This window comes from Micromonospora pallida (assembly GCF_900090325.1).
Lineage (GTDB): Bacteria > Actinomycetota > Actinomycetes > Mycobacteriales > Micromonosporaceae > Micromonospora > Micromonospora pallida.
On sequence record NZ_FMHW01000004.1, the window covers coordinates 1 to 41,855 of the forward strand.

Here is a 41,855-nt window from a genome sequence, read left to right on the forward strand (position 1 = left end):
GAGCTGCTCATGGAAGCTGCGGGGCATCAGGGACCACTCGTCGACGTACGCGCCCCGGCAGGTCATGCCCCGGAGCCGGTTCTCGCTGCGTTCGTCGTTGAAGGTGATGACCTCGACCGTGGTGCCGAGGATCGTGGCGGTCGGCGCCCCGGGTGTACGTCGTCGCCTTGGCCAGCGGTCCGAAGAGCACCGGGTCTCGCAGCGGGTTGAAGATGTTCCGGACCGCCGTGTCGTACGTCTTCGCGGTAACGACCAGGTCCCGCTCTTTCGGGGTCTTCGGGTCGGCGAGGTACATCAGCCACCGGAGCAGACCGGAGGCGGTCTTCCCGGACCGGATGGCGCCCTCGGCGAGGTTGACGAAGAAGTTGCTCTCGCAGACGTACTCGATCTGCTTCTCCGACAGGGGCAGGCCCCGGAGGTCGACGCCGGTCACGTCGCGTCCTTACGCGCGTTGATCAGGGCTTCGCGCAGGTCGGTGAGCATGCTCTTCTCGGACTCGTTGCCGGTGGCCTTGTCGTACTCGGCCAGCTTGAGTGCGGTGTTGGCGAGGGCCTGAATGGCGCTGGCGATGTCCCGCTTGTCCCGGAACGGCGGCTCGTCGACGTCGCGCTCGTTGTAGTCGTTCTCCTTGCCACCGAAGTTGTAGATCTTGGCCTTGGAGAACATCTGGCCCATCAGCTTCTGGGCACCCGCGAGTGCGTCGACCTGGAGCTTGGCGCGGCGGGCGGCGGCGTCGTCCTTCTTGGCCTGGGTGGCGACCTTCGTGCGCTCCCGGTCGAACGTCAGGCCGAGCTCGTCGGCGATGCGGGAGATGGTCTTCCCCGAGCGGCCCATCTCCTTCGCGATGGCGTTCCGGCTCAGCTTCTGGGCGTGCAGCTCCTTGACGCGGTCGTAGTCGGCCTGGGTGACGGGGCGGGGGCGGGTCATGGGTCACCTCGTCACGGCCCTTGGCCGGTCAGGGGTCGGCGGACAACTCGACGTGGGCGGGCGGGGCGGCGAACCCGACCGGAGAGCTGCGGGCGTATCCGGCCGTCTCGCGGAACAGGTCGAGTGCCTTGGCGGCGACGACGTCCAGGGGCTCGGCGGCTTCGACGATGACGGTGTGGCCGGCCACGGTGACGTCCACCTTGCCGGGGCGGGCGGATCGGTCACGACTGCTCCGAGGGGGAATTCCCGCCCTGCGGGGATGTTGACCACATTCGGTGCCGGCAGTGGGGCCGGCCGAGTCCATAGGGGGCGGATCATGCCGAACAACGGCAACGATGAAAACGAGCTGCTCCGCGAGGCGAAGGTGTCGATCCTCAAGAAGATCACCGAGCTCAACACCACCTCCGTGGGCCTGAAGGGGACCCTGGAGCTCGCGATGGCGTACACCGTGCTCGACCGGGGGAAGCTGCCGGCGAGACGCCGAAGAGCTGACCGGGTGTGCGGGCAGGCCGGCCACCCACAGCGACCTGCCCGCGTTCCCCCGGCGCGTCCGACCTGGACGCGAAACAGCCCGGGAGCCGTGGGGCTCTACCGGGCTGCGGACAGACTCCGCCTATGGGAGTCGGTGAACAATCATCATGCGGCGAGGGCGACTCCAACGTCAACTCGGCGTCGTCGTCCGCGGCCGCCGGTGCGCTTGTCCGCCTCAATGCGGGCGGCTTCGTCCAATGGGCTGTAGCCGCGCTGGGTGGTGAGGCCGTCCCGGTCCCGCCACCGCCGGACCATCGCGGTGGTGATGTCGACGCCCAGGCGGTGGACGAGCTGCTGGCGGTGCCCCACTGCCGGCCGGCGTACGGGAGGAGTGGGGCCTCGGCGGGGCAGCGGCCGTCGGCGTCGAGGCGGAGACCGCAGCGCGGGCAGCGGGTAGCCATGATCCGAGCGTACCTTCCTAGGCTACTTCGGATGGCTCCACCATAAGTGGCATTATGGTGCCCCATTTTTGGGGCTAATCGGACATCGGCAGCCGCCCTGGTTCCCCTACGCACCGACGTGATTTCGACTGGACGGGTCGGTGAAAATTGATGGCGACTCACCTATGAACCAGGAGGACGAGTGGAACGAGCCGAACGCTTCCTCGCTGCGCTGCGCGAGACGCTCGAGCTTACGGATCGGCTGAACAAGCGCAGTCTCGAGCGGCAGTTCTGGGTGCCCCGGCCATCTTCGGTGTTCGACCGTGAGTTGCAGAACACTCAGGTTGACAAGCGGGGCATCCCGTGGGGACAAGATGAGGCAACGTACGCGTTCGAGATGGCCTACATGAGCATGTTTGCAGTTGGCGACCACCTGGCGGCCATCCATACGCTCCTCCAGCCCCCGATACCGGTGCTCGGTCAGGCGGTTCTGGCCAGATCGGTCTTCGAGAGCGCCGCCTTCGCCTTCTGGATCATGGACCCCCACATCACCGTGCGCCAGCGGGTGGCCAGGGCGTACCTCGTGTTCTGGTCCGAGGCCAAGAGGAACCTCAAGGTGACCCCGAAGCACGAGACGGCCAACGTCGCCGCCGCTCAGATGCATCTCGACAAGGTCTTAGGGCGCATCGACGAGTTGGGGCTCAGCAGAGCCGGTGTCACCGTCGAAGGTGAGCAGATCCCGTCGAAGACGGTCCTAGTCGCGGAGCTATTCGCTGACGACCTCCTACAACCCCACAAGAACATTTACTCGCCCTACTCTGGCGTAACCCACGGGGAGATGACGGCGCTAATGACTCGCAAACTCACCCCAACCGGTGCCGACCCTGTCTGGTCCATCACGCCGCGGCAACTCACCGAGAACGTCGAACTCGCGATGGCCGCGTTCCGAGCGCTCCACCGGCGGCTCTGCTTCGGTGGTATGGGTGCTCAGGGTATGGGCGGCCAGCCGGGGTTGGAGCACAGGCTCTGGGAGAACAACGTGGGACGCCGCCTAGAAGCCATCCACCGGGCTCTGGTCTAAGCATCAGATGGCGTTCAGCACTTGGCCCTTCCGGTCAGCCTTCCGGGCCACAGCGAGTACGGCGGCCCGGGGCCAGATGTGCGCGACGCCTTCCACCGCACCGTCCAGCCCGCACCGGCAGCCCTGGCCGGTGCACAGGCACTGCTCGGCGCACACCACCGTCCCACCTCCGGGCCGGCGGTCTGCACCTCGAGGCGACGCACCTGGCACACCGGGCACGGCGGCTCACCGGGCACGAGGGACCGCTCGGCGTAGAGGCCGACGGCGTTGCGGATCCAGGCGTCCTCGTCGGCCAGGTGCCGAGCCACGATCGCGGCGGTGCCAGGCAGGAGAGCGGGGATGCCGGCGATGAGGCGGCCGAGCGGGTCGGTGTCGGCGGCGAGCCGGGTCATGACGGCGAGTCCGGCGATGCGCCGGTCAGCGCGGTCGGAGAGCACTTCCACCGGTTGATGCGGGGCATCCGGTCGGCGGTGGCGACCATGTCCGGGGTGGGATCTCCGTGCCCACCGAGCGCGTGCGCCGCCCCCAGGACGGTGAGCGAAGCGCCTCCGGAGCTTCGAGCTGCTCGGCGGCGATCTGCTTGGCCTCGTCGTCGGCGAGCTGGGCGAGGTGGGTATGCGCCTTCCGGAGGGACCAGGCGTTGGCGGTGGCGTGCAGGTGGTACGGAGTCATCGGGCCTTCCGGGTGAGCAGGTTGATGGCGGCGCAGCCGAGCCAGGCCGCGGTGAGGGCGAGGAGGGTGGGCGGCGGCGGGTTGCCCCAGGTGCGTGCGGCGGCGTCGAGGGCGAGTACGGCGGCCGCCCCCGCCACCAGTGCGGCGGCGGAGGCGGCCAGGATGTGGCGGGTCACAGGTGCGCCCCGGACGGCTGGATGGTGACCACGGGCTGGATGACGTCGTCCGGCCAGGGCTGGTCGTCGTCGGGGTGCAGGTGCAGTTGCCGATGCCGCAGCACTCCCGGCGCAGTCGTACTCTTCGCAGTCGCAGATGCCGTCGTCGCCGCTGCACAGGTACGAGCGCGGGCTACGCGCAGCCGTGGTCGCAGCGTGGGCAGTCGCAGGAACGATGCCATCGCCTGGCCGGCGTACGGGTCAGGAAGGCCGCAGACGTCGCACCTCACCGGTCAGCCCTCCACCGGCGCGGCTTGCGCCTGCTTGGCGGCCAGGCGATGCACTCGTCGTGGAGTAGCCCGCTGGCTGCCGCTGCCAGGTGTACGCCTCGCCCTTGTAGACGCCGCGGCGGCAGTACTTGCAGGTGGTGAGGTAGGTGGTGGTGTTGCCGCTGGGCTTGAGGCTGGTGAGTGCGGTGGTGGGTCGGATCCGGGGACCGGTCAGCCCTCCTGCTGGTCGAGGGCCGCCAGGACGGCTTCAACGCACTTCTCCCACACCGACAGCGGCACGAACGGCCCGATGTCCAGCAGGGTGCGGGTGAGGGCGTTGAAGACCAGGGCGTGACGGCGGCGGCGGTCGCTCGTCGTCCTGCGCGCGGGGCCCGGCGGAACGAGGGCGGCGGCCTTCGCGCGGTCCGCCATGCCGGAAAGCAGCTCGGCCAGCGCAGCGCGCATCTCGTCGTCGGTGGGCTCGGGTGCGATTTTCCGGGCGCACGCCTTGATGGTGCGCTTACGGGCGGCGCGTGGGCCGGTGCCTCCTACGTCGCCCATTTCCTCGGCCCATGCCACAGTAGGTCGCTGGCCTCGGTGAACGCCTGGCGCTTGGCCTGCTCCAGTGCGGCTCGCGCCTGGTCGCGTTCGGCGGTGAGGGTGGCGATTTGCCGGTCGCGGTCGTACATCTCGGCGAGTCGGCCGGTGGCGAGGAGTCGGGCGGCGTCGCGGTCGCGGCGGAGCTGCTCCGGCTCGTCGTGCACCGGGAGGGTCGGCTGGCGACCGGGGCGTCTCCGGCGTCGTACGGGGCCGCGTCGGCGGGCTGCTGGCCCAGGTCGAGCTTGCCGAACGGGGCGAGCTGTCCGGCGCCCTCGCGGATTAGGCGTGCGTTCCAGTGCTCGCCGGGAAGCTCGGTGCCGGTGGGCATGGCGCGGGTGTCGGGGGTCTGGTCGGTCACGGTGTCCTCCGGGTCAGGCGCGGGTGCCGTGGGTGGCGTAGACGGTGGGCTCGGTCGGGGTGCCGGTGGACGTCTGCGCGCCGCCGGGCGTGGACTGGTAGGCGGCGGCGTGGAGGGCGTCGCACAGCCGGCCGAGCGGGTCGTCCTGGGGGCGTCGTCGACGAGGTGCTGGTGGAGGGTGGCCAGCTCGGTGGGGCTGTAGGCCGTGGCGAGGGCGTCGGCGAGGGCGGTGTCAGCGGGCACGGTGGGTCTCCTCGAGTTCGTGGCGGATGGCTCGTGCGCGGGCGGGGGTGACGTAGGGGTACTGCCGTCCGAGGGCTTCGTCGTCGTCCTCGGGGGCCGGCGGGGGACGTGGGCCTGGGCGCGTCGGATGGCCTCGCGGGCGCTGGCCCTGGCCCGCTTCATGCCGGGCGTCAGGTGTCGGGTGGTCATGCGCTGCTCCGGGTGTGGGTGGCGCAGGCGTTGCCGGCGATCGGGTCGACGGCGAGGGTGGTCTGCCCTTCGGCGTGGCACTGGAGGCAGAAGCCGAAGCCCTCGCGGGTGGGCTGCCGGTCGGAGTTGGTCACCAGGCGGAGGTTCGGACCGCGACCGGGCTGCGTCTCGCGCGCGCGGTCGTGAGTAACGGTGGGAGCTTGCGGTGGTAGCTGTTCCGCCGGAGAGAGTGAGCTTTCAATCCCAGTCCCAGGCGCCGGAGGCGACTGGGGGCGCAGGGGGTCTGGGGGCAGCGTGCCCCAGAGGGAGGTTCCTGGGTGGTTTCTCGGGTGGTTCCCGGACGGTTCACGGGTGGTTCGGGGGCGCTGCGTCCGTACGTACGTCGTCAGGATCCGTACGTACGGACTCTGTGTCGGTACGTACGAACGCAGAATCCGTACGTACCGACTCTGCGTCCGTACGCTGCTTCTTCTGCTTGCGCCGGTACTCCCGCAGCCGGGCTGCCTCAGCCGCCTTCTTCTCATCGATCTCGGCCTCTAGCTGAGCCCGCTCAGCGGGGTCGCGCTTCTTGGTCATGTCGAGGTTCCAGCGGGGGTGCCCCACCGGGTGGTGCCGTCGGGGACCAGGAGGCCGGCGGCCTCGAGCCGAAGCTCGGCGCGCTGGATCGTCCGCTCGTCGAAACCGGTGCGCCAGATGACGTCGGCGATGCTGGCGTGGGTGTCGCGGCCGAACTCGTCGGCACGCTCGGCACGGGCGACGAGCACCGCGCGGGCCGTCGTGTCCGGCAGGCCGGCCTTTGTGCGCAGCATGGGTGCCTCGTCGAGGGCCCACTGCACGGCCTGGTAGCTCACCCGGTGCTCCTGATCTGCTGGTACTAGTCGGTCGGGGTGGCGGTCCGGGCCCCGGGGAGGTGAGGCCCGGACCGTACGGTCAGCGGGGCTCGGCGTCCGGCCAGCAGGCGTCCTCGGTGCACGCCTGGGCGCCGCGGTGGTCCGCCCACGCGGCGGAGAGCAGCGAGCACTCGTCGTCGTCCTGGGCGCACGCGGCCACCGGGACGGAGGACCTCTGTTCCTTGCCGAAGACGAACTTCCCGTTGGGCCGCTGGACGTACGTCGGCCGGTGGGCGACGGAGCCAGCACCGAAGGGCAGCCGGACGGCGACGGACGACCCGCCGTTGGTCAGCTCACGGGCAGGCGGGGCATGGTCGTGGTGGTCACGATGGTTCTCCTCGGTCTGGTCGTGCCGGGTGGCCATGGCGACGAGCAGGACCCGGCGGCGGTAGGCGGTGTGCTCTGGGTGCTCCCGGGCGATCTCCTCCGGCCGCGGCCACCGTTCGGCGATGACGGCCTGGAGCAGCTCGGCCCGGTTCATCAGCCGGTCCGGATGGAGGCGCGGCGGCGGGCCCGCTGGCGGGTGACGGTGCGCGTCGTGACGCCGAGCCGCTTAGCGATCTCCCGGGCGGACTCGCCGCGTGCGGTGAGTCGGTCGATCGCGGCGTGAATCTCCGGCAGGGTCATCTGCGCCGGTCGCGGACCGTCGACGGCCCGGTCCACGACGACCTCGTCGAAGCCGTGTCTGGGTGCGCGCTGGTTGCTGACGGACCCTCGGATGTAGCCGCGGCTCAGGTAGCCGCGATGGTTGGCGGCCTTGGCGGCGGCGATGGCCTCGGGCAGCAGCAGCGCTGGTGGCGGCGTGCGCTGGCGGTGCCGTGCCTGCGGGCCGGACAGTCCGGTGTGGCGGTCACTGGTCTCCTCCGATCCTGCGTAGCTGTTCGGCTTGGGCGGCATCGCGGTCGGCCTCGAGGGCGGCGACCGCGGCCTGGTCGTGCACCCCGTTGGCCTCGGGGAGACGGCACCGGTGGCAGCAGCCGGGCGTCTGGTCGGACTCCTGGTACGGGTGCGGGTCGGGGCGGCGGATCGTGGCGATCGTGCGGCGGCTCACCGGACACCAGCCCGGACGGTGATGGTCACGGTGACCGGGGTCAGCGGCCCGCACTCGTGGTCGCCGTACGGCCGGCTGTACCGGGCACCGCAGGCCCGGCAGGCGTACGACTCGTAGGCGGTGAGCACCTCCGGTCCGGGCACCGGTGCCGGCGCGGCGCCGGCCGTGAAGGTGGCGCACGTGGTGCAGTGCCGGCAGCCTCCCAGGACTTCTCGCCCCACTTCAGGCCAGCGCGGTGGCAGGCCCGGACGTGCCCGCAGGTGCACATGAGCTCGAGGGCCGTGGGAGCTGCCATCACGCACCGCCCGGATCCGGTCCAGCTCGTCGGCCAGCTCCCGGCGGAGCGCCTCCAGGTGGTGGATCTCGTCGCGCAGGGCCGGGATGTCGTCGGCGCAGAGCCGGGCGTAGAGGTTGACCGTCCAGGCTCCGGAGTCGCGGGCCTCGACGTAGGCGGTGTACCGCTCGCCGATGCCGTCGAGGTCGGCCGGGAGGCGAGGCGGCCCGGCCGGGGCCGGCGTGGTGCCGGCCCCGGGAACAGCGGAATGACCTCAGCCACCGGACACCACCGCCGGCCCGCACTGCGGAGACTCACCAGACCGGCAGATCCGCTCCGTCAGGTCCATCTGGCCCTGGTTGTAGCGGTCCCACGCCTCCGCGCGCTCCGTGTGCGTGGTGCGGGCGTCCATCAACTGGCCGCCGCCCACCTCACGCGGGTTGCGCGGGTCGTAGGAGTAGTCCTGCCAGTCCCGCCAGATCTGCTGGTGTGCCCCGCACAGGCCGGCGGGGGTCCGGCGGCTGAAGCGCGCGTACTCACCCACGGGACGCTCCGGCGGGCAGCGGGGCGGGCCAGGTGGCGCGGATGGCCGGGTTACACAGGAAGCAGTTGCAGCGCGACTTCTGGTCGGCCGCAGCCCGCTCCTGCTCCCGCTCGACGATCCCGGGCAGGCAGGCCATGCACAGGTCGCCGTGCATCGGCTCCAGGCCGGCAGCGATCTGCTCCTCGTCGGTCGCCCACTGGCAGCCGCCGGGGCACGGGCTGTTCTCGGTGCAGCCGCACCGGCGGCAATCCACGATCTCGCCGCCACCGGCGTCGATCGGGTCCGGGGCGTCCGGCATGATCGCGGACTCCGGCCACCGCGGGGCCGGCGGCACCGGCGCCGCACCGGCCGGGCCGGCGTACCGGTCGATCCAGGCCAGCCCGTACCGGTCGAGCTGCCGCTGCGCCCGGGTCACCGCGACGTACGCCAGCATCGCCTCGTCCTCGGCGATCCGGTGCGTCCCGTCCTCCTGCTGGCGGGGCTCCGGGAAGTCGTCGGCGATCAGCACCGACCCCCACTCCCGGCCCTTGGCCTTGTGCGCGGTGCTGACCACCACGTCCGCGCGGTCCTCATCCACCAGGGCGTCACACACCCGGATCACCTCGCGGGTGCCGTGCTTGTCGATCAGCCGCACGAACACCGCAGGTCGGACCCGCTCGCGTCGTGCTCGACGTACTCCTGGACCTCCGCCCAGCTCTGGAAGGCGAACAGTTCCGGGTGATCCGTCGGGAGCTTGGCCTGCAACCGCTGGGCGGCCTCGGCCATCCGCCGGATGTCGGTGCCGCCACCGACGAGCGCGACCCGGCGGCCCTGGTCGATGGCGTCCATGACCCGCAGGACCGCCCCGCCGTTGGACCGGCACAGGATCGCGTCCGGCTCGTCAACGGGCCCGACCCGGGACGGGATCCGGTCGTACCCGGTCAGCCGCAGCGGCGTTTCCAGCAGGGACAGCCACTTGTTCGCCTCCGCGGCGACCGCCGGCCCGAACCGGAAGGACTGGCTGAGCTGGAAGCGGCGGCCGTCGAAGCTGGCCATGGCGTCGGTCGCGCCCCGCCAGCCGTAGATGGCCTGCGCGCGGTCGCCCACGAGGATCCGCTGCGCCGGCTGCCGCGACACCAGGCCGGCGACGGCCGGGTTGGAGTCCTGCGCCTCGTCCAACAGCACGTAGTCGGCGTGGATCACCGGGTCGGCAAGGATCCACATCTTCAGGTACATGTCGTGGGTGAAGCGCAGCCGGCCGTCGAGCTGGGTGAGGTCGGTGTCCCACGCCTTCTGCGCGATGGGGATCAGGTACTTCGCCAGCTCTGCCTGGCCGGGCCGGTCGAGGCCGTTGACCAGCGGCACGTGCATCCGCTGGACCTCGCGGTCGTCGGAGTAGCAGAACCGCTGCACCGTCTCCCCGACGAGGCGGGCGAGCTGCTGAGGGGCGAGCATCGTCTCGCCGAGCTTCACCGGCTCGTTCAGGCCGAGGATGATCGCGGCCTGCCGAGCCGGAATGCGGGGCCCGTTGAGCCGGTGGGCGTACTGCCGGCCAACCGCCCCGTACGCGAAGGAGTGCGCCGTCTTGCAGGTGACGCTGCTCGGGAACTCCTTGGCCGCGTCGGTGGCGATGCTCTTGTTGTAGGCCAGGTAGGCGCCACGCCGGTTCGCCCGGTCGCGGGCCAGCATCTTCAGGGTGGACGTCTTGCCGGTGCCGGCACCGGCCTCGATGGTCAGGTCGTCGCCGGTGCGGGCGGCCTCGATGATCGCGGCCTGCTCGTCCGTGGGGTATGGCTCATCCGGCCATCTCCATCTCGCGCTGCGCGGGCGGGGTCTGCTGGGCGATGAACGACTCGGTCCGCTCGATCACCCGGGCCACCTCGTCGTCCGTGAGGTCGTTGGTGCTGCCGACCGGCCGGTTGGCGATGTCGCTGACGTACGCCAGGCGCTCGTCCCGGTCGGTGATGTCGGCCTGGCCGAGGAGGGCGAACATCTTCCGGCGCTGCGGGTCGTTGCCCGGGTTCTTCGCCGGCGGGAACAACTCGTTCTTCCGGGCCTTCCACCGGCCCTGGATGTGCTCGGCCTCGGCCGGGCTGATCCGGCCCTCGTTGACCGCCTCGCCGGCGGCCCGCCACACCCGGCGGAGCCCGGTCTCGTCGCTGGCCTGCGCCAGGTCGTGAAGCAGACCGGTGGCGGCCGCGGAGAGGGCAGCGGGCGGCCCGGAGGTCGGCCGGTTGGCCGGCGGCCCGGACACGGGACGGTCGTCGTCCGGCTCGGCCGGCTGCATCGCGACCAGGTCCCGGACGTGCGCCTCGGCCGGCGCGCATTGCAGCGTGTCGAAGACGATGTTCTCGACCGTCCAGTTCCGCGCCAGCTCGATCGGGTCGTCGTAGCCGGGCCGGATACCGACGTGCACCGACCGGACACCGATCACCGTGCCCGGCTTCGACCGGTCCAGCCGGATCCAGCACGACACGTCGAAGCCGAGCGTCTTGTGGCCCTCGACCCGGTACTCGCGCTGACGCTCGATCGGCTTGCCGGCGTCGTCGAGGGCGGCTACCTCCTTGCCGCGGGCCGTCAGCAGGACGATGCCCGGGAAGGTCATCAGGGTGGTCATCAGCTTGCGGTGGCGGGCACCGGCCTCGTTCCACAGGTCCATCGAGATCTTCGGCTCTTCGTCCGGGCCGAGGGGCTTCGCGTTGTACTTCCGGACCTTGACCTCGTGGCGGCGGCGGGCCTTGTCGGAGGCCCAGTCCTTGAGCAGGTCCCACTCGGCGGTCATCGAGTCGATGACCAGCACCACCGGCGGTTCACCGGCGGCGGCCGCGCGGGCGGCCTCGGCCTTGACGGCGTCGACAGCGCCCTGGATCTGCGCCCAGGTGCCGTTGTGCTCGACGACCAGGTAGTTCGCGCCGGGGATGGCGCCGTACTCGTCGGCGGCTCCCTCGCCGAGGTCGATCCAGTACATCTGGCCGATCCGCGGGGAGGTGGAGAACTGGGCGCAGGCCCAGGACTTGCCGGACTTCTCGCCGCCCTCGATGAGGATGAGCGGCCACGGGACACGGCCGGTCGGGCGGCGGGTCTTCAGGGTGGTCATGCGCTGGGTCCTTCGGTACGCGCGGTCTGGATGTCGTCGAGGCGGAGCCGGCCGGTGCGGTCGTCCGGGCCGGCCGGGAGCTGCCGGGTGGCCCACCAGCCGGGGGCGAGGGCCTGCCGGTCGGCCGGGTGCAGGGGCGACCAGTCGCCGGGCACGGGCCGGTCGATGAGGTGCCGCTCGCCGCGCCGGCCGTGGCTGGCCCGGTGGCGGCCGATGTAGCCGTCGGGGGCCGGCCCACGGTGGGGGCCGGCACGACGGTGGGCTGCTGCTGGGTGGGGGCGTCGAGGTGGATCACCGGGGTCCGTCCTCTCGGTGGGTGTTGGCGTAGGTCTCGATGGCCGCGATGTCGTCGGGGGTGAGCAGGGCGGCGGCGGTGCTCCGGATGGCGGCCCGACGCAGGGCCACCACCTCGGCCCGCAGCTCGCGGTTCTCGGCCTGCGCGTCGCGGCGGTCCCGGTCGGCGGCCCAGAGCAGACCGGCGAGCACGGCGACGACGACCAGGGCCACAGCCAGGGCGACGGCCATCACGCGGCGGCCCTCCCAGCGAGGTACGCCTCCGGGGCCGGGTACCAGCCGAGCGACACCCCGACCCAGTACGCGCACTCCTCGTCGTGCAGGTCACCGGCGATGTGCCCGCACGGCAGGGCGTCCACGGTGATCAGGCCGGTCGGCTGGGTGGGCTCGTCGTCGTCCCGCCGGGCCGGCTGGGTCGGGGCCGGCATGGGCCGGGCCGGTCCGGGCGGCATCGGCTGCTCGCCCGGCCATGCGGCGGCCACGTCCCGAACCCGACGGCGGCCCGTGCCAGCCGGCACCGTGGCGTCCAGCTCCGGGTACCACGTCTGCCGCAGGCCCCGACCGGTTCGCTTCGCGTCGTACATCGCCACGTCGACCCGGCGCAGCGTCTCCGCCAGATCGGCCAGCGCGGTGGTGACACCGACCGTGCCGGTGACCGTGATCTGCCCGGTGGGCAGGTCCACCGGCCACGACGTCACCAGGTCGGCCAGCATGTCCGGTGCGGCGAGCAGCAGCAGCTCGTCGCCGCCGAGCCGGACCGCCGTGCCGTACAGGCGCAGCCCGGCGGCGACCGCGACCAGGGCGGCGTCTCCGGCGGCGTGGCCGAGGGTGTCGTTGATGTCCTTGAAGTGGTCGAGATCGACCAGGGCGACGGCGAGGCCGGCGGGCCGTTCGGCCGGCCAGGTCTCCTCGAGCCAGCGCCGGTTGTACAGGCCGGTGAGCGGGTCGGTGGTGGCCTGCCAGGTGCGCTCGGCGAGCCGCTGCTCGAGGTGCGCCTCGCGGATCTCCAGGTAGGCGATGCGGGCCTGGAGGGCGTCGACGTCGATGGTGGGGGCGGTCACCGGGCACCGCCCTGCGTGGCCTCGAGCGCGGCGCGCAGCTTCGCGTTCTCCGCCTCCAGCTCGACGCGCGACCGGAGCTTCTCCTGCCGCGTCGGCGGGTTCGGCATCCGCGCCGCCGCCGCCACCCGAACCTTGCCGAGCGTCGCCTTCATCTTCCGCTCGGTGCTCCGGTTGTTCCCCGCCCCTCGGTCTGGGTCAGGGCCGTCGTGCCGAAAGCGGCGGCGAGGGCGTCCACGACCGGCACCGCGCGGTCCGCGTCGGACTCGACGTAGCTGGTGTAGATGCCCAGGTAGGGGCCGAAGACCGGCGGCGTGTCCGTGCCGGCGAGGGCGGCGGCCCGTTCGGCGATCGTGCGCAGGTCGGCGGCGAGGGACAGCCACCAGTCGGCCTTGATGCAGTCGGCGCAGTGCAGGCCGCCCGGCTCCGGGGTTCCGGTGCACCCGTGTCCCGGGGTGAGCAGGTTCAGGCAGGCCGGCTGAACGCTGTCCGGGGCGAGCCCGGCACCGGTCACCGCGCCCACCACCTGGCCGAGGTCCAGGCCGGACAGGGTCACCGTGTGCTGTCCGTCCGGGTAGACGACCGCGCTGGCCTCCCGACCCGACGGGTGGATCAGGCCGTAGACGGTGGCGTCGTCGGCGATCTCGTAGCTGTGGTCCGCCTTCCAGCCGGCGGCGAACAGCTTGCGGAGCAGGGCGATGGCGGGGGTCAGGTCGGGGGTGGTGTCCGGCTCGGCCGGGATGATCGTCGGGATAGGCTGGTCGTGCATCTGGACATCTCCTCTTCAGGGATCCGTGTTGTCCGGGTGTCGAGCCCTCTGCCGTTGCCGCGGCCGGGGGCTCAGCTCGTCTTGGTGCGGGGCCGGCGGCGGGCGACCCGCTCCGCCGTCCCAGCGAGGTCCTGCTCGCGCTGGCTCGCCGTCGCGCTCGTGACCGTTGCGCCCTGGAGTAGCTCCAAGACCTGCTCGCCGGTGAGGTAGCGCTGCTTGCCGATCTTGATGTGGGTGAACGCCCGCTTCCGGGCCTTCCGCTGGAGACCGATCAGCGACAGCCGATACCGCTCCGCGACCTCCTCCAGCAGGTGGAGCTCGGGCAGTGCCTGGGTCATCCCGTCCTCTCTTCCGCCTTGACGGTGTGGGCCTCGAGGTAGGCGGTGAGGCTGGAGAGCGGGATGCGGATCGAGCCGTTTGGGCCGTCGGCCTTGATCGCTGTGAGCGCGCCGGCCTTGATGTACCGGCCGATGCTCCAGCGGGAGACCCGCAAGCTCTTCGCGACCTCGTCGACGGTCAGGTACTGCTCCGTCGTCTCCACCCGCACCCTCACCACCTTGCATCGAATCGTAGCGTGTCCGTGCGATTCAAGACGTTAGACGACACGGCAAGACGATGCAAGACGCTACGGTGCAAGTTGCAGTGACGGGCCTCTAGCAGCGCCTATGAGCTGGGGCTATGTCCGGATCGTGCGGACGTGCTACAACCTGCACATGAGCGAACGGGGTGTTGCCTACGCCTTCTGGCTGCGAGTGCGGTCCGAGCAGGCCACGCGCGGCTGGACGGACGACGAGCTGAAAGAACGCTCGGGCATCGCCCGTACCACCATCGACCGCCTCGCCAAGGGCAAGCGGCCACCGCTTGCCCGGGTCGTTAACTCCCTCGCCAAGGCGCTCGACATCGACAACGACGAGGCGCACCGGCTCGCCGGCCGACTACCCGGAGAACCGGACCAGGCCGAGGGCGAGCCGTCCCCGGCGGAACGCCGGATCAGCGCCCGCGAAGCCGTCCTGAACGACCCAGACCTCAACGACCAGCAGAGGGCGGTCATCCTCGGCGTGATCGACCTGATCACCGGAGGCGGCGGCGAGGATCAGGGGCGCCAGGCGTCCTAATCCGGTCGCGCCGACTTACGAGCGTCCGCCACCGCGTCCACCGCAGCGTCGATCGCCTGCGGCATCAGGTCCCCGTAGATCTCGCTCGTCGTGGCGAGCTGCTGGTGACCAAGCAGCCGCGAGATGGCCAGGGGAGTCATCCGGGGGTCGCTGAAGAGCCAGCTCGCGTACGTGTGCCGTAGGTCGTGCCACGACGGCGCGGAGTGCAGCACGGTGGGACAGTCGCAGTCCGACACCGATCCGACCCGGGGGCCGTAGTGCGCCGCGCACCGCGTCGTGTCGTCGACAACCCGGGCGCCACACGGCTGCCCCGCCCACGTCGTACCGCCGTAGTCTCGGCACCGACCGCGCGCGCCCTCCAGGCGCTCACCCTCGCCGGTCGGTGGGTGAGTGGGGCAGAGACGGGCCCGGAGAAGGGCCGGCTTCCACGCCTGGTCGTACATCCGGTCGTAGTCCAGGGCACCCTTGTCATCCCGGAAGATAAGCGTCTCTGGCGGCTGCCCCTCGACGAGTTTGGTGAGTGTGCGGTAGAGGTCGTCGCCGATTGGAAGAACTCGCTTGGCCCGGCCCTTCGTCGTGCCCAAGTACCGCTTGCCGCTTGCCTCCTTCCACGCCCGCCAGACCCTCAACCTCGGCCCCGAGGAATCAGTGGCCGGCACGAGGTGCATTGCGGCCAAGGCGGTCACTTCCGACCAGCGGAGCCCGGTTTCGACGATGCAATCCAGCAGCGAATGCCACTGCTTGGCAAACTGGGCACGCAGCAGCTCGAACTGCTGCGGCGTCAGGTAGACCGCGTGGTGCTCACCGGTGTCGTCGTCGGCCCGTTGATCCCGGATGAAGTCTGTGCCGTGGCACGGGTTCACGCTGATGTGCCCGTGGCGCATGGCAGCGGTGAGCGCGGTGTGCAGCAGCGAGTAGTAGCGGGTCACCGTCTTCTGGCTCATCCCGCTGGCGCGTAGTTCGTTTAGCCAGGTGCCGATAGCGACCGACGTGAGCTGAGGCAGGGGAGTGTCGCCGAAGGCGGGGTATATTCTGTCGCGGAGCTGTTGTTCGTACCGCTCTCGCGTTCCAGGTGAGATGCGAGTCTTCGACGGTAGCCATTCCTCGCACCACTGTTTCAGAGTGATGCCATCATCGGCAGGGGAATTGGAATCCCCCGTGGGAATGCCCATATCCGTGTACACGCGGTCGGCGGTGATGCGCCCTCGGTGGCCCTCGACGATCGATTTCGCCTCGTTGGCGTATTCCTCGGCAGGCCACGAGGTGTACTGCTTCTGGCCGTCGTACCGCCAGACGACCCGCCAGGAGTCCCCTCGTCGCTCGATGCTCGCCATGGGGACAGATCATCGTCCCCATGGGGACACGGATCAAGCCTTACGGGTCCACTTGGGGTCGACAGAGTCACGGAACGCACAACATGAACCCGGACAATCTGTGTCACCGCAGCTCAGTATGGGGGTAGCCGATCGGCTCATAATCCCTCGGTCACGGGTTCGAGTCCCGTCCGCCCCACCATTGTTTACCAGGCGAAACGGCCCTCCGGATATCGACCGGAGGGCCGCGACTTTCCGCATGGGGACATCTTGGGGACAGGTTAGCGAATCTGGGTGACCTTGCCGCCACCCGGCAGCGCGGCAGCAAGGCGGTCTACGGTGTCCCCAACCGCCTCGGCGTGGGTCAACGACCGACTGCACACGACGTCCATCGCAATGAGCATCTCGTCGTGCTGGCGGGCTGAATCCCGGCGCATGATCCACGTCGCAGCCATAATCGCGGCAGCGATAACAGAGGTCGACGCGGACCCGACCCACACGAGGTGCGCAACGGTTACTGGCTGGTCGTGCCACAAGACAGCGGCCCACACGAGCGTAGCCCAGATCATGGGCGTAGCGATGATGGTGGCAATGAGGCAACGGGTGGAGCCCGGTCCGGGGCCCCGGCTCCGGTAAGTCTCCTGCTGGGTGCGGGCAGCCTGAACGGCGTCCCGGATGGTGGTAGGCGTTTCGGGCACTGACAATCGACCTCCCGTGGACTGGCGGACGATAGGCCATCGTCACACACGCGTCACACACCAAACGCAATTTGCATCAGATGGGAACCGCTTACTGTGACATTCCCATGAGGCAAATTGGTCGGAGCTGATTGGATTTGCCCCGCGCTGCGATCACCCTAAATATGTACTCTGCGAGAAGTCGCGGTAACTGAACAGCAAGATCGGCGATCTTGGAAGGCCTGATCTAGCTGTGGGTGATCTCCGCGCGGTCCGCCGGGTAGACACCCCGCACCCGGCCGCCCAGGATCACCACGAGCACCGGGACACCCTCCGGGATGTCCATCTCCGCCCGCTCCTCCACGGTGGGCATCCGGGAGCGCGTCACAGCCCCGCGCGGCACCGCAACCCGCTCCAGGTCGACCAGCTCCCGCACGCGGGTGCCGCGTCCAGATGCCACGTCGACCAGGCCCTCCGCTCGCAGCATCGCTACCGCCCGCCGGACCGTACCGCGGCCTACCCCGTGCTCCTGACTCAGGCGCGTCTCCGAGGGCAGCCGAGCGCCGGGCGCCCACTCTCCGGCACGCAGGCGGGCACGCAGCTCGTCAGCGAGCTGCCGGTGCCTGGGCACCCCGGAGTGCAGGTCGATCACCTGGCGGACGGTATGAGGGCAGGGTAGAACGTTCGGACGGTGCAACGTTCGAACGTTCGACCCGGATCCCTACTCCTCAGCGGCCTGGCGGCGGACGTACGTGCCCTTCCCTTGCCAGGTCTCGATCACCCCGGACTCCTCGAGGATGCGAAGCGCGTACTTGACCGGTGTGGGCGACACGTCGTACTGCGCGCAGAGCTGGGCGATGGTCGGCAACTGCTCACCCGGCTTGAGTTGGCCGGTCTCGATGGCTGTGCGGATATCGGCGATGATCTGCCGGAAGGCAGGCGTGCGGGGCATGGCGGGCTCCGGCTGGTCTCGTTGGCACCCTCGAGCCTGCCACTCGCCGTGACGCAATGTGTGTCCTAGGTTGACTTGGTGTACCAAGTGTTCCTACTGTCGGGGTGGCTGGTCTCGTTGGCGCGATCCGGCCGACCCGCCGGGCGGGGGCCCGCAGCCCCTGTGCTGCTCCCGCCCCGCCCGGCTCCCACCTCCACCCCAAGGAGGACGCCGTGGAAACCAGCAGCCCAGACCGATCACCCAGGGCCTACCCGGTCCCCGACGGCCGCCCGCCATGGCCGGACGGCGACACCATTCCCCAGCCGCCCCGGCCGGAGCCGCCGCCGGTGAGCCGCCAGCAGTACGCCTACGGCGGCCTGGTCGTCGCCCTGGTGGTGGCCGCCATCGTGATCGGGGTACTGCGGTGAGCAGCGGCACCCACGAAGCCCTCGCCATCGAGATCAGCGACGCCGCCACGCTCGACCTGTGGGCGATCATGGACCGGCATGCACCCAGCTACGGCGTGTGCCAGCAGTGCCGCCGCCGGTGCCCGTGCCCGGCCAGGGCCGAGGCCCGAGCGGAGCTGATCCTCGCTGGACGGCTCAACCAGCCCCGACCCGCCACCCCCGCAGACCCCCGGACGCAGAGCGCGGCCGGCGAGTAGATGGAGTACAGCATGCGCCAGATGAAGTGGACCCGGCCGACCCGGTGCGACAACTCCGGACCCAACTGCCCGGAGGTGGCAATCGGGGACGACGGAACCCGGTACGTGCGGGACTCGGAGCGCCCCGACGAGGTGGTCACCTTCAGCCCCGCCGGGTGGGACGCGCTGGTCGGGTCGATCCGCGACGGCCAGCAGCTCTGACCTCAGCACCGCGACGGCTCCGGAACCGGGCGGTTCCGGAGCCGTCACCGTATCGCCTCAACGTCACCCCTGGAGGACCAGTGATCACCACCCAGCAGTGCGGAACCCTTGCGGTTACGCTGGCCAGCGCGAGCCGCATCGGCGGCCGCGACGCAAACGCCGACGCGGCGAGCGTCGTCGGGAATCCCCTCGGCGTGGCCGCCGCGGTCATCGACGGCATCGGCTCCAGTCCGGCCGTCGTCGCCGCAGCACGTCGTGCCGCCGGCACCGCCGCGATCGTCGCCTCCCACCGCGGCGCCCAGGCCGGCATCATGGCCGCCGCCGACACCTACCCGGACTACCCGCGCAGCCCCAACGCCGTGGCCGCAGTCGCCTCGATCGAGCCGGGCGGGCGCATCGAGATCGCCCACGTGGGCGACTGCGCGGTATGGACGTGGTCGGCGGCAGCCGGACTACGGCGGTGGACCGTGGACCAGACCGCCGGGCAGCACGTTGCGCACATGATGCGCAACCCCGGCCTCACCGCGATGGACCGCGCAGCCCTCGCCGACCACGGCGACAAGGTCGTCGCCGCGCTCGACGACTACGTGCTCAACGGCCTGGTCTACGCGACCATCAGCACGATCTCGTGGACGCCGCTGCGCGGGGAGGCCGCTGACGTCGACCTGATCGTCCTGACGAGCGACGGCGTGCACAAGCCGCTGTCCGACGAGCAGATCGCCGAGCTGGTCGAGCGCCACGCCGATGACGCCCAGGCTCTCGCCGACGCGCTGGTGGACGCCGGCACGGGCTTGCCGCGTACCGACCCGGACGAGGCCCCCGACAACGCCACGGCCGCCGTCATCTTGATTCGGAAGAACTGACCCCAGGCACACCGCCGCCCCCGGACCGAGCACGGCCGGGGGCGGAACTCTGCGTGGGCTACAGGTCGATCACGTACTCCAACTCGACCCGGTCACCCGGTAACACAATCTCCAGCGCGGTCTCGACCGGACGATCCCCGGCCAAGCTGATCCGGGTGATCGTCATGACCGGCACTCGGTCGCCGATGGCCAGGATCCGCGCCTCCTCCTCGCTCGGCATCCGGGTGCGGGGCCGCTCGATGATCCGGGTCAGCCGAACGCCCAGCGACGCGAGCTGCGCGGTGTTGCCCCCGGGCCAGGGCTCCCGATCCGGATCAGCCACCGGCGTCCCGGCCACCATATCCAGCAGCAAGTACGAGGTGCTGATCTGCTGAGGCACGCCGTGGCTGCGGAAGACAAAGTGGCGGCGGAGCAGCGGCGTGCCGACGTCGACCTGGAGCAGCTCGGCGAGGCGCTCGTCGGCGCCGACCTCCGCGAAGTCCTTGTCCATCGAGAACGCGTCCCAGCCAATCCGCTGGTCGGCGGTGAAGCTCGTCGCCGGGCCGTCCGGGGTGCCGTCGCGCTGCTCGACCTCCACGCGGTACCGCTCCGGACCGAGCCGGCGCACCGGCCAACGCGGACGCACGTGCGACCCCCGGTGACGTGCGGTCGAAATCAGGCCCTCCGCGCGGAGCAGGCCGATGGCCTCACGCACTGTGCCGCGGGCGACGTCCCACTCCTGCATCAGCTCCACCTCGGTGGGCAGCGGGGCTCCGGCAGGGAGCATCCCGGACTCGATGCGACGGCGCAGGTCGTCGGCGATCTGCCGGTACCGGGGCTGCTGTCGGGGTGGGGACATGGCGATCACGGTACCGCCCTTGTCTGCATCTTCTGTCTGGACGCTGGCCCACAGAAAGTAACAGAGTTTCGTCTAGACTTATAGACAGCACATAGGTAGCCTCGGACGCCATGAGCACCGCGACCGATGCCCCCACCGGGGCGGCCACCCGCACCACCACGGTCGGAGCCCCCACCGTCATCGCCCTCTTGCTGATCGCCGGCGTCTGGGTGTGCGGCGCCGTCTGGTCCTACGAGGAGCAGACCCACCTCGCGAAGAGCCTCGGCTTCCAGACGCCCGAACTCCTGCCGCTCACCCTCGACGGCATGGCGGTGGCCATGGCCGCCGTCGCCTTCGCCGCGAGCCTCGACGCCAGGCCGGCGGTCTACGCCCGACTCATCACCGCCGTGGCCATCGGTGCCAGCGCGGCCAGCAACGCCAGCGCGGCATGGCGGCGGTCAGACGGTGACGAGCAGACCGTGATCCTCGCGGCCGGCGTCGCCGTGGCCGCGATGTTCGCCTTCGAGGTCCTGTTGGGTGAGGTGCGCCGGCAGGTGCTGCGCCGTCGTGGCCAGCCGGGGCCGGTGGCCATCGTCTACCCCCGGATGGTCCGGCTCGCCCTGGCTCCGTGGCCGACGTTCGCGGCGTGGCGGCGGCTGGTCCTGGACGCCACCGACCCGCAGCGCGACTTCGGCAAGCGGCCACCGATCAAGGCGACCGTGGTCGACGAATCTGACCCGGGCATCCAGCTCTGCCGGCAGCTCGAGCAGCAGATGGCCACCGCCCGTCAGGCTCTGTCTCCAGGTATTGCCCGGGTGGCTATGGCCGACCATGCCCTCACCCGGTGGCCGGCCACGACCGCGCGCCCGGTTCCGGCCGTGGTCGCTCCGGAGCGCCGGGCGCTGTCGACCACGGCCGCGCCCGTCCCGACCACGGCGGTCGCCTCGGAGTCGACCACCGTGGCGGCCACGAAGCCGGCCACGCGACGCCGCACCGTGGTCGCCCGGACCGACCACGCGCCGACCACGAAGACCACCCGGAAGGCGACCACGAAGACGGTCACGAAGTCGACCACGGCCGGCAGCGAGGCCGACCGTACGGCCGCCGCGTACGCCGCCTTCGTGGCCGACCACGGCCACCCGCCGTCCGGTGCCGAACTGGCGACCATGGCCGGCGTCAGCAAGTCCTACGCCAACAACTGGAAGCGCGACCACGCGCCGGCCACGAAGGAGAACTGACCATGCCGACGTCCGACATCGCCCGCCTGGAGCGCGAGCTCCTCGCCGCCCGCGGCAACCCGCAGCGGCACGCCGAGGTCCGGCAGAACATCCGCGAGGCCGGCCTGCCGCACCTCGCCGCCGAGCTGGACCGCATCGCCGCCACCGACCCGAGCCGGGAGGGCTGACCGATGCGACGCATCACCGCCCAGGTTCCGGCCGACAGCCGGGCCCGCGCGCTCGCCGGCCGACGGGTGACCCTGCCCGCTGGCACCGACGACGACCTCGTCCGCCGCGCCGACGAGCTGGCCGCCGTCGGCGCGACGCCCCGCATCACCACCCGATGACGCCCCGGGGCGGCGGTCTCACCGACCAAAGCAGTTCCGCCGCCCCGGGCCCGACCTCCCACAGAGAGAGGCAGGACCTCCATCATGACCGACCCGGCCCCGCCGCAGCGGTACCGGCTGCACATCTTCGACGGCGCGTACGAAGTGCTGCACAAGCGCATCTTCATCGTCACCCTCGACCTGACGCTTCCCGGCTACGAGGGCATCCTCGACCGGCACCTCCAGGCGCTCACCCGGGCCGCCCTCGCCGCCCACGAGCCGATGAGCGCACCCCGCCTCGAGGTGCGTGACGCGGTCACCGGCGCGCTCGTCCTCGACTGGTCGGGGGCCTGACGTGGAACTCGCCCGCACCATGTCCCCCACGGCGGTCGCCATCCTGCTGCTGCTCGCCCTGGTCGTCGACTACATGTCGATCGGACCGAACAGCCTCCGGGATCGGCTGGCCTTCGTGATGGCCGTGCCCGCGATCCGCGAGGGCTTCGACCAGTCGCCGGCCGACCAGGCGACGGTCGCCGCCGCCGGCGGGCTCATCCAGAGCCTGCTCGACTCCACCGGTGGCGCCTACATCGCCGGGGCCTCGGTGAACGCCATCCTGGGCGTGCTCATCGGCCTGCTCTGGGTCTACACGATCGGGTGCATGCTGCCGGTCAAGACCGGTAAGAAGCTTGGCCGGTTCGCCACCCTGACCTGGCCCCAGTCCCCGCTCTACCGGCTCAACACCAAGATGTGGATCGTCGCCATCATCCTCGGGATGATGTCCGACCTGCCCGGCGGGCTGATCGGCGACGTCACCCGGTCGCTCGTCTCCATCGTCACCAGTCTCGTCGCCCCGATTCCGGGCCTTCTGTTCGGAGCTGCCTGATGCTGACCACCACGATCCTCGCCGCCGCCCAGGAGCCGGAGCGGGGCTGGGGCGGACCAATCGCTCTGTTCGCCGCGGTCGCCGCCTTCTACGTGATCATCTCCGTGCACCACCGTGTTCAGGAGGCCCGAGAGCGACGCGCGAACCCCTCCCCTACCCCACCAGGCAGGCGGGGTGTCAGTGACACTACGCAGGCCAGGACGGTGTCTGACACCGCTGACACCGAGCGTGACACCGGCTGGTGGGGGCGGATCGCCACCATCGGCGGCAAGCGGGTCCGGGTCATCGAGGGCATCGTCGAGCACGTCGACGAGGCGGTCGACGTCGCCCTAGACGACGACGAGCCGGCCGAGGACGAGGAGGAGGCGATCGAGGACGTGGTCGACCGCCTGGAGTACCGGGGCGTCGCCTACTCCGAGATCGTCGCCACGCTGATGGCGGACTTCAAGGTCAGCGAGGCGACCGCCAAGAGGAGGATCCGGGACGCACGCGCCGCCCGGGAGCAGGTGTCGTAGCCAGCCCGGAGACGCGAGAGCGCCCCGCCACCTGACCGGTGGCGGGGCGCTCGCTCATACCACGTCCCGCCCATGATCAGGCGGTTATCCACAGGACGCCCCGCTGTCCACAGGCAGACCGGACCCGCTGGACGGACCGGCCCCCGCCCGGCACGCTCACCACGTCGACGCGGCCACTCCGATCGGCGCCGGCCACACCTGCGGGCGGTGGGGCGCCGAGAACAGCAGGCCACCGACGTCCGGGCCCGGACAGCAAAGTGCCCGTCCTGTTCGCTAAAGGCGGGGCTACTCACGTTAAAGTGAAGAGAAACTTGTTATTTGATCTTTAGCTATCCAGGTCAGGAAGGTGTTCCCCGCACACGCGGGGTTGATCCGTTCGCGATCGGATTGCAGGTCGGGTCGAGACCGTGTTCTCCGCACACGCGGGGGTGATCCACTCACACGACGAAACGGCCCCGCTATTCCACCCGGGAGAGCGGGGCCATTGGCATTGGTCGGGCGGCTCCGAAGGGAAGTCAACGTCCCTCTGGGGAACTTCTCCGGCCACCAGCCGACGGCCGGCGACGCCTTGAGCTACGGCCGCCTGCTTTCGTGTCATCATCCTGCCGCTTGGCTGCGTTGTCGTTACGTGCCCTGAGAATTGCTGTCACGCCCATCTTCAGCATGACGCCCACTGCCAGGAAGGGAGCGACCGTCGCCGGCACGGCTCCTGCTACCAGCGCCGCTAGCTCCTTCGCGCCCACGGGATTCGTTTGGACGAACTCGGCAACGAAGCGGAGGTAGTAGTAGATGTACATGCAAGACAATGCGGTGACGGTCGCCAGCACCGCCAAGCCGAGAACGAAGAGACGCCTACCTGTAGCGAAGTAGTTGTCGTACAGCATCTTTTTGGGCCTTTCGCGGGGTTCGGTGGGGGTACATGCAGAGTCGCCCTTTACCTGCCCGGCTGGGCCTTCTGCATACGCATGACCTTGCCGGACAACATGGGGGCAGCGCGTTGTCGGCAGGCACCAAACCGCACTAGAACCTTTGGAGAAAACCTACAAAAGATCACTCCTCGGACATGACAAAACACGGCCCCGCCCTCCCCATCACGGGAGAGCGGGGCCGTTGATGTTGGTCGGTACGCCCGGTCAGGGCTGGCCGAGGTCCGGACGCGGCGTGTGCCGCGCCAGGTACCCGCCGATCCCCGCCGCCAGCGCCGGCACCAGCGGCGCAACGAAGATTTCGACGGTGTCCGGCAGGTCCGTGATCAGGGTCGTGTCCGTGGTGCCGTTGACGATGGCCAGGCCCGCCAGGGCGAGCAGGTACGACCATGCGGCCGACGCTTTCACCTTCTTCTCCATCGGGGCCGGGGTAGAGCTGCGCTGCGTCACGGTGTACCTCCAGGTACGACGAGGCCCGGACCGCGCGGTCCGGGCAGGGGGATGGTCAGGTCAGGGCGGGCAGCCGAGGGACGAGCGGAGCTCGCCGATTTCCTGGGCGATGCGCCGGCCCCGGTCCGTCTCCGGCGGCGGGCTGCGGTCCGACAGCACGGTCAGCAGCTCACACCACCGGTGATCCGCCTCCTCCTGGGCGTGATGGGTGTACCAGATGCCTGTCCCCGCCACCGCCAGCGTGGACACGAGGATTGCGAGCAACGCGTACCAGAGCGGTACCGGTCGTCGATGCGGGCTCACCGGGGATCACCCGCCGACGGCGCGGACGACGGCAACGGCGAGGGCGGCGGCGGCTCCGGCGAGCCCGGCGCGGACGACAATCCGGTGCCCTGGGTATACCCAGCCAGCCAGAGGCGCAGGACGCCCGGCCCGGCCATCAGTGCGGCGCTGACCAGCAGCGGAGGCCATCCCGCCCCGGTCACCAGGGAGTGGGCGAACCCTGCCACCCCGGCGACGAGACAGGTGATGTCCCGCAGCCACGGCACGCGCGTTTGCTGTGGCGTCACTCACGTGCCTGGCCCTGGCCGGCGGTGGCGAGCAACTCGCCCATCCGTCGGAGCACCTCCGTGGCGTCGAGGGTGCCGTCCTGGCCCTGCTCGACGAGCGCGCGCAGCTCGGCGTCGCGGGCGGCCTCGGTTGCTGCCTGCTCGGCGAGCTGCCGGCGCGTCTGCTCGCCCTGCGCCTGGATCGCCTCGAGCACCTTCGCCTGGCTGCCGCCGGTCACCGCGGCAAGGATCGCCTCTTCGCGAACCCGCGCGTCCGCCAGCTCAGCCAGGACCGAGTTCCGGGTCTGGAGAACGTAGTAGTTGGTGCTCGACAGCACGCCGGCCACGGTGGTGGTGGGTGAGCTGTATGCCACGCCCTTGCCTGTGACCAGCTTGATCGGGTCGGTCAGTTCCATCTCATCTCCGTTCATGGCGCGCTTGACCCTGTCCAGCAGGTGGTCCCAGGGGAAGTTGGGACCGGGGTCGGTGTGGCTGGTGCCGCCCCAGGCCAGCCGCATGTCGTTGTGCCCGTAGAAGGCCCGTACCTTGGGGTTGGCCTTCATTTCGGCCACGGTGGCCCGGCGGGGTGCGATGTCGTACTCCCGGCAGACCACCGCCAGCACCTCGGCCAGGCGGTCCCACGCCACGTTGGCCAGCCACCACTGCCGGCTGGCCGACACCCGGCCAGTGATCTCCACCGAGATGCCGTTCTCGTTGCCGGTGCTCGACCCGGCATGGCCGGCGCGCGACCGGGTGTCCAGCGACTGGACGACCGAGTCCCCGTCGACGTAGAAGTGCGAGCCGACACCGTCGGTGCGGCGGGTGGCGTAGGACGCCTCCGCCTCGGCCGTGGCGGTGTTGTCGGTGGCGTGGATCGCGATGCCGAACTTCTGACCGTCGCGGTCGTCGTAGGCATTGCGCCCCTGCTTGAAGGGGATTCCTGGGACCTTCACGGCGTCTCCAGCGGGTGCAGGATCGCGATTTCCAACAGTTTCGGGTGCAGTGGCGCGTCGAGCAGGCTGATGTCCCATCCGGCGTCGATCCAGCCCTCGGGGATGCCGAGCTCGGCCCGGATGCGGTCCAGGTGCTGCTCGACCAACGGGTTCGGGTCGACGGCGATGCCGATCTCGTACAGGTGGATCTCGTCGCCGGTGGGCGTCCTGATCCGCAGGTACCACATGGTCATGACGCCACCATCCGATCCCAGGTGACGCTCATCGCCGGCTGGTTGTCGGCGGTGACCGCCGTTCCGAGCGCTGCACCGGAGTCCTGCATCGCGTACAACTCAACGTAATCACCGATGTCGAGGTATATGAGCGTCGTGCGGGCCACCACCGAGTTCACGTTGGCTCCGGCGGTGGACTGGATCAACACCTCGGTACCGAGGACGCTGGAGCCGTTGACCGCCCAGCGCACGCCGCGCCTGCCCGTCGTGTTGTTGGCCCAGCTAATGCCGCCCCCGCACAGATACAGGCCCGGGTAGCGAGCGGTATATCTGCTGGTGCTGCTCGACGTCGAGTGCCCGCCAATCCCGTCCAGATCGGTATCGAAGTCCTCGACGCCGAACAGCACCGCCGTCCACGTGCCGGACGTGAACGACTGAGTGACGGACTGCCGCACTTTCGCCGCTGGCTTCCGCATCAAAAAACGCAACGGATCGCGGACGTACGCGTTCAAATTCGTACTGTTGAGCGCGTCGATGCCGTTGGCCCACGCGGGTTTGGTTTCGGGTACGACGGGCACGGTGTCTCCTTTCAGTAGGCGACGATCGCGGATTCGGCCACCATGTCGCCGACGACCGGGCAGGCCGGTGGTACGCCCGGCGACGGGCCCAGCAGCGGCGACGTGTTGAACTCGATGACCCGCACCCGGCCGGGGCCGATGGTGTGCCGGATGCCCTGCACGATCAGGTGCGGCACGTCCTCCGGGCTCCCCGGCGGCATGCCGGTCAGCTCGATCCGGTCACCCACCCGCAGCGACAGCAGTTGCTGCCGCTCGGCGACGGTCCGCCGCAGCATGTTGATCCGGATCGACGGGCACCGTGTCCGCGGCTCCCCGTGCGCGGCCAGCGCCCAGGACGCGAGGTTGGCGGCGTCGTCGGCGATCGCGCTGGACAGCTCGTACGGCTGCCCGGTGACCCCGTACCGCGCTGCCCGGGACCGGTCAGACCGGCGCACGCTTCCCCCGCCGGCGATGGTCACGGTCACGTCGGTAACCGGCCGGTCAGGCCGGTACCGAAGGTGCCGCCGGCTGATCCACCCCCACGGGATGGCCAGCGCGACCGGCTGGTTGTACCGCTGGACGCGGGGGATCAGGGTGATCCGGCCGTCCCCGGCGGTGATCAGGGTGTCCTGGCCGCCCTGGGCGGCGGTCTTCAGCGCGGCTGCGGGGCTCACTCCCGCCAGCCGGGCCCGCTGTAGCGGGGTGCTCGCTGCGGCCGGGGCGTCCACCTCGGACGCGGGGATGCCCGCGTACCCAGCCAGGGTGACCACCCGCTCGGCCACCGTCTGCCGTTCCAGGCCCCGGTAGCCGTGGGCGTGCTGGGCCAGGTGGTCCGCCCGGGTCATCGTGGTCGCGTCCGGGCCTACCCGCACCTGCACGTGGGCCAGCGCGCCAGACCAGCCGGTCCCGATCTCAAGGAGGGTGTACGACTGCGCGCCCGGGGTGGTGAAGGTCTGCGACGCGGTCGCGTCCGCGCCGACCCACAGTTCGTGCAAGCCGGTCGCCAGGTTGAAGCGGGCGGTGACCAGCCTCCACAGGTCGAACTCGTACGGGCGGCCGACGTCGATCGGCGACGACGCTGCCGACGGCCCGGGGTCCACGGTGCTGCCCGCGTAGAACAGGTCCGGGCCCGACATGCTGATCTGTCGGCGGGTAATCCGCAGGACGTGGCCCGTTGTTCCGCGCAGGCTGACCAGGAATCCGGCGGGTTCCTCGGACGTGGGAGCCATCTCGTACTCGCCCAGCCGCGCCCACACCGACACGGCGATGGTGTCCGTTGCCGACACCGTCAGTGGCAGCGGCGCCACGAGGGTCGCGTCGGCGAAGGCCGAGAGCCCGTCGACATCCCCGACCGGCGTCCACCTGGCGTACCGCTGGTCGTCACCCGGCGGGCCTTCCGTGTCTGCTGGCCGGAGCAGGTCGTCCGGATCCGCGAGCACCTGGGCGCTGGACCAGCCGAACGGGACCCGCTCCGTGGTGGTGCCGGTGGGGATGGACAGGTACCGGCCATCCGAGGGGCTATCCGACAACGGGAACCACTCGACGAGCTGCCCTCCGTGCGCCCGGATGTGCTCGGCGAGGGTGCCCTCGAAGGCCGGCGCCGACTCCAGGCGGCCCAGCCGATCCACCGCCGTCACCCGCACCGGCTGCGAGCTGCGCGAATCCACGATCGGCATGTCCGGGATCTCGAGGTAGCCGGTGCCGAGGAGATACTCCACCCCGCCGACCGTCTCGGCGATCTGCACCCGCCGGCCTTGCTCCCACCGCCCGTAGTACGGGCTGGCCGGATTCCTCGGCGTGAACAGGTTGTCGCCGTTCTTCAGCGCCCAGCCCATCTCGGTGGGCCTGATTTCCGCAGTCTCGTCCTGCCGGCCGATCGTGACCTCCACGGCCTGGCCGCCGTCGCCGTAGTGCACCCGGTCCGTGATGTCCGTGTAGACCAGGGCCGGATCGTCCGGGTCATGGTCCAGGCCCACGCGCACGCTGATAGTCGGGTCCGCCACTGCCCCTCCGCGCCTACGTCGTCGTGCTCATGCCCAGGTAGCGGCCCACCGACTGGCCACGCAGTGATGCGGCGTCGATCAGCTCGTCCTTGATCTGCCGGCCGTCCGGGGTGGCGACGATGAGCCGCAGCACCCCGATACCGGCGGTCGCCCCGCCGCCGTCGGCGAGCGGCTGGACGGTCGCCCCGCGGCCGAGGTGCACCAGCTCCGGACCGCGCTCACCCACCACGGCCGTGCCGGCGCGCAGGATGTGACCGCCCTCAGCGAGGTACGGGATGTTCGGGGTGGAGAGGGTGACACTGGGGATGCCCATGCCCAGCACCGACCCGCCACCGAGGGTCAGGCTGAAGTTGTTCCACTTGCCGATCATCCAGTTCAGGGCGCTGCGGAATGCATCCTTGATCCCATCGAACATGCCGCGCGCCTTCGCTCGGATCCGGCCCGGTAGCCCACTGAGGAAGCTGACGACCTGATCGAACTTGTCGGTGATCCAGCCCCAGGCGGATTTCACCCCGTCAACGATGCCGTTCCACAGTCCGGCGAAGAACCTGCCCACCCCGGTCCAGAAGCCGGAGAAGACGGCCCACCAGGTTTGGAAGGCGGCGACCAGGAAGTCCCACACGGCCAGTGCGGCGCTCTTGATGATCTCCCAGGCCCCGATCCAGAAGTTCCGGAAGCCCTCGAATTTCATCCACAGGCCGACGACCAGGGCGATAAGGCCGATGACGGCCAGGATGATCAGGCCGACGGGGTTGAGCATCATGGCGACGTTGAGTGCGATCTGAGCGGCGGCCCAGAGCTTGGTGCCGAGCACGACCAGGCCGATGATGCCGGCGAGGATGCCGAGCCCAGTCGCCAGCGGACCCACCCAGCCGGAGTTGCGCTGCAACCAGCCGAAGGTCTTCTCGATCATCGGGATGGCCTCGGCAAGCTTCTCGACCAAGGCACTCTGGGCTTGCCTTTTGAACGCCTCCAGCTTCTGCGAGGCGCTCTGCTCGAGGGCTTGGCCGGCCTTGTCGGCAGCCCCGGCGACATCACCCAGCCCGTCCCCGGCGGACTTCATGTTGCGAAGGAACTCGGGGATGTCCTGGACGTTCAGGTCCTCGAGCGGGGTGCCGAACAGGGCGATGGCGGTGTTGGCTTGCGCCGTCGGATCCTTGATCGACAGCAGCCCGGACACGATCTTCTGGAAGGCGGCCTGCGCCGTATCGCCGCCCTTCAGGATCTGGTTGGACATGGTCTCGGCGTCCAGGCCGATCGCCTTGTACGCCCCGACGGAACTGGCCGACATGTCGGTCGCCCGGAGCGTGAACTCCTTGATCGCGTCCCCGGCCTTGTCGATGCCGTACTTGCCCTTGGAGCTGGCTTCCACCAGCAGCGCGAACGCCTGCGACCCGTCGAAGCCGAGGGTGCGAAAGAACTGGCCGTACTCGTTCCCAGCCTCGAGGAAGTCCTCCCGGAGGGCAGCCGGCACCTTCCCGCTGGCGACGGTGATCAGGTCCAGTGCCTGGGTGGCGTTGTCGGCCAGCCCGGACCCGATCAGCGTGGACACGTACTGCGTGGCCTCGGCCACGTCGGTGCCCCACGCGGTGGCGTACGCCTGCACCTTGACCGTGAGGTCCTCGATCGCCTTCGCATCGCCCTCGGGTACGAGCTTCGCGGACGCCACCGCCTGCACGGCCTGCATCGCCTCGGCCGCCGACTCGCCGAAGCCTCGGCCGTAGACGTTGCCGGCGACCTCGCCGAGCTGCTTGGCCAGGGCCGGGTCACCGACCTGCGCGGCCAGCCTCGCCCTGGCCTTGTCCAGTTCCAGGCCCTGGAGGAGGCCGGCACCGATGCCGGCGGCGAGGGCCGCGCCGATGAGCGGGCCCTGCTGGCGGATCGACTCACCGGCCTGCTGGAGCTTCTGCTTGGCGGACTTGATGCCACGGTCGAGGGCGGTGTCGTCAGCGCGCAGGTACGCGACCAGCTCACCCAGCTTGAGCGCCACGAGATCACCTCCACTGTCGGATCAAGGACCGTTCGGGCCGTCACCGGCCGGTACCGTGCGCGGGTTGTCCACCCCGTCACAGGAGGCATGAGTGAGAGCACGGCACGTAGCGGTCGCCGTCGTTGCGGCGATCGCGTTGGCGGGCTGCGGTAGCAGCGAGGAGACCCCGGAGGCGACTCCAACCACGCCGGGCGCGATCAGCTCCGAGGCGGTCGAGAAGGCGCTGGAGGCTGCCGGCATCCCGCCGAAGCCGGACCAGAAGACCGCTGACGCCTACCTGGCCGCGCTACGGAAGATCGACCCGGACATCGTCGGAGACAAGGACCCAGACCGGATCATCGACCGGGGCCGGGACCAGTGCCGCACCATCAAGGACTGGCCGAACGACGAAGCCAAGGTGATCATGTTCGCCAACACGCGGTTCACCTCACCGGACCAGCCGAACGGGTTCGGCGAGGCGAAGGCGAAGAAGATCAACGAGGTGGTGCGTAAGCACCTCTGTCCCAGCTACTGACCGGGCGTCTCGGGGACGGGCGCGAACGCCCGGTGCAGCCGGGTGTCCGCCGCCAGCAGACCGGAGATCCGGACGTCGAGCCACCGCCAGGATCGGGTCCGCAACAGGGCTCGGTCCTCGACGTCAACGCCGTATACGTCGTGCAGGTCAGCCTCGACGAGCGCCCACCGGCTCAGGATGTCCGCCCACGAGACCCGGTCCGCGTCCTGCTCCTGCCGGACCTCTTCCGGGTAGTCGTACCACTCGTAGAGGCCGCTGGCGGCGTCGCGGCGGCCCCGTCCGTACGGGTCTTCCGGCCACTGGCCCGGCGCTCCTGACGGTTCGCCGGGCCCGGTGCTTCCGGGCGGCCACCGGACGTCCAGTACCGCTGCGCCGCCTCCTCGCCCGCGATGATCCACAGGTAGGCAGTCGCCCCGCAGAACTGGATGTACGGGTCCGGCACCCGGTCGGCCACCATCTGCTGGTAGACGTCGCCCAGGACCCGCTCCTGCAAGGTGATGTTCCTCCCGCCGGGCAGCTCGGGGAGCGCCTCGACCGCAGCGACCGCGGCCTGAATCTCGTCGGTGCCAGTGGCGGCGTTGACTTCCCCGGCGACGGCGGCGACGCGGCGGCACCACAGTCCCAGCTCTGCCGACGGCAGCGGCAAGGTGTACTCCTTGCCGCGTACCGTCAGCGTCAACCCGGGTGACCAGTAGTCGTCCAGGTCGCCGAACTTCGCACCCATCAGGCGTACGTGTAGTCGTCGGCGGGCGCGTTCGGGCTGGTGCCGCCGGGGGTCGTCACGGTCACCTGGACGGTGCCGGCAGCACCGGCCGGGGCCGTGGCCACGATGTGGGTGTCGCTGACCAGCGTGTAGTTGGTGGCGTTGTTCGCCCCGAACTTGACCCCGGTCGCACCGGTCACGCCGGTGAACTTCGAGCCGTAGATGTTGACCAGGTTGCCGCCGGCCGTGGGTCCGCCGGCCGGGTTGAGTCCGGTCACGGCCGGCACGGCGCTGGCGGCCGGGTTGGTGATCGGGGTCAGCGGGCCTTGGCCCTGGATGACCACGCTGACCGTGTCGAGGGCACCGGTGCCGCCGCCGTCGTGGGGCCACGCCTTCACGTACGCCCGGCCCTCGAAGCTGTCGCCGGCCAGTCCGTTGCGGTCGTACCAGCGGACCCCGAACTCCGCCGACGCCACGTTGCTGGCCTTCGCCGCGTTGAAGCGGTTCCGGAGGAAGGCGTGGACGCTGTCGATGCTGGTGCCGGCCGCGTTCGTCGAGTGCTTGATCTTCGCCTCGATGCGCCAGTTGTAGCCGGTGACGGCCTCCCGGGCCGCGCCGTCGTCCTCGTAGGTCTCGTCGGACTCGGTGCGTAGCTCCTCGATGAGCTTCAGCTCCTCGATCCCGATGAGCTGCTGGTACTGGCTGGCCGGGTAGGTGGCGGTGTCGATGTCGACGCGCATCCGCCGGGCGAGGGCGGTCACGCGGGTGGTGGGGGTCGTCGCCATGACGGTCCTCTCCTCAGTCGGTGCGGTTGCTGGTCGGGCGCATGGCCTCGACGTAGTAGTTGTGGCTGCTTTCCCACCGGCCGTTCGCGTCGGCGCCGAGCGCGGTGTACGACTGCCGGTACACCTGCACGATCGGGATTTCGCCCCAGACCAGGCCGTGAGCGCTGTCGAGCGCGTCAAAGACGCTGTCGCCCAGGTCCTCGGCCACCCTGGGATCCCGGGTGCCGCGCACGCGGATCTGGACGCCCTGGGTGTAGTCGGCCAGCCCCGGCGGGGAGGCGACGACGTACGGGGCGAGCGTGATGATCCGGTCCGGACTGGTGGGGATACCGCGGATGGTGATGCCGACCTCGTTGGCCTGGTAGATGCCGCTGTCCCGCCAGGTGCCGATACCGGCGGCCTGGAGGTGCAGGGCGAGGCCGGTGAGGAGTCGTGAGGTCCAGCCGTCACCGGCCGCCATCAGGGGCCGCCCAGGGGCTTGCCGGCGGCCTTCGCGATCAGCGCCAGCATCACGTCGCGCTCGGTGCCCATCGGCTCCTCCAGGTACTTCGCCTGCCGCCCGTCGTCGTGCCGCAGGGTCATGTCCTCGTGCTGACGAACGGCGTAGGACCGGTCAAAGCTGACCGCGACCAGGCCAGACGCCCGGTCGGAGCTGACCTCACCGGACCGCTCCAGGTCGCCCTCCTCGTGCGGGGCGAGGCCACTGGACACCTGGAGCAGATGCTCGGCGGCCAGCTCGGAGCCGTCGAAGGAGGCGTCAGACATCAGCGCGAGCACCTTGTCGCCGTCCCAGTCGAGGCGGAACTCGTCGGCCATGGGTCACTCCAGGGACAGCTCGACGTGCTCGGGCAGGCCGAGCCCGTGGTCCTCCATCACGCTGACGGCGAGCACCTTGGCGGTGCGGCCGGTCCACGGCAGGGTGACCAGGCTGGACGGCGGGGCGACCGTGGCCATCGGCGCGAACACCGTGGTGGAGGAGACGCCCTCAGCGCCCTCGGCGTCCTGGGTCTGCACGACGACCCGGCGGGTGGTGTCGTCGACGACGCACGGGCCCACGTCGACGGGGTCGGCGTACACGTCGCCGTACGCGCCGGAGCCCTCGTACGCCTGCACCTGCACCGTCCGGGGCTCCGGGATGTGCAGCTCGATGAACTCTTCCCACGTCACGGCTCACCTGCTCTGGGGGCCGTGGCCGGTGAGCCCGGCGGCCTGGAGGATGGTCCACGCCTGCTCCCAGAGGCTGCCGATCCGGACCGGCCGGTCACCCGGGTCGCTGCTGGCCTGCACCGACAGCCGACCGATCGTGAACCCACCGGCCCGGCCCCCGCCGAGGCCGGTGACGTTCCCCGCGTTGAGGTTCGCCGCGACCTGCTCCAGCGTCGCGTCCCGCAGCGCGGTGACGACGGCCTGGTCCTCCGGGTCGTAGACCGCGCAGAGCAGCGCCCGGTCCACGTCCCGGGACGCCCGGTCGAGGAGCTGCTGCGCGTTGACCGGCGTCCGGCCGATGTACTCGGTGAGCTGGTCGACGGTCGCGTACGCCACGTGCCCTCCTCGGGTACGGCGGGGTGGCCGGGCCGCGAACCCGGCCACCCCACGACTCACTCGGCCGTCGGGCCGTACGTTGCGCGCAGGTCGTCGCGCTTCATCGCCCGCACCTCGGCCTCGTCGAGGTCGGGGCGGGTGGCGATGACCCAGTCCGCCCAGGTCTCCTGCGAGGCATTGCCGGCCGGCGGCTCCGGCGTACGGTCACCAGCCGGCTGGCCGACCTCGGCACCCAGCTCGGCCGTCACCTCCGGCACATCGCGGCGCTCCAAGAACACCTGCTCTGCGGCGGTGGTCTCCCGCCGCTGCTGCTCCTCGGTGTCCGTGATGACGACCTGGCCGCCGTCCTCGGTCCGCTCCAGCCGGCCGACCGGGCCAGGCACGATCGGCCCCGGGCCGGCCACTGCGTGGATGCCGGGCGCCACCACATCCGGGCCGTGCGGGTTGGCCTGGCCGGCGTTGACCGGCGGAAGGAAGTCGGTTTCCCGCGGGTCGACGGCGGCATCGCGCAGTCGCGTGCCGAGCTGCTCCTCCGTGACGTCACGCGGGTCCGCCGGCTCCGGAGTGCCCTCGACCGGGCTGTCGGTGGTGCCGTCCACCTCGTAGCCGGCACCCCGGCAGTACTGGATGACCGCCTGGTCGTCGGTCTCCGCGACGCCGTCGCGGAAGACGACGTCACCGATGCGCCCGTTGTACTCCCGGTTCGGGGCCTTGATCGTCGCCATCAGGCCGAGACCTTCACGTTCCGCAGCACGCCCGCGGCACGGGAGCGCTTCAGGACCGGCGCGACCGGGCCCATCTCCACCTCACCGGTCTTGACCGCGCCGGCCTTGCTGAAGTCGGGCAGCCAGTTCTGCACGAGCGGCCGGCCCGCCATGCTGACGCCGTGGAAGCCATCCAGGCCGAACCGGACGGCGTAGATGTCGCTGAGGCCGGTGATGTTCCCGCCTGCGCCGCCCGCGTCCGCGTCCCGGGTGACCGTGCCGATGACGTCGTTGTTGCTGCCGGCCTTCGTGCCGAGGTCGACCAGGTCGATCCCGCGGTACTGCTCGATCGTCTCGCCGAACGCGTTGGTGGTCTTGTCGATCATGTCGGCCCACGCCGCGACGAACAGGAAGTACGCCTTGGTCAGGGAGTTCATGAACAGCGCGTCGGGCTTGGCGTCGAGCTTCCCGAGCCAGTTGTTGACGTGCAGCATGAACTGCAACGCCTTCTGCTTGGTGTCGATCGTGGTCATGTCCAGGTACCCGGTTGCGACGCCGTTGCTCAGCGGCAGGTACTCGGTGGTGGTGCCGGTCAGGATCTTCGACAGGCCGTCGAATCCGTTGGCGTCCACCGCGCTGTCCCCGTTGACCACCTGGTCGGCGAAGAACGCACGCGAGGCCTTGATCTTCTGGGACATCTGGAGCGCGGTCTCGGCGCCGGCCGCGACGCCGTCGAGCACACGGTCGATCTGGAAGGAGCCACCGAGCGGCTTCAGATCCACGCTGGCGCGGACCTTGGTGACCTCGGCCGGGGTGTACTCGCTGTTGATCGCGCGGAACGCGGCGGTCGGCTGCGAGGTCAGTCGGGTGTAGCCGTAGGTCAAGGTCGCGCCGTTGCCGGCCTGGTTCACGACGTCGTCGAAGGTGAGCTTGTCCAGCAGGTAGCTGGACTTCTGAAACTCGTCGATGACCTGGACATCGACGTCATCGGTGGCCATCAGCTTGGCCTGGGCGAGGGTTACGGGCATGGTCTACTCCGGTGTCAGGAGCCGCCGAGCTTGGCGGTGATCGCGTCGGTGAGGTTCTTCGGCTTGCCCTTCTGGCCGCCGGCACCGGAGTGGTCGGTGCCCTGCTTGCCCGGCCCTTGGCCGGTCGGGGTGGAGGCGAGCTTCGGGTTGGCCTTCACCGCCGCCTTAATCGCGGCGGTGACCTTGTCCGGGAAGTCGGCCGCGTCCGGGTCGAGGTCGGCGACCTGGGCGAGGAATCCGCGGCTGTCGAGTACGGCGTCCGGGTCTGCACCGGCCTTGCCGGCGGACTTGTAGACCGCCAGCTCGACGGCGGTCTCACGGGCGCGGGCGACGGCCTTGTCCCGCTCGGCGGCTGCGGCCTTGAGCTGCTCGGCGGGGTCGGTCTTCCCGTCCGGGGTGAGCCCGGCGGCCTTCAGTACGGCGGCGAGCCGTTCGTCGGCGGCCTTCCTCGCCTCCTTGGCCTTCTTCTCTCCCTCACGGGCGGCGGCCAGGGCGCGGGCGTGCCGGTCCGGATCAAACTCCCCGGTGATCTTCGGGGTCTTCGTCTTGTCGTCGTCCTGGCCGTCGTTGGCGCCGGCCTGGTCGTCGGTGCTCCCGCCGTCCTCGTCGCCGCCGGGGTCGCCCTCGCCGGATCCACCCGCGATGACGCGGATGGGTCGGCCGTCGCGTCGGTAGCCCAGGATCTTTCCCGGGGTGACGTGGTGGCCGGTGAGTGGGTTGACGAAGCCGGGCGTGACGGCGGTCGGCAGGGTGGTGCGGTCCACGGGTGCCTCCTTGAGGCTGTCGGGATGGTTCCCGCCGGGCCTCGCCGGCGGTGGTCTGGTCAGCGGCGCGGCAGGTTGCCAGCGCCGATCGCCTCGCGATACGGCAGCCTCTTCAGCTCCGGGTTCGCGGCGAGGTGGTCGCGCATCGTGGCCTGCCACTGGCGGACCTTCGCTGCGGCCGTGGCCTTGGCGGTGTCGTCGAGCGCGCCAAGTTCCCGCTCTTTCCAGTGGCGGATCTGCCGCTCAATGGCCCTCTGTCGTTCCTTGGCTTCGTAGCCCTTCGGGTTGGCCGTGGGCTTGGTCGGGCGGCGGGTTGCACCGGGCAGGTACGACCGGAGCGCGTGCGTGCAGTTCGGGTGCTGGAGTCCAGCCGCGCGGGCCTCGGCGACGCTGCCGGCGATGTCCACCACCACGGTGCCGTCGCCGACCATGCTGGGCAGCTCCACCCGGCCGCGCAGGGTGCCGGAGATGGAGAGCACCTTGCCTTCCCACGGCCGGCATCGCGGGCACTCGCGCGGAGAGTCGGAGACCTCGACCGTGTCCACGCCGAGCGTGGTCAACCGGTCCGTCTGGCCCTGCACAGCGGCCCGCTGGGTGACGGTCCGCGTGCCCATCTCGACGTACGACGAGAGCCGCCAACGCCGGCCACCGGAGTCGACGAACGACACCACGCCTGGTCGACGAACCGTGCGTACGCCCACTGGCTGGCCTGCCGACGGGTCATCCCGCCCGCCACGGACACGGCGGTCGCCTGCTGGATCACCGCTCGGTACACATCCAGGACGTGCCTCAAGACGTTGGAGTGCCGCTCCCCGACGTCGGCGACCAGTGCCGCAGCGAGGTTCTCCACCACGCCCGCGCGGGTGACCAGCTCGGCGACGACACCGGCCGCGCGGACAGCGTCAGGGTCACGCGGGAGCAGCGCCGCCGGAATGCCGGTGGTGGCAACCGCCTGACCGCCCCGGTACGCCCGGGCGATGGCCTCGCGGATCCGCTCCGCCCCCTCCACCTCCACCACACCAAGGATCCGCTCGACGGTGCGCCGCAGCGTGCCGAGCGCGCCGAGGCGGGTGACCGCCCAGTCGGGGGCGTCGATGCCGGCGAGCAGATGCCGAGTGACCTCACGGAGGATGGCCTGCTCGGCGGCCCGGTACAGGTCGACCGTGTTGCGGGTGGCGGCCTCGATCTGGTCGCCGGTGAGGGCCATCTACTACTCCTCGGCCGGCGGTTCCTCGGCGTCCTGGTCGGCGTCGTCGGCGGCCGGCGGGCCGTTCCCGGCGAGGGCGCCCAGGGCACCGCCCACCTCCACCGTCGGCGGGGCGTCGCCCTTGATCCGGGCAACCTCCTCGCGGACCTGGATGTCGTCCCACTCGGGATGGACCGTGCGGACCATCGTGTCGACGGAGACGGCCCCGGCAGCCGACAGGAGCTGCAGCGTGCGAGCGGTCGTCTCCGGGGACTCGCTGACGCTGTCGCCGAACTCGACATTGGGCCTGACCGGGTCAGCTTGGGCGTTGAGCTGGGCGCGCTCGACCGCCAGGAGTAGCTCGATAGCGTCGGCCAGCGCGGGCGCCCAGGTACCGATCCGGTTGCCGCGGGTCGTGAAGCTTTGCCGCTCCCGGGCCTGGACCTCGGTGGCCGTGACCGCGACGTCGCCCTCCTCGCGAGGGTCTGCGACGACAGGCCGGCGTGCCGCAGCGCGGTCTCCACGATCGCGTCGGCGGTCGCCTTGTGCTCGGCGTGCCGGATCGCGAACTGGCTGAGGGTGATCCCGGCGTCGCCGCCCTGCTTGTTCGGCATTTGGGTGAGCGCGGTGAAGACTTCCTGCTCGGCGTCCCAGGTCGCGCCGTTCCCGGGACCCAACGACCGCAGCATGTACTCGGGCACGAGGATCCGGGAGCGGGCCAGCCGCAGGTCCCGCATCCACGAGGTCCACACGTCATCGAGGGCGTCGAACCACTGCTCGTTGCCGTCGAAGTCGGAGCGGCCGAGGTACTTGAGGCCAGGCAGGGTGCGCCACAGGCGTTGCGGGCCGGCGTTCGGTACCCGCACCACGTCGAGGCGGTCCAGGCCGGTCGCCTGGCTGCTCTCTTCGTCGACCAGGTCCGCGAGGTACGCCGACGCGTTCTGCTCGGTGAGCGGCACGGCCCGTCCCAGGTGGGTGCTGGTGCCCTCGTGGAGGGCGTACACAATCCGCCCCGCACCGTTGACCACCTCGTGGTGTTCCAGCAGCCGCACGTGCACGTCCCCGTCGACCAGCAGCGTCGACCAGAAGGTGACCTCGATCAGCTTGCCCCACCGGATGACCGGCACGGCCCCGTCGGCGTGCACGGCTGCGAGGAATGCCCGGTCCGGGTAGACGTCCTCGTCGATGACGGGCCGGAGGTAGACGTCGCCGAGTGCGGAGTCGGCTTCGGCGGCGTGGAGCAGCACGGTGGCGAGGCCGTCCTCGACGAGCTGCTCCAGCCGGGCCATGACTGCGGTGTCTTCGTGGTCGAGCTTCGGCGGCTCGCTGAAGAGCAGGTTCGCCGAGGTGGCGGCGAGGTCGGCAGGCAGGGGCACGTGGAGGCGGCCGTCGCGTTGCCCGACCGGGGAGGGTGCGCCCCACAGCCAGCGGGACACCATGCCGACCAGGCCGCCGGACCGCTGGCCGGGGCGGGTCTTGGGCCGGGCCGTGGTGCGGTTGGCGTACACCTGGCCGAGCTGGTCAGGGCTCCCGCCGTACCAAGCATCCCAGTCGCGGTAGGCGTCGTAGGCGGGGGTGAGCTGCGGCGGCGGCCAGGCGCCATCGGTCGGGATCGGCACCGGGCCTCCTTCGTCATGCTGCGAGGTCGAGGGCTCCCTTCACCAGGGGGCGCCACAGCACCTCGGGGGTCTTGATCGCGTACCGGCCGGCGTCCAGGGAGTGGTCCCCGGCCTTGATCGGCTTGTCCTCACCCAGGAGCGCGGCTTTCTCGTCCCACACGTAGCCGGGGATCTCCTCGATCCAGCCCTCGCAGGACTCGTGGACGAAGAGCAGGCCCTCGGCGAGGAGACTGGCCACCAGGCGGATGCCGTCCAACACGTCGTTGTCGGCGTTGGTCGGGAGCATGCCGTCCGGAAGAGCTGGGTGGAGAAGCTCGCGGCGGACGGGTCGACGCAGATCCAGTCCGGGCGGATGCCGAGCTTGTCGAGCCAGGCGCGCAGCCGGGCGGAGTACTCCGCGTCGGTGAGGCTGCGCTGCTGCTTCTTCGAGTCCCACCGCCACTCGCGGGCGAGGTACAGCTTCCCGTCGACGCCGACGCCCAGGAGCAGGCCGGCGAACGGGTTGGTGGTGCCGTAGTCCACGCCCAGCGAGACCCACCGGGTGATGCCGGGCAAGGTCTTGACCACGTGCTTCGCGGGGTTCCAGCCCTCGTAGACGGTGCCCTCGGCCACGCACCAGTCGCCGAGGATGTTCCGCCGGTAGTAGAGGCCGGTGTACTGCCGCCGGTACCGGGCCTTGACCGCCTCGGAGAGGACCGGGTTGTCGTCGAGGAGGAACTTCAGCACGTACCAGTCACCGGCGAGGTCACCGCCCGGGCGGGCCCGCTCGATGCCCTCGGTCATCAGCCAGTGTCGCGGGTTGTCCGGGTTGGTGTTCCCGAAGATCTGGCTGCCGTCGACGGAGCAGCGGCCGAGGAGCTGCTCATGGAAGCTGCGGGCATCAGGGACCACTCGTCGACGTACGCGCCCCGGCAGGTCATGCCCCGGAGCCGGTCTCGCTGCGTTCGTCGTTGAAGGTGATGACCTCGACCGTGGTGCCGAGGATCGTGGCGGTCGGTGCGCCCCGGGTGTACGTCGTCGCCTTGGCCAGCGGTCCGAAGAGCACCGGGTCTCGCAGCGGGTTGAAGATGTTCCGGACCGCCGTGTCGTACGTCTTCGCGGTAACGACCAGGTCCCCGCTCTTCGGGGTCTTCGGGTCGGCGAGGTACATCAGCCACCGGAGCAGACCGGAGGCGGTCTTCCCGGACCGGATGGCGCCCTCGGCGAGGTTGACGAAGAAGTTGCTCTCGCAGACGTACTCGATCTGCTCTCCGACAGGGGCAGGCCCCGGAGGTCGACGCCGGTCACGTCGCGTCCTTACGCGCGTTGATCAGGGCTTCGCGCAGGTCGGTGAGCATGCTCTTCTCGGACTCGTTGCCGGTGGCCTGTCGTACTCGGCCAGCTTGAGTGCGGTGTTGGCGAGGGCCTGAATGGCGCTGGCGATGTCCCGCTTGTCCCGGAACGGCGGCTCGTCGACGTCGCGCTCGTTGTAGTCGTTCTCCTTGCCACCGAAGTTGTAGATCTTGGCCTTGGAGAAACATCTGGCCCATCAGCTTCTGGGCACCCGCGAGTGCGTCGACCTGGAGCTTGGCGCGGCGGGCGGCGGCGTCGTCCTTCTTGGCCTGGGTGGCGACCTTCGTGCGCTCCCGGTCGAACGTCAGGCCGAGCTCGTCGGCGATGCGGGAGATGGTCTTCCCCGAGCGGCCCATCTCCTTCGCGATGGCGTTCCGGCTCAGCTTCTGGGCGTGCAGCTCCTTGACGCGGTCGTAGTCGGCCTGGGTGACGGGGCGGGGGCGGGTCATGGGTCACCTCGTCACGGCCCTTGGCCGGTCAGGGGTCGGCGGACAACTCGACGTGGGCGGGCGGGGCGGCGAACCCGACCGGAGAGCTGCGGGCGTATCCGGCCGTCTCGCGGAACAGGTCGAGTGCCTTGGCGGCGACGACGTCCAGGGGCTCGGCGGCTTCGACGATGACGGTGTGGCCGGCCACGGTGACGTCCACCTTGACCGGGGCGGGCGGATCGGTCACGACTGCTCCGAGGGGGAATTCCCCGCCCTGCGGGGATGTTGACCACATTCGGTGCGGCAGTGGGCCGGCCGAGTCCATAGGGGGCGGATCATGCCGAACAACGGCAACGATGAAAACGAGCTGCTCCGCGAGGCGAAGGTGTCGATCCTCAAGAAGATCACCGAGCTCAACACCACCTCCGTGGGCCTGAAGGGGACCCTGGAGCTCGCGATGGCGTACACCGTGCTCGACGGGGAAGCTGCCGGCGAGACGCCGAAGAGCTGACGCGGTGTGCGGGCAGGCCGGCCACCACAGCGACCTGCCCGCGTTCCCCGGCGCGTCCGACCTGGACGCGAAACAGCCCGGGAGCCGTGGGGCTCTACCGGGCTGCGGACAGACTCCGCCTATGGGAGTCGGTGAACAATCATCATGCGGCGAGGGCGACTCCAACGTCAACTCGGCGTCGTCGTCCGCGGCCGCCGGTGCGCTTGTCCGCCTCAAT

Annotated in this window: 65 protein-coding genes and 2 pseudogenes; 14 read left to right on the forward strand and 53 right to left on the reverse strand. The window is 70.4% G+C overall.

Annotated features, from left to right (window positions below):
• Positions 1–7: 7 nt before the first annotated feature.
• From GA0074692_RS33390 to GA0074692_RS35145, 3 genes are read right to left on the reverse strand one after another with little or no spacing between them, the layout of a single operon-like run.
• Positions 8–433 carry a hypothetical protein gene (locus GA0074692_RS33390; RefSeq protein WP_245730840.1) on the reverse strand — a complete coding sequence of 142 codons (426 nt, stop codon included), beginning with the start codon at positions 431–433 and terminating at the stop codon, positions 8–10.
• Positions 430–927: a helix-turn-helix domain-containing protein gene (locus tag GA0074692_RS33395; protein ID WP_091638469.1), complete on the reverse strand. Its 498-nt coding sequence runs from the start codon at positions 925–927 to the stop codon at positions 430–432. Before GA0074692_RS33395 ends, GA0074692_RS33390 begins: the two co-directional genes overlap by 4 nt.
• 28 nt (positions 928–955) lie before the next feature.
• Positions 956–1,114: a hypothetical protein gene (locus GA0074692_RS35145; protein ID WP_176738765.1), complete on the reverse strand. Its 159-nt coding sequence runs from the start codon at positions 1,112–1,114 to the stop codon at positions 956–958.
• A 926-nt stretch (positions 1,115–2,040) separates the two neighbouring features.
• On the opposite strand from GA0074692_RS35145, the gene GA0074692_RS33405 reads away from it, so the two are divergent.
• Complete coding sequence (locus GA0074692_RS33405) at positions 2,041–2,919, forward strand: hypothetical protein (RefSeq protein WP_091638472.1); 879 nt, start codon at positions 2,041–2,043, stop codon at positions 2,917–2,919.
• A gap of 14 nt (positions 2,920–2,933) precedes the next feature.
• On the opposite strand, the gene GA0074692_RS36350 is transcribed toward GA0074692_RS33405, so the two are convergent.
• The 22 genes from GA0074692_RS36350 to GA0074692_RS33485 all read right to left on the reverse strand — a co-directional run bounded on the left by GA0074692_RS36350 (position 2,934) and on the right by GA0074692_RS33485 (position 13,908).
• Positions 2,934–3,362, reverse strand: a complete 429-nt coding sequence (locus GA0074692_RS36350; protein WP_245730841.1) for a hypothetical protein — start codon at positions 3,360–3,362, stop codon at positions 2,934–2,936.
• Positions 3,337–3,591, reverse strand: a complete 255-nt coding sequence (locus GA0074692_RS36355) for a hypothetical protein (protein ID WP_245730842.1) — start codon at positions 3,589–3,591, stop codon at positions 3,337–3,339. Before GA0074692_RS36355 ends, GA0074692_RS36350 begins: the two co-directional genes overlap by 26 nt.
• Positions 3,588–3,767 carry a hypothetical protein gene (locus GA0074692_RS33415; RefSeq protein WP_091654715.1) on the reverse strand — a complete coding sequence of 60 codons (180 nt, stop codon included), beginning with the start codon at positions 3,765–3,767 and terminating at the stop codon, positions 3,588–3,590. Before GA0074692_RS33415 ends, GA0074692_RS36355 begins: the two co-directional genes overlap by 4 nt.
• Before the next feature lie 479 nt (positions 3,768–4,246).
• Positions 4,247–4,576, reverse strand: coding sequence for a hypothetical protein (locus GA0074692_RS33420; protein WP_091654718.1), 330 nt, complete (start codon positions 4,574–4,576; stop codon positions 4,247–4,249).
• Complete coding sequence (locus tag GA0074692_RS33425; protein WP_091654720.1) at positions 4,564–4,779, reverse strand: hypothetical protein; 216 nt, start codon at positions 4,777–4,779, stop codon at positions 4,564–4,566. Before GA0074692_RS33425 ends, GA0074692_RS33420 begins: the two co-directional genes overlap by 13 nt.
• 622 nt (positions 4,780–5,401) lie before the next feature.
• A complete protein-coding gene (locus tag GA0074692_RS35150; protein ID WP_176738766.1) occupies positions 5,402–5,539 on the reverse strand; it encodes a hypothetical protein in 138 nt (45 codons plus the stop codon).
• Positions 5,540–5,977: 438 nt separating this feature from the next.
• Positions 5,978–6,256: a helix-turn-helix domain-containing protein gene (locus GA0074692_RS33430; protein ID WP_091654722.1), complete on the reverse strand. Its 279-nt coding sequence runs from the start codon at positions 6,254–6,256 to the stop codon at positions 5,978–5,980.
• 79 nt (positions 6,257–6,335) lie between these two features.
• Positions 6,336–6,776 (reverse strand): hypothetical protein, encoded by a 441-nt coding sequence (locus GA0074692_RS33435; protein ID WP_091654724.1) that lies wholly within the window; start codon positions 6,774–6,776, stop codon positions 6,336–6,338.
• A complete protein-coding gene (locus GA0074692_RS33440; RefSeq protein WP_091654726.1) occupies positions 6,776–7,192 on the reverse strand; it encodes a helix-turn-helix domain-containing protein in 417 nt (138 codons plus the stop codon). Before GA0074692_RS33440 ends, GA0074692_RS33435 begins: the two co-directional genes overlap by 1 nt.
• On the reverse strand, positions 7,146–7,346 hold the full coding sequence (locus GA0074692_RS35155) for a hypothetical protein (protein WP_091638484.1): 201 nt from the start codon (positions 7,344–7,346) through the stop codon (positions 7,146–7,148). Before GA0074692_RS35155 ends, GA0074692_RS33440 begins: the two co-directional genes overlap by 47 nt.
• Complete coding sequence (locus GA0074692_RS33445) at positions 7,343–7,567, reverse strand: hypothetical protein (RefSeq protein WP_141725496.1); 225 nt, start codon at positions 7,565–7,567, stop codon at positions 7,343–7,345. The genes GA0074692_RS35155 and GA0074692_RS33445 overlap by 4 nt, the downstream gene beginning before the upstream one ends.
• A gap of 327 nt (positions 7,568–7,894) precedes the next feature.
• Complete coding sequence (locus GA0074692_RS33450) at positions 7,895–8,164, reverse strand: hypothetical protein (RefSeq protein WP_091638486.1); 270 nt, start codon at positions 8,162–8,164, stop codon at positions 7,895–7,897.
• Positions 8,157–8,798, reverse strand: coding sequence for a 3'-5' exonuclease (locus GA0074692_RS35500; RefSeq protein ID WP_218106830.1), 642 nt, complete (start codon positions 8,796–8,798; stop codon positions 8,157–8,159). The genes GA0074692_RS33450 and GA0074692_RS35500 overlap by 8 nt, the downstream gene beginning before the upstream one ends.
• On the reverse strand, positions 8,789–9,910 hold the full coding sequence (locus GA0074692_RS35505) for a UvrD-helicase domain-containing protein (RefSeq protein ID WP_218106832.1): 1,122 nt from the start codon (positions 9,908–9,910) through the stop codon (positions 8,789–8,791). Before GA0074692_RS35505 ends, GA0074692_RS35500 begins: the two co-directional genes overlap by 10 nt.
• 28 nt (positions 9,911–9,938) lie before the next feature.
• On the reverse strand, positions 9,939–11,240 hold the full coding sequence (locus tag GA0074692_RS33460) for an AAA family ATPase (protein WP_091638488.1): 1,302 nt from the start codon (positions 11,238–11,240) through the stop codon (positions 9,939–9,941).
• Entirely contained in the window at positions 11,237–11,395 is a 159-nt protein-coding gene (locus GA0074692_RS35160) for a hypothetical protein (protein WP_176738767.1), read from the reverse strand. Before GA0074692_RS35160 ends, GA0074692_RS33460 begins: the two co-directional genes overlap by 4 nt.
• 136 nt (positions 11,396–11,531) lie before the next feature.
• Complete coding sequence (locus GA0074692_RS33465) at positions 11,532–11,768, reverse strand: hypothetical protein (RefSeq protein WP_176738221.1); 237 nt, start codon at positions 11,766–11,768, stop codon at positions 11,532–11,534.
• Complete coding sequence (locus GA0074692_RS33470; protein WP_091654730.1) at positions 11,765–12,595, reverse strand: GGDEF domain-containing protein; 831 nt, start codon at positions 12,593–12,595, stop codon at positions 11,765–11,767. The genes GA0074692_RS33465 and GA0074692_RS33470 overlap by 4 nt, the downstream gene beginning before the upstream one ends.
• A complete protein-coding gene (locus GA0074692_RS35165) occupies positions 12,592–12,747 on the reverse strand; it encodes a hypothetical protein (protein ID WP_176738768.1) in 156 nt (51 codons plus the stop codon). Before GA0074692_RS35165 ends, GA0074692_RS33470 begins: the two co-directional genes overlap by 4 nt.
• Positions 12,744–13,361, reverse strand: coding sequence for a hypothetical protein (locus GA0074692_RS33475; protein WP_091654733.1), 618 nt, complete (start codon positions 13,359–13,361; stop codon positions 12,744–12,746). The genes GA0074692_RS35165 and GA0074692_RS33475 overlap by 4 nt, the downstream gene beginning before the upstream one ends.
• Positions 13,362–13,432: 71 nt before the next feature.
• A complete protein-coding gene (locus tag GA0074692_RS33480) occupies positions 13,433–13,699 on the reverse strand; it encodes a hypothetical protein (RefSeq protein WP_091638492.1) in 267 nt (88 codons plus the stop codon).
• Positions 13,696–13,908 (reverse strand): helix-turn-helix domain-containing protein, encoded by a 213-nt coding sequence (locus GA0074692_RS33485; RefSeq protein WP_176738223.1) that lies wholly within the window; start codon positions 13,906–13,908, stop codon positions 13,696–13,698. The genes GA0074692_RS33480 and GA0074692_RS33485 overlap by 4 nt, the downstream gene beginning before the upstream one ends.
• A 118-nt stretch (positions 13,909–14,026) precedes the next feature.
• Here GA0074692_RS33485 and GA0074692_RS33490 point away from each other — a divergent pair, with 118 nt between their 5' ends.
• Positions 14,027–14,476 carry a helix-turn-helix domain-containing protein gene (locus tag GA0074692_RS33490; RefSeq protein WP_091638494.1) on the forward strand — a complete coding sequence of 150 codons (450 nt, stop codon included), beginning with the start codon at positions 14,027–14,029 and terminating at the stop codon, positions 14,474–14,476.
• Here the strand turns inward: GA0074692_RS33490 and GA0074692_RS33495 are convergent.
• The 3 genes from GA0074692_RS33495 to GA0074692_RS33510 form a co-directional block, all read right to left on the reverse strand.
• On the reverse strand, positions 14,473–15,810 hold the full coding sequence (locus tag GA0074692_RS33495) for a site-specific integrase (RefSeq protein ID WP_091638495.1): 1,338 nt from the start codon (positions 15,808–15,810) through the stop codon (positions 14,473–14,475). The genes GA0074692_RS33490 and GA0074692_RS33495 overlap by 4 nt on opposite strands.
• A 903-nt stretch (positions 15,811–16,713) precedes the next feature.
• Positions 16,714–17,118, reverse strand: coding sequence for a GntR family transcriptional regulator (locus GA0074692_RS33505; RefSeq protein ID WP_091652159.1), 405 nt, complete (start codon positions 17,116–17,118; stop codon positions 16,714–16,716).
• Positions 17,119–17,187: 69 nt separating this feature from the next.
• Positions 17,188–17,418, reverse strand: coding sequence for a winged helix-turn-helix domain-containing protein (locus tag GA0074692_RS33510; RefSeq protein ID WP_091652161.1), 231 nt, complete (start codon positions 17,416–17,418; stop codon positions 17,188–17,190).
• Positions 17,419–17,630: 212 nt separating this feature from the next.
• On the opposite strand from GA0074692_RS33510, the gene GA0074692_RS33515 reads away from it, so the two are divergent.
• The 4 genes from GA0074692_RS33515 to GA0074692_RS33530 all read left to right on the forward strand — a co-directional run bounded on the left by GA0074692_RS33515 (position 17,631) and on the right by GA0074692_RS33530 (position 19,125).
• Complete coding sequence (locus tag GA0074692_RS33515) at positions 17,631–17,825, forward strand: hypothetical protein (protein WP_091652164.1); 195 nt, start codon at positions 17,631–17,633, stop codon at positions 17,823–17,825.
• Positions 17,822–18,061 carry a hypothetical protein gene (locus GA0074692_RS33520; protein ID WP_091652167.1) on the forward strand — a complete coding sequence of 80 codons (240 nt, stop codon included), beginning with the start codon at positions 17,822–17,824 and terminating at the stop codon, positions 18,059–18,061. The genes GA0074692_RS33515 and GA0074692_RS33520 overlap by 4 nt, the downstream gene beginning before the upstream one ends.
• A 12-nt stretch (positions 18,062–18,073) precedes the next feature.
• A complete protein-coding gene (locus GA0074692_RS33525) occupies positions 18,074–18,262 on the forward strand; it encodes a DUF397 domain-containing protein (RefSeq protein WP_091654504.1) in 189 nt (62 codons plus the stop codon).
• 80 nt (positions 18,263–18,342) lie between these two features.
• Entirely contained in the window at positions 18,343–19,125 is a 783-nt protein-coding gene (locus GA0074692_RS33530; RefSeq protein ID WP_091652169.1) for a hypothetical protein, read from the forward strand.
• 58 nt (positions 19,126–19,183) lie between these two features.
• Here GA0074692_RS33530 and GA0074692_RS33535 read toward each other — a convergent pair whose 3' ends face one another.
• Positions 19,184–19,963 carry a GntR family transcriptional regulator gene (locus GA0074692_RS33535; RefSeq protein WP_091654506.1) on the reverse strand — a complete coding sequence of 260 codons (780 nt, stop codon included), beginning with the start codon at positions 19,961–19,963 and terminating at the stop codon, positions 19,184–19,186.
• A gap of 110 nt (positions 19,964–20,073) precedes the next feature.
• Between GA0074692_RS33535 and GA0074692_RS33540 the strand changes: the two genes are divergently transcribed.
• From GA0074692_RS33540 to GA0074692_RS35180, 6 genes are all read left to right on the forward strand, one after another.
• Positions 20,074–21,180 (forward strand): DUF2637 domain-containing protein, encoded by a 1,107-nt coding sequence (locus GA0074692_RS33540; RefSeq protein WP_091652171.1) that lies wholly within the window; start codon positions 20,074–20,076, stop codon positions 21,178–21,180.
• Between the two features lie 2 nt (positions 21,181–21,182).
• The gene (locus GA0074692_RS35170; protein WP_176738646.1) at positions 21,183–21,347 is read left to right on the forward strand and encodes a hypothetical protein; all 165 of its coding nucleotides are present in this window, start codon (positions 21,183–21,185) and stop codon (positions 21,345–21,347) included.
• 3 nt (positions 21,348–21,350) lie between these two features.
• A complete protein-coding gene (locus tag GA0074692_RS35175) occupies positions 21,351–21,506 on the forward strand; it encodes a hypothetical protein (protein WP_176738647.1) in 156 nt (51 codons plus the stop codon).
• Positions 21,507–21,590: 84 nt separating this feature from the next.
• The gene (locus GA0074692_RS33545) at positions 21,591–21,839 is read left to right on the forward strand and encodes a hypothetical protein (protein ID WP_091652175.1); all 249 of its coding nucleotides are present in this window, start codon (positions 21,591–21,593) and stop codon (positions 21,837–21,839) included.
• A gap of 1 nt (position 21,840) precedes the next feature.
• Positions 21,841–22,368 carry a hypothetical protein gene (locus GA0074692_RS33550; protein WP_091652178.1) on the forward strand — a complete coding sequence of 176 codons (528 nt, stop codon included), beginning with the start codon at positions 21,841–21,843 and terminating at the stop codon, positions 22,366–22,368.
• Positions 22,368–22,883, forward strand: a complete 516-nt coding sequence (locus GA0074692_RS35180) for a hypothetical protein (RefSeq protein WP_091652183.1) — start codon at positions 22,368–22,370, stop codon at positions 22,881–22,883. Before GA0074692_RS33550 ends, GA0074692_RS35180 begins: the two co-directional genes overlap by 1 nt.
• A 515-nt stretch (positions 22,884–23,398) precedes the next feature.
• On the opposite strand, the gene GA0074692_RS34435 is transcribed toward GA0074692_RS35180, so the two are convergent.
• From GA0074692_RS34435 to GA0074692_RS33595, 9 genes are all read right to left on the reverse strand, one after another.
• Positions 23,399–23,767 carry a hypothetical protein gene (locus tag GA0074692_RS34435; protein WP_141725466.1) on the reverse strand — a complete coding sequence of 123 codons (369 nt, stop codon included), beginning with the start codon at positions 23,765–23,767 and terminating at the stop codon, positions 23,399–23,401.
• Positions 23,768–24,016: 249 nt separating this feature from the next.
• Positions 24,017–24,229 carry a hypothetical protein gene (locus GA0074692_RS33560; RefSeq protein WP_218106831.1) on the reverse strand — a complete coding sequence of 71 codons (213 nt, stop codon included), beginning with the start codon at positions 24,227–24,229 and terminating at the stop codon, positions 24,017–24,019.
• Between the two features lie 90 nt (positions 24,230–24,319).
• A complete protein-coding gene (locus GA0074692_RS33565) occupies positions 24,320–24,562 on the reverse strand; it encodes a hypothetical protein (RefSeq protein ID WP_141725497.1) in 243 nt (80 codons plus the stop codon).
• Positions 24,559–24,807 carry a hypothetical protein gene (locus GA0074692_RS33570; RefSeq protein WP_091654741.1) on the reverse strand — a complete coding sequence of 83 codons (249 nt, stop codon included), beginning with the start codon at positions 24,805–24,807 and terminating at the stop codon, positions 24,559–24,561. The genes GA0074692_RS33565 and GA0074692_RS33570 overlap by 4 nt, the downstream gene beginning before the upstream one ends.
• Positions 24,808–24,824: 17 nt before the next feature.
• Positions 24,825–25,760: an N-acetylmuramoyl-L-alanine amidase gene (locus GA0074692_RS33575; RefSeq protein ID WP_176738769.1), complete on the reverse strand. Its 936-nt coding sequence runs from the start codon at positions 25,758–25,760 to the stop codon at positions 24,825–24,827.
• Entirely contained in the window at positions 25,757–25,993 is a 237-nt protein-coding gene (locus GA0074692_RS33580; protein ID WP_141725498.1) for a hypothetical protein, read from the reverse strand. Before GA0074692_RS33580 ends, GA0074692_RS33575 begins: the two co-directional genes overlap by 4 nt.
• Complete coding sequence (locus GA0074692_RS33585; RefSeq protein WP_091654747.1) at positions 25,990–26,550, reverse strand: hypothetical protein; 561 nt, start codon at positions 26,548–26,550, stop codon at positions 25,990–25,992. Before GA0074692_RS33585 ends, GA0074692_RS33580 begins: the two co-directional genes overlap by 4 nt.
• A gap of 11 nt (positions 26,551–26,561) precedes the next feature.
• Complete coding sequence (locus GA0074692_RS33590; RefSeq protein WP_091654749.1) at positions 26,562–28,505, reverse strand: hypothetical protein; 1,944 nt, start codon at positions 28,503–28,505, stop codon at positions 26,562–26,564.
• A gap of 40 nt (positions 28,506–28,545) precedes the next feature.
• Positions 28,546–30,522 carry a phage tail tape measure protein gene (locus GA0074692_RS33595; RefSeq protein ID WP_091654751.1) on the reverse strand — a complete coding sequence of 659 codons (1,977 nt, stop codon included), beginning with the start codon at positions 30,520–30,522 and terminating at the stop codon, positions 28,546–28,548.
• A 91-nt stretch (positions 30,523–30,613) separates the two neighbouring features.
• On the opposite strand from GA0074692_RS33595, the gene GA0074692_RS33600 reads away from it, so the two are divergent.
• Positions 30,614–31,036, forward strand: coding sequence for a hypothetical protein (locus GA0074692_RS33600; protein WP_091638458.1), 423 nt, complete (start codon positions 30,614–30,616; stop codon positions 31,034–31,036).
• Here the strand turns inward: GA0074692_RS33600 and GA0074692_RS33605 are convergent.
• From GA0074692_RS33605 to GA0074692_RS33675, 15 genes and pseudogenes are all read right to left on the reverse strand, one after another.
• Positions 31,030–31,215: a hypothetical protein gene (locus GA0074692_RS33605; RefSeq protein WP_091638497.1), complete on the reverse strand. Its 186-nt coding sequence runs from the start codon at positions 31,213–31,215 to the stop codon at positions 31,030–31,032. The two genes, GA0074692_RS33600 and GA0074692_RS33605, sit on opposite strands and share 7 nt — an antisense overlap.
• Positions 31,209–31,760 carry a DUF7426 family protein gene (locus GA0074692_RS33610; protein ID WP_091654753.1) on the reverse strand — a complete coding sequence of 184 codons (552 nt, stop codon included), beginning with the start codon at positions 31,758–31,760 and terminating at the stop codon, positions 31,209–31,211. The genes GA0074692_RS33605 and GA0074692_RS33610 overlap by 7 nt, the downstream gene beginning before the upstream one ends.
• Complete coding sequence (locus GA0074692_RS33615) at positions 31,760–32,524, reverse strand: phage tail tube protein (RefSeq protein ID WP_091654755.1); 765 nt, start codon at positions 32,522–32,524, stop codon at positions 31,760–31,762. The genes GA0074692_RS33610 and GA0074692_RS33615 overlap by 1 nt, the downstream gene beginning before the upstream one ends.
• A gap of 13 nt (positions 32,525–32,537) precedes the next feature.
• A complete protein-coding gene (locus tag GA0074692_RS33620) occupies positions 32,538–32,984 on the reverse strand; it encodes a minor capsid protein (protein ID WP_091638459.1) in 447 nt (148 codons plus the stop codon).
• On the reverse strand, positions 32,984–33,340 hold the full coding sequence (locus GA0074692_RS33625) for a hypothetical protein (RefSeq protein WP_091638460.1): 357 nt from the start codon (positions 33,338–33,340) through the stop codon (positions 32,984–32,986). The genes GA0074692_RS33620 and GA0074692_RS33625 overlap by 1 nt, the downstream gene beginning before the upstream one ends.
• A gap of 3 nt (positions 33,341–33,343) precedes the next feature.
• On the reverse strand, positions 33,344–33,691 hold the full coding sequence (locus tag GA0074692_RS33630; protein ID WP_091638461.1) for a hypothetical protein: 348 nt from the start codon (positions 33,689–33,691) through the stop codon (positions 33,344–33,346).
• 3 nt (positions 33,692–33,694) lie between these two features.
• Positions 33,695–34,066, reverse strand: a complete 372-nt coding sequence (locus GA0074692_RS33635; protein WP_091638462.1) for a hypothetical protein — start codon at positions 34,064–34,066, stop codon at positions 33,695–33,697.
• 56 nt (positions 34,067–34,122) lie between these two features.
• On the reverse strand, positions 34,123–34,791 hold the full coding sequence (locus GA0074692_RS33640; RefSeq protein WP_091638463.1) for a hypothetical protein: 669 nt from the start codon (positions 34,789–34,791) through the stop codon (positions 34,123–34,125).
• On the reverse strand, positions 34,791–35,798 hold the full coding sequence (locus tag GA0074692_RS33645) for a major capsid protein (protein WP_091638464.1): 1,008 nt from the start codon (positions 35,796–35,798) through the stop codon (positions 34,791–34,793). The genes GA0074692_RS33640 and GA0074692_RS33645 overlap by 1 nt, the downstream gene beginning before the upstream one ends.
• Positions 35,799–35,812: 14 nt before the next feature.
• Complete coding sequence (locus GA0074692_RS33650) at positions 35,813–36,562, reverse strand: hypothetical protein (protein ID WP_091638465.1); 750 nt, start codon at positions 36,560–36,562, stop codon at positions 35,813–35,815.
• 59 nt (positions 36,563–36,621) lie between these two features.
• Positions 36,622–37,769: pseudogene (locus GA0074692_RS37100) on the reverse strand (phage minor capsid protein).
• A gap of 3 nt (positions 37,770–37,772) precedes the next feature.
• On the reverse strand, positions 37,773–37,955 hold the full coding sequence (locus tag GA0074692_RS36370) for a hypothetical protein (protein ID WP_245730848.1): 183 nt from the start codon (positions 37,953–37,955) through the stop codon (positions 37,773–37,775).
• A gap of 1,425 nt (positions 37,956–39,380) precedes the next feature.
• A pseudogene (locus GA0074692_RS33665) lies at positions 39,381–40,654 on the reverse strand (PBSX family phage terminase large subunit).
• Positions 40,651–41,148, reverse strand: a complete 498-nt coding sequence (locus GA0074692_RS33670; protein ID WP_245730853.1) for a helix-turn-helix domain-containing protein — start codon at positions 41,146–41,148, stop codon at positions 40,651–40,653. The pseudogene GA0074692_RS33665 and the gene GA0074692_RS33670 overlap by 4 nt, the downstream one beginning before the upstream one ends.
• Before the next feature lie 28 nt (positions 41,149–41,176).
• Positions 41,177–41,374 (reverse strand): hypothetical protein, encoded by a 198-nt coding sequence (locus tag GA0074692_RS33675; RefSeq protein ID WP_091638470.1) that lies wholly within the window; start codon positions 41,372–41,374, stop codon positions 41,177–41,179.
• 90 nt (positions 41,375–41,464) lie between these two features.
• On the opposite strand from GA0074692_RS33675, the gene GA0074692_RS35185 reads away from it, so the two are divergent.
• The gene (locus GA0074692_RS35185; RefSeq protein WP_176738770.1) at positions 41,465–41,638 is read left to right on the forward strand and encodes a hypothetical protein; all 174 of its coding nucleotides are present in this window, start codon (positions 41,465–41,467) and stop codon (positions 41,636–41,638) included.
• Positions 41,639–41,855 lie beyond the last annotated feature (217 nt).

Bases quoted from the DNA above. Each gene is read 5' to 3' on its own strand.
- GA0074692_RS35185 (WP_176738770.1), top strand. From the start codon at position 41,465: ATGCCGAACAACGGCAACGATGAAAACGAGCTGCTCCGCGAGGCGAAG.
- GA0074692_RS33560 (WP_218106831.1), bottom strand. From the start codon at position 24,229: ATGGAGAAGAAGGTGAAAGCGTCGGCCGCATGGTCGTACCTGCTCGCC.
- GA0074692_RS36370 (WP_245730848.1), bottom strand. From the start codon at position 37,955: ATGGTCCGCACGGTCCATCCCGAGTGGGACGACATCCAGGTCCGCGAG.
- GA0074692_RS33580 (WP_141725498.1), bottom strand. From the start codon at position 25,993: ATGACCATGTGGTACCTGCGGATCAGGACGCCCACCGGCGACGAGATC.
- GA0074692_RS36355 (WP_245730842.1), bottom strand. From the start codon at position 3,591: ATGACTCCGTACCACCTGCACGCCACCGCCAACGCCTGGTCCCTCCGG.
- GA0074692_RS33490 (WP_091638494.1), top strand. From the start codon at position 14,027: ATGAGCTGGGGCTATGTCCGGATCGTGCGGACGTGCTACAACCTGCAC.
- GA0074692_RS33475 (WP_091654733.1), bottom strand. From the start codon at position 13,361: ATGCACGACCAGCCTATCCCGACGATCATCCCGGCCGAGCCGGACACC.
- GA0074692_RS33435 (WP_091654724.1), bottom strand. From the start codon at position 6,776: ATGAACCGGGCCGAGCTGCTCCAGGCCGTCATCGCCGAACGGTGGCCG.
- GA0074692_RS33625 (WP_091638460.1), bottom strand. From the start codon at position 33,340: ATGGCCGACGAGTTCCGCCTCGACTGGGACGGCGACAAGGTGCTCGCG.
- GA0074692_RS33540 (WP_091652171.1), top strand. From the start codon at position 20,074: ATGAGCACCGCGACCGATGCCCCCACCGGGGCGGCCACCCGCACCACC.
- GA0074692_RS33480 (WP_091638492.1), bottom strand. From the start codon at position 13,699: ATGACCCAGGCACTGCCCGAGCTCCACCTGCTGGAGGAGGTCGCGGAG.
- GA0074692_RS33420 (WP_091654718.1), bottom strand. From the start codon at position 4,576: ATGGGCGACGTAGGAGGCACCGGCCCACGCGCCGCCCGTAAGCGCACC.
- GA0074692_RS34435 (WP_141725466.1), bottom strand. From the start codon at position 23,767: ATGCTGTACGACAACTACTTCGCTACAGGTAGGCGTCTCTTCGTTCTC.
- GA0074692_RS33640 (WP_091638463.1), bottom strand. From the start codon at position 34,791: ATGGCGACGATCAAGGCCCCGAACCGGGAGTACAACGGGCGCATCGGT.
- GA0074692_RS35180 (WP_091652183.1), top strand. From the start codon at position 22,368: ATGCTGACCACCACGATCCTCGCCGCCGCCCAGGAGCCGGAGCGGGGC.
- GA0074692_RS35175 (WP_176738647.1), top strand. From the start codon at position 21,351: ATGCGACGCATCACCGCCCAGGTTCCGGCCGACAGCCGGGCCCGCGCG.
- GA0074692_RS33545 (WP_091652175.1), top strand. From the start codon at position 21,591: ATGACCGACCCGGCCCCGCCGCAGCGGTACCGGCTGCACATCTTCGAC.
- GA0074692_RS33495 (WP_091638495.1), bottom strand. From the start codon at position 15,810: ATGGCGAGCATCGAGCGACGAGGGGACTCCTGGCGGGTCGTCTGGCGG.
- GA0074692_RS33460 (WP_091638488.1), bottom strand. From the start codon at position 11,240: ATGACCACCCTGAAGACCCGCCGCCCGACCGGCCGTGTCCCGTGGCCG.
- GA0074692_RS33670 (WP_245730853.1), bottom strand. From the start codon at position 41,148: ATGACCCGCCCCCGCCCCGTCACCCAGGCCGACTACGACCGCGTCAAG.
- GA0074692_RS33535 (WP_091654506.1), bottom strand. From the start codon at position 19,963: ATGTCCCCACCCCGACAGCAGCCCCGGTACCGGCAGATCGCCGACGAC.
- GA0074692_RS33510 (WP_091652161.1), bottom strand. From the start codon at position 17,418: ATGCCCCGCACGCCTGCCTTCCGGCAGATCATCGCCGATATCCGCACA.
- GA0074692_RS35165 (WP_176738768.1), bottom strand. From the start codon at position 12,747: ATGAAGGCGACGCTCGGCAAGGTTCGGGTGGCGGCGGCGGCGCGGATG.
- GA0074692_RS33645 (WP_091638464.1), bottom strand. From the start codon at position 35,798: ATGCCCGTAACCCTCGCCCAGGCCAAGCTGATGGCCACCGATGACGTC.
- GA0074692_RS35170 (WP_176738646.1), top strand. From the start codon at position 21,183: ATGCCGACGTCCGACATCGCCCGCCTGGAGCGCGAGCTCCTCGCCGCC.
- GA0074692_RS33395 (WP_091638469.1), bottom strand. From the start codon at position 927: ATGACCCGCCCCCGCCCCGTCACCCAGGCCGACTACGACCGCGTCAAG.
- GA0074692_RS33620 (WP_091638459.1), bottom strand. From the start codon at position 32,984: ATGGCGGCCGGTGACGGCTGGACCTCACGACTCCTCACCGGCCTCGCC.
- GA0074692_RS33525 (WP_091654504.1), top strand. From the start codon at position 18,074: ATGCGCCAGATGAAGTGGACCCGGCCGACCCGGTGCGACAACTCCGGA.
- GA0074692_RS33610 (WP_091654753.1), bottom strand. From the start codon at position 31,760: ATGGGTGCGAAGTTCGGCGACCTGGACGACTACTGGTCACCCGGGTTG.
- GA0074692_RS33440 (WP_091654726.1), bottom strand. From the start codon at position 7,192: ATGCCGCCCAAGCCGAACAGCTACGCAGGATCGGAGGAGACCAGTGAC.
- GA0074692_RS33615 (WP_091654755.1), bottom strand. From the start codon at position 32,524: ATGGCGACGACCCCCACCACCCGCGTGACCGCCCTCGCCCGGCGGATG.